The sequence below is a fragment of the Brevibacterium linens ATCC 9172 genome (assembly GCF_900169165.1).
In the GTDB taxonomy this organism is placed as follows: Bacteria; Actinomycetota; Actinomycetes; order Actinomycetales; family Brevibacteriaceae; genus Brevibacterium; species Brevibacterium linens.
Window position 1 is genome coordinate 1 of the sequence record NZ_FXYY01000025.1, and the last position, 46659, is coordinate 46659.

Consider the following 46659-nt stretch of genomic DNA (forward strand, 5'->3'; position numbering starts at 1 on the left):
TTTGCCTACGTCAAGCAATGGCGGGGGTTAGCGACGAGATACGACAAGCTCGCCATCACCTATCGAGCGGCCGTCGTGATCAGCGCGATCCTGACATGGCTCCGCCAATAAAGGAGACATGCCCTAGTGCGCCAGAGCGTCCCGAACACCGAATACAGGCACAGCAGAGACGACAGGAAGAGGAGCATCCGACATGGCTGAGTTCCGATATGTGATCATCGGCGGCGGCATGGCCGCTGACTCCGCGGCCCAGGGGATACGGGAAATCGACGAGGAGGGTTCGATCGCCATCATCAGCGATGACGTCGACGAGCCCTATACGCGTCCCGCGCTGAGCAAGCGACTGTGGACCGACGAGAGTTTCGACGAGAGCGACAACTACTTCGACACCGCCGAGGCGACCGGAGCCCGGATCAGCCTCCGCACGGAGGCGACCGCCGTCGACGTCGAAGCGAAATCCGTGAGGACAACCCACGGCGACTTCACCTATGACAAGCTGCTCTTCGTCACCGGCGGGAGACCGAAGGGCATCGATCTGGACGAAGGCGAACGGGTCATCTGCTTCCGCGAGTTCAACGACTACCGCCGTCTGCGGGATCTGTCGGGCCAGAACCTGAGCATCGCAGTCATCGGCGGCGGTTTCATCGGCACCGAACTCGCCGCCGCCCTGGTGCAGAACAAGACCCGAACGACTCTGATCTTCGACGACGACACCCTCGGCGGGTCCATCTTCCCGCCGGACCTCGCCAAACAGTTCCACGAACTCTATCGCAGCCACGGAGTGACTCTCGTGCCGGGCACGAAGGCCTCGGGTGGGCACGCCGACGGCGATCGAGTGGTGCTCGACTGCGACGGCGAGTCCCATGAGTTCGACGCCGTGGTCGTCGGCCTCGGCATCGAACCTGCGACCCAGCTCGCAGAGGAGGCGGGGCTGGACACGGACGACGGGATCATCGTCGACCAGTCGCTGCGGACCTCAAAGCCGGACGTCTTCGCAGCCGGAGACGTTGCTCGCTATCCCGACAGGATCCTCGGACGACAACGTGTCGAACACGTTGACAACGCCACCCAGATGGGCAGGGCCGTCGGGCGAATCATGGCCGGCGCGGACGAACCCTACACCCATACACCGTACTTCTACACGAACGTCTTCGACTTCGGATACCAGGCGGTCGGCGAGCTCGATCCGGCGCTGCGCACCGTCGAAGACTGGAAGAAGCCCCATACGGATGGAGTGGTGTACTACCTCGGCGAGGACGGACGCGTGCGCGGAGTCCTCATGGTGAATATGGAGGACCGTCTCGACGATGCGCGGGAGATCCTCGCCGAAGACTGGGACCACACACCGGGTGACCTCGTGACCAGGATCTCGTGAACTGAGTCTCCGGGAAGAACCTCACAGAGGCCGGCGACGCTGAGCCGTGGCCGCGCCGGCTCGCGACCCTACAGCTCACCGCCACCGTGCGCTGCGGGCGCAGAGTACTCTCCTTCAGGCCTTCGCACCATGCCTAGTCGGCCCGGCGGAGTGTGCTTAGACTGCCTGGCAATCGAGTGGCGTCGTCCAGGAGGCGTGTGATGAGTGAGAAAGTTGAACTCGGGACGGTCAAGACCGACGTGCCGGCACGGTTGGATCGGCTGCCGTGGGCCCGGTTCCACTGGATGGTCGTCGTCGGGCTCGGCAGTGTATGGATCCTCGATGGTCTCGAGGTCACGATGGTCGGCAACGTCGCGGCTCGGATGACCGAAGAGGGCAGCGGCATCGACATGACTGCAGGGCAGATCGGCACGGCCGGAGCAATCTACGTCCTCGGCGCCTGCGTCGGTGCGATCGTCTTCGGTCAGCTCACCGACCGATTCGGTCGCCGCAAGCTCTTCCTCATCACTCTCGTGCTCTATCTCGTCGCCACCGTCGCCACGGCATTCTCGTTCTCCGCCTGGTACTTCTTCCTCGTCCGCTTTCTCACCGGTGCCGGCATCGGCGGGGAATACGCGGCCGTCAACTCGGCCATCGACGAACTCATCCCCGCCCGCATGCGGGGCCGCATCGACCTCATCATCAACGGCTCCTACTGGCTCGGTGCCGCCGGCGGTGCGGCAACGACCCTGCTCTTCCTCAACACCGATATCCTGCCGAAGATGATCGGCTGGCGCCTGGCCTTCGCCGTCGGCATGCTGCTGGCGATCTTCGTCTTCGTCGTGCGCAAGAACGTTCCAGAGAGTCCGAGGTGGCTGTTCATCCACGGTCGGAACGACGAGGCCGAACGCATCGTCGGCGAGATCGAAGACGGCATCGAAGCGGAGACCTCACAGACTCTGCCGTCGCCGAAGAAGACCATCACCGTCCGGCAGCGGAAGACGATCTCGTTCATCGAGATCATGAAGGTCGCTTTCACGATCTATCCCAAACGCGCGATCCTCTGCCTCGTCCTCTTCGTCGGTCAGGCGTTCCTCTACAACGGCATCACCTTCAACCTCGGTACGATCTTCAGCGGTTTCTACGGAGTCGCCGCAGCCTCGGTGCCGATCTTCATCATTCTGTGGTCGCTGAGCAACTTCGCCGGCCCCGTCGTCCTCGGCAGGCTCTTCGACACGATCGGTCGGAAGCCGATGATCTCGTTCAGCTACCTCGGATCGGCGGTCGTCGCAGTCGTCCTCGCCTTCGTCTTCAATGGTGAAGTCGGCGGCGAATGGCTCTTTCTCCTGATCCTCGTCGTGTGCTTCTTCCTCGCGTCGTCCGGTGCCAGCGCAGCCTATCTCACGGTCAGCGAGATCTTCCCGATGGAGACTCGAGCACTGGCCATCGCGTTCTTCTACGCCGTCGGTACGGCCGCCGGAGGCATCGCCGGTCCGATGCTCTTCGGCGGGATGATCGAGTCCGGTGACCGCTCCCAAGTGGCCTGGGCGTTCTGCATCGGGGCCGCGGTCATGGCGCTCGGCGGGGTGGCCGAGCTGCTCTTCGGCGTCAAAGCGGAAGGCGCCGACCTCGAAGACATCGCTCGCCCGCTGACGGCCGAGGACGCCGAGCGTGCCGAAAGCGCTGCGGAAAGCGGCTCTGAGCGGACCGAGCGCAGTGACCGGGCGGGCTCCGCCGCCGCAGCCGAATCGTCGGCGGGCCCCGAGGCGGGAAGCCGAAGGGAGCGTCTGCGTCTAGGCCCGGGATCGGCCGGCGTCTATGCGCCGTGGCCTTCGGTGTCCTCCCGCGACGTTCCGCCCGAGGTCTCGGCCAACGAGGTAACCGGCATCATCGATTACGTCCGCGACATGGAACCTGTCGGTGAGGTCGAACTCTACCGTGCGATCGGGGCTCGACGATGGGGCCCAGGACGCTTCCGTGCGGCGGTGCGTGAAGCAGTTCGGCAGGGAGCCGTCCATCGCAACCGCCGCGGGAGGCTGGAATACCGAGGTGACCGATCATAGACCGGGTTCGTCGGTCAGCGGGGCTCGCGGAGGCGGAGGAAGCATATCGATGAGTTCATTGACGGCCTCGGCCAGAACGTCGTGCTGATAGGGCTCCAGGAAGTAAGCCTCGTGGAGATAGGCATCGAGCTCGTATTCGGTGAGTTCACCGCCAAGACTGATATAGTGCAGCCACGCTCCGGCAACCGATATGTTCCAGAAATCAACGGCCTCCGTGAGCTGCCTCCGCCTGATGATCGCGCGCTCGTCTGAGAACGAGTAACCGGAGTGGGTGTCGATGCGCTTCGGGTTCTGATCGTCCATACGTCTGCTGATTCGCCTCGTGACTTTCGCGGCAGGAGGTTCGTCCTGCCCAGTGTGCCAGCGATCCGGGCCCAGCGCTCCCTGCTCACGCTGGTCGCTGGTCTCGAATCTTCCCGAAGTGTATGCTCTGCTTCTCGAGCAGGGCTAGGGGCTGTCGGCGATCGGTCTGCCGCTTCTAAATCGCCGCGAGCGCACAACTCCTGCACCTGCCGAAGGAGCCTCTACGCAGGTATTTCAGTGAGGTCCCACATCTGCTGTCGCATCCGCGGCCGGTCTCGCTCGAGGCGCTAGCCCGCGCTCCGGCGCAGTGAGCGGTGCAGGGCTGTTCAGTTCGTCGATCGCACCTGCCTGTGTCATCCGCTGTTTCCTTATCGTCGGTGGTGGCTGAACTGACAGCGTGACAAAGTGCAGCGCCGATGTCAGCGGCTGTACGAGACTCACATTTCATCGCCGCTGAGGGGTTGCGCAGCGCCCCGACCAAGACTCCGGCTCAATCTGCGGCACGGAACGGCAACGGTGTCTGAGGCACCCGCCGGGGGCGGCGGCCCCCTGAACAGTGCTCGGGAGCACTCAGCATGATGAGCGTCCCGCACCCGGAGAGTGGGTCATCCGGCCGTTCCCGCTGCGGGGGAGCCGACGACACGCACACTGACACGAGGAGACGATGAAGATGACGACAGCACATCGGCGGGCACGAACCGCGCCTCGGCCCATGGCAGCTCGTGAGCGGCGACGACGGTCGCCCGCCACATGCGCAGGTCCTTCGCGCTGAAGTCGTGTCCGGCGACGTCTCGGAGGTTGTCGTTGCCGGCGACGGCGGACAGCTGATCTTCTGTTGGCGCCCTTCTTCAGAATTTCCTCACCGCTGAGATCGACGAGCACGATGTTTCTCGTCGCCCCAGGATGTCGAGACCGATGCCGAGGCGCAAGAGGTGTGACAGATGCGGTCGCTGCCCTATTCGACGGAGTTCTCGTGCTTATGCCCCACGTTCTTGGGCAGAGTCTGCATATGGGCACCGATGACCGGGTCGTTGTCGATATGCTTGCGCGCGATCGGACACGAGACGGTGATGGGGATCCGGCGATTCAGTGAGTCTTCGAGAGCCAGACGCATGAGTTCGCGGCAATGCCGTTCCGAATCGAGTGGCTCGATGGCTTCGCAGTAGACGAACATGATCTCGTCCGCTGTGATCGTGTAGTGAAGGGAGGCGACGAGCTCTCCGGGGAGGTAGAGATCGAACTTGGAAGCTTCGCTGTTATTGAGCAACGTGTACACAGTTGTCCCCTTGAGTCCAGGACGGAGCCATCTGCTTGACCGATTCTCAGATTAACCCAGTGCCGCACGGGACAACAAGTGGTAGGTCGAAGAAAGTGAGAAGACGGACGTGGCCGATCAGTCGGTGATCGTGCTCGGCCGCACACCGGTGCCGACAAAGCCCTCGGCGACCTCACGCAGCTTCGTGTTCGACTTCGAGCTCACCTTCGTGAGCAGCAGGAACGCCCCGTGTCCGCTGATCTTGTCCCGTTCCAGGTGAATTCCCTTGTCCTGGCCGATGAGATCCCGCGAGGCCTTTGCTTCGTAGAGCTGACCCTGCTTCTGCGCATTCGCCAGAGCCAGAGAGGCATAGGCGGCCACCCCGCGTCCGATGTCCTCCGATTCCTGGTCGAAGGGGCGGGGCGTCTTCGAGTACAAGTTGAGCGCGCCGAGGCCCTCGGCCTCGCGGAAGAGCTGAAAGCCGAGCATGCTCCCCACCCCCTCCGTGACTGCGCTGGAGGCGAACCGGGGCCAGGGAGTGGGTTCGGTGAGATCCGGGACCCGGACGATGCGATGCTCGCGGATGGAGTCGAAACACCCCGCTAACCGATCTGCGCCGTCAGTCGATGCCGTTCGTCATCGGTAACGGTGGGCACGGGAGCAGCAGCCGCGTCGCGGGGTATGTCATCGGTCGATACTGCTGAGGTCCCGTCCATCGGAGACGCCGCTCCAATGGTGTCTCAGGTGCCGACCCTGGGCTTGCTGTCTCTGTCTTCAGTATTCGTCCGCGTCAGGGCTCGCCAATGGTTCCCGACGGTGGTTTTCCATCGTTGCCCGCCGGGCCCCGCGGTGAACTGTACCTTCAGTGCAGAGTCGACTTCAGCTCTGCGATGCGTGCGGTGAGCCCGGCGATGTCGAGTCCCTGACTCTTCTCACGCACTTCCCGAGTCTGTTCGGGACAGAGGATGCCGGATGCGAGGAGTCGGGAGACCGGTGTGCGCGGCTGGTCGTATTCGCGTCGACGCACGCCTGAGGGAGTGGGGCGCCAACCTACCGGGTTCTTCACGGGCATGAAGTAGTTTAGTCGGTCGGCCAAGGCCGCCCACAGCTCGTTGACTCTTGCGATCGCGGCATCGATGTCGTGCGGTGTGCCGAGCGGTAGGTCTAGGCCGCTGAACGTCCGATCGGGCACACGAGATCCCTGCCGGAGATCGCTCGTGCAGTGGATCTCGATGAGGTTCTCCTCCGCCCACGTAGTGATGGCGCTGTCCGGAACCGCTGGAGGCGGCAGGACTCCGGTGACGATGAAAGGCGCCGCGCGGACCATCTGCGCGAGCATGTCGACGACTTGCGTACCGGGGGCGAAAGTCGTCGTGTGCACCCACCCGATCTCGACGTCCGTGAATGTCACTGTGACGCAGTCCTCGCCGGTCGGTGTCGTGATCGTCAGCAGTTCGACGAGGAAGTAGCCGGGTTCGGGCTCGAGGAGAGAGCGCATGCGCTGGCGCGGAAGCGAAGCACGCATCCCCGCCCCGGTGCCGGTCAGCCACGAATCGTCGTGGTCGTCTGCCTTGGCTCCGCGCAGGTACCGATCGATCGTCGCCGCGGAGATATCGAGCAGTTCCCTTCGCACCGAGGGCGAATAGCCGTGTCGTCCCTCACGGAGGTGGCCGTGCCTCTCCAAGGAGTCGAGGCAGTCGGACATTGCCGCCTCGAGGTACTTGCCGCAGGGGCGGCCGGACGACTTCCACACCAGTTCGAGAGCCCGCTGGGCGCGGGGGGAGAACTTCTTCGGTTTGAGGCGGCGGCGATCGACGGCGGCGTCGAGGGAAACCCCGGCCCTGATCTGGTGGAACTGGCTGCGCAGCTGGTGGCGCGCGTGATCGCGAGTCCAACCGGTGGCCTCAGTGACCGTGTCGAGGATCGTGCCCTTGTCCTTGCGTGACGATGCCTCATAGGAGCGCGCATAGTTGCGGGCCAGTTGGATGGGCGAAGTCATGATGTCATCCTCCGAATCGGTTCGAGGATCCGCGGGGGTTCCTGTGTTGGCAATCACGCTATTGAGGGCAAAGTTCGTGCGGAAGGGTCTTTACAGATCCGCGGGGTTCGTCTATTGCAGTGCGTTGACCTCCGAGGCCCTCGTCCTCGAGTGACGTCGCCTCGGTCTGCAAGGGAGATTCGCCCCTCGGGCATTTCATTAGCTAAGCTAACGAACATGACGCCGCGAAGCAGCACCATCGATGAGCTCTACACGCGCACCGCCGAGGATGCGTCCAGGGCCGTGATCGCGAGCTATTCGACCTCTTTCGGTCTTGCGGTCAGACTGCTCGGAGCCAGAAACCGGCACCATATCCGCAATATCTACGCCCTGGTCCGCATTGCCGATGAGATTGTCGATGGCCTGGCCCTCGAAGCAGGGTTTGACGAGGCCGAGCAGCGGGAGATGCTGGACCGGTTCGCATCCGCCACCCACGCGGCGCTGCGCAACGGCATCAGTGACAACCTCGTCATCCATGCCTTCGCCCGGACCGCCCGCGCAGCCGGCATCGACGCGGAGCTCATCGACCCGTTCTTCGCCTCCATGCGGGCAGACCTGGAATCTGCGGACACAGGTTCCGGTCGTAGGACCGAGGCGGCGACCGCGTCGCCGGTCCGCGGCTTCGACGCGAAGGAACATGCCGAGTACGTCTTCGGGTCCGCCGAGGTCGTCGGACTCATGTGCCTCAAGGTCTTCCTCATCGATCTCGACCGCACCCCCGCCGAGGTCGCCCGGCTCGAGTACGGCGCACGGCAGCTGGGAGCGGCATTCCAGAATGTCAACTTCCTGCGCGACCTGGCCGATGATGATCAGCGCCTCGGCCGCAGCTACCTCACCTCCGGACACCGACTCACCGAGGCTGAGAAAGCCGAATGGGTAAACACGATCCGGGAGCAGCTCGACGGCGCCCAGGATGCCATCACCGGACTGCCGAAGGACGCGCGCACCGCGGTCCGCTGCGCCTGCGCGCTCTTCACCGCGCTCACCGAGAGGATCGCCTCTACTCCCGTCGCCGAGCTCTACCGACAGCGGGTGCGGGTCCCGAGCGCCGTGAAGGCTCGACTGACAGCCCACGCAGTCATGACTTCAGCCCGCGAAGGTCGGAAGTGAACCGGCGGAGCGGCTCTGGTGCCGTCAGCAGCCCGCGCACCGGCATCATCGGCGGGGGAGCCGCCGGGCTGGCCACAGCTATCCTCCTCGCCCGCGAAGGGCACTCGGTCGACCTGTACGAGAAGAACACCGAACTCGGTGGGCGCATCGGCGTGTTCGAGCGTGAGGGCTTCCGTTTCGACACCGGGCCCTCCTGGTATCTCATGCCCGAGGTCTTCGAACACTTCTTCGCTCTCGCCGGCACCAGCGCTGAGGCCGAACTCGACCTCCGCACGCTCGATCCCGGCTACACCGTATTCAGCCCACCGGGGCCGGTCGATGAGAGCACGGGAGGCCCGGGGCGCACGCGAGAACTGACGATCCCGCAGGGCAGGTCCCGGGTGCGGGCGACCTTCGAACGCGTCGAGCGAGGCACGGGAGATGCCCTCGACGACTATCTCGTCTCGGCCGAGCACACGAAGGAGCTCGCGCTCGCCCACTTCCTCTACAACCCCTTCACCTCGCCGCGGTCACTGCTCCATCGGGACATCCTCGGCGCGCTCCCGACACTGGTCCGGCAGATGGGGACGTCGCTGGCCGGCTTCGCGGAAGCCTCGTTCAACGATCCGGTGCTGCGCCAGATCCTCCAGTACCCCGCGATCTTCCTCGGCACCGACCCGAGACGGGCACCGGCGATCTACCACCTCATGAGCACGCTCGACCTCGCCCAAGGTGTCAGTTACCCCATGGGCGGGTTCCATACGATCATCGACGCCCTGGTCCGGTTGGCCGAACGCTCCGGGGTGCGCCTGCACACGGGAGCCGATGTCACGCACATCGACACCGAGGCGGCAGGGCGAGGTCGAGCCGAGCGCGGGCCAGCCGGGCGCGGCCGAACCAGACGTCGAGTCACCGGCCTGAACTGGACCGACAAGGACGGACGCGCACACACGCATTCTGCCGATGTCGTCGTCTCCGCCGCCGACCTCCACCACACGGAGACGAGACTGCTCTCTCCCGAGGACCAGAGCTTCCCCGAACGCTCCTGGACGTCGGTGACGAGTGGTCCCGGCGCGGTGCTCGTCTTCCTCGGCATCGAAGGCGAACTCGAGGCACTGCCGCACCATTCGCTGTTCTTCACCGAGGACTGGGCGGCGAATTTCGACGCGATCTTCGGGTCCAGGCAGAAGATCCCCTCACCGGCCTCGATCTATGTCTGTCGTCCCAGCGCCACCGATCCCACTGTCGCTCCGACCGGGCACGAGAACCTCTTCCTCCTCATCCCCGTCCCCGCCGATGCGGGACTCGGGGCCGGGGGAGACGACGGCGGAGGCGACCCGCGGATCGAGACGACCGCCGACCGTGCGATCGACCAGATCGCCCGGTGGGCCGACATCCCAGACCTGCGCCGGCGGATCAGAGTGCGCAGAACCCAGGGCCCGACGGACTTCGCCGAAGGATTCAACTCCTGGCTCGGCGGAATGCTCGGGCCTGCGCACACACTGCGACAGAGCGCGATGTTCCGACGGCAGAACTCCTCGAAAGCAGTCGACGGGCTGTTCTATGCCGGCGCCACGACGACGCCCGGCGTCGGTGTGCCGATGTGCCTCATCAGCGCCGAGCTCGTCCTCAAACGCCTCCGCGGAGACTCCAGCCCGGGTCCGCTGCCGACCTGAGCCGGTGAGGGGGCTTCGAGACCGGCAGTCAGCCCTCGGCCGGTGCTCCACGCCTGTGCCTCGTTGCCCTGCGTCCGCGCAGTGCGCCGAGGAGGCCCCGCCGGAGCAGACCGCGCCGAGGCGGCGACCAGATCTCGGTTCCCTCCACCCGCCAACCGGCGAGCAGTTCGTTCGCGGCCATGAACCCCGTCGTTGCCGCGCGTTCCATGAGCGCCACGGGCGCTTCGCAGGCGACGGCGTCGCCGGCGAGCACCAGTCCGGGAAACGCAGTGGTGACCCCGGGACGGTCGTTGTACGCCCGCGTGTCGGCCAGAGCGCAGTCATCGGCGATGAGCAGCTCCTGGGCGGTGATGGCGATGTCGGCTGTCTCCGGGTAGACAGCGTGGAGGTCGGCCAGCAGTTGGCGTGCTACGGTTTCCCGGTCGACGTCTTCGGACTCGAGCATCGCTCGCGCGCCGGCCCGATGCGCGGTGCCGAGCGCATAGGCGTGGAGCTCGACGACGGAGCCGCCGTGCGTGTGCCGCCACCTCTCGGCCCCGGCCTCGAAGCGTTCGAGGACCGAGATGTTGTCGAGCAGCGCATAGCCGGTCGTGCCGAGGAAGGCCGGGCGGCTCGGATCCACCTCGTCTTCCAGCCACAGTCTCAGCACCGCGAACGGCGGGGCGTTCCGCTGCGAGGTGACTCTGCTCAGCCACCGCTCGCGAGCTCCCGTGCCTGCGTCCGGTGAGCCGGGTGCGCGTCCGAGCGCGTCGGTGTCGACCGAGTCCTCGAGTCCGGCCAGCAGCGTCCGCGTGCTCCGCGGATCGGCGGCGAGCACGAGTGCATCGCTCTCGAGCGTCCCGCTCGTCGTCTCGACGCGCCACCCGGTGCGGCCCGCTCTGTCCGGAGGGCGGAGCGCGGTGACCGCGGTATCGGTCTCGATCCGCACCCCCGCCTCGGCGAGGTATTCGCTCAGGGGCGACCACAGTGCGGTGTCGTAGTCGTCGTCGGGGACGTCGAAGAGCAGCCCTTCGGCGGAGCCGGTGAAGTATGTGTGGAACATCGCGACGAGCTCCCCGGCGGAGAAGTCCGCGGGGTGGGCGAAGAACGAGCGGGCGAAGACCTCGAGCGCGAGATGCCGCGCCCCGACCGGGAACCGCAGCCGGTCGAGGAACTGCTCGGCCGACTCTCCGTCGTAGCGTCGATAGGAGTCCGGGAAGTCGACGTCGATGAGTTCGAACGCCGTCGTCAGGTCGACGTCGGCCAGACCGCGCAGCGGGAAGGACGGGCTGGTGAGCACGAATCCCGCGAGACTGAGCGGGGGAGTCCGCGGAATCCGGGCGAAGGAGTCGCGCAGACCGTCCCGACCCACGAGCGGATAGTCCGTGACCGGGACCAGCCGGTCGAGGCTGGGGTCGGTGCGTGCGAGCAGGCTGCGGAGGTTGTAGTACTGGCGGAAGAAGGCATGGAATCCGCGGCTCATCGTCCGGCCCCCGTCGAGGCTCCAGGCCCGGACCCGTCCGCCGAGGCTGGACTCAGCTTCGACCAGGTGCACGTCGGCCCCGTGCTCGGCGAGGACAGTGGCCGCGGCCAGTCCGGCGATGCCTCCGCCGACGACGGTCACTCGCTTGGGCCGCAGCAGTCGCGGACGGCCCGGGTGGGAGGGGGTGAGGATCGCGTGCCGGTCACGGGGACGCGATTGCGCGGTTCGACGGTTCATGTGCTCTCCCCTCCAGAAGCCACAGCATGCCTGTTCAGTCGCCACTGCCAGAGCATGAGGACGGCAGTGATCATGGCGAAGCCGAAGCCGAAGTCCTCGATCGGGATGTCCCACGGGAACCGGATGCCGCTCAGCCCCTGCGGATTGTAGATGACGATGGGGTCAGACAGCTTCGTCAGCCAGCCGTCGACGAAGCACTGGAAGACCAGGCAGATGCTCAGCGCCGCCCAGTACTTCGCCCGGCCGAAGATGCCTGAGCGGAAGACGAACAGCTCGAGGCCGACGACGAGGATCATCCCGATGACGGTCATGATCGTGTACTCGGGCACACTCATCGTTCGCCGCCTCCTTCGGATTCGGGCCGCCGGTCAGTGCGCTCGTGTGGCCCGGACCGGCTTGCGGGCCGAGGCGAACTGTCTGTGTGCGGCAGGCTTCCCCGCCTGACGCGCCTGCGCACAGCGGTGAGCACGGTGCCGACCGCCTCATAGCTGAGCAGGGCGCACAGGGGGATGACGATGAAGAACACGAGCTCCTCGAGCGGCAGGTTGCCGAGGTGGATGCCGGTGACGAATCGCGGGTTGTACACCCAATGGTCGCGGGCGATGGCGACGACGTCCCAGAGGCAGAAGACGACGATGACGGGCACGAGCGCCCACAGCACGGTTCTCCACCGGCGGTACACCCGCGCCCGGAAGAACAGCTCCAGCGGCAGGGTGATGAGGACGCAGGCACCCATGAGGAGCAGATACTCGAAGGCGCTCACGACAGTCTCCTCTCCGGGCCGGAGCCCTCGTCGAAGGCCAGCTGGAGTCCACGCAGCCGGTAGCCTGAGATGACGCTGTCCCAACCGATCTCCGGTTCGGCGGTCAGGCGCGGGCCGCGGTCGAGGAGGCGGTGGACGAGTGCATCGGTCTCGAACAGCGCCAGCGACTGCCCCGGACACTTGTGTGCCCCGTCGCTGAAGCTCATGCCGACGGCGGGGACGGCGTCGGCGGTGTGCCGCACGGGGCACAGAGACTGAGGGGCGGACCCCACCGCCTCTTCATCGGTGTTCGTCGCGCGGACGCAGACGTCGATGAGGTCCCCGGCGGGGATCGTCACAGTGCGATCCGGTGCCGTCACTTCAATGTCGGCCTCCGCGCGACGGTAGAGGTGGCCGACGACCGGCTCGAGGCGGATGATCTCCTCGAGGATCTCCAGCCGCCGCGACTGGTCGGCCGCGAGGTACTCCGCCCCGAGTTCGTCATCTGAGAGCAGATGCCAGCACGCCATGGTGATGAACTCGCGGGTCGTGACCATCCCGGCTGTGCCGTAGGTGACGCACTCGACGAGCATGTCCGACGTGCTGTGTCCGGCCCCGATGAGATGGGACAAGACGTCATCGCGCTGCGTGCGGCGCCGGGCGCGAAGCGCCGGACGAACGTCGGCAAGATAGAACCGGGCGATCGGGACAAGGCCGTTGACCGCAGCCTGCAGCCATTGCCGCCGGGTCCGCCCCCAACCGGGGGCGGCGAGGTCGACCGGCGGCTGGGTGAAGAATCCTTCGAGCCGCCGCGACATGCCCACGATGGAGGATTCGGTCAGTCCCACGACTTCGGAGGTCACGGCCACGGAGAAGTGCAGAGCCACCTCGTCGAGGCGGCACCGGCCGGCCGCGGCAATCCGGTCGACCGTGTCCTGGGCGAGAGCATCGATGCGCTGGCCGTACCTGTCGGCGACGACGGCGGGGGCGAAGAAGCGGGCGAGCTCTCGGCGCTGCGAGTCATGGGACTGCCCGTCGGAGATGAGGATCGGGTGGCGGCGGAAGACGCCGCGGGGGATCCGCTCCGCAGTGAATCCGGCCTGAGTGGTGAGGTGTCGGGCCCGCAGCACCTGGCGGGCGGCGTCGAAGGAGCGAATGCGCCAGAGGTCGGGACCGTGTTCGAGGGGCACCTGCTCGACCGGGGGACCGGCCGGCTCGTCGAAGGGCATCGCCCGTCGGCTTGGACGGTGCCGATCGGCCCCGCTCATGCGCACCTCAGACTGCTGGCGGAGGTGAGGTCGGCGAGTCTGCTCGCGAGCGCCTGAGGCAGTTCCGCCTCGGCGATGAGCCCGGCGATGGTCTCGCAGTGCTCGGCGATCATCGATTCGACGTATGCCTTCGCCCCGGACTCCTCGATGGCCTGCCGCAGCCGGAGGCCACCCTGGGCGTCAAGTGCCCGGTCGCCGAAGAGATGGGCAACCTCGGACCAAGCTGGATGGGCCCTGGCCGTGTTGACGAGCAGAGTCTCCTTGCCTTCGCGGAGGTCGCTGAGCACGGATTTGCCGGTCTCATGCTCATCGCCGAAGAGTCCGAGGACATCGTCTCTGAGCTGGTAGACGGTGCCGATTCGGCGGCCGATGGCGCGCAGCCGCTCGACCAGGCAGTCGTTGCTTCCGGCGAGGATCGCGGCGATGGACAGCGGGGCTTCGAATGAGTAGGCGGCGGTCTTGCGTCCGATCATCGTGAGCACGTCACCGGAGTCGGCCTCGTCGAGGTGGAGGCTCAGCCACACGTCGGACTGTTCTCCGGCGACGCTCTCGGCGATCGTCTCATCGTAGATGTCGAGCACGGCGAGTCGACGCGGGGCGTCGAGGTCGAGGCGCGCGAGGAGGGACTGGGCCTCGTTGAGCATGAGGTCACCGGCGAGCAGGGACGAGGAGATTCCCCAGGTCTGCGCTGCGGCGCTCGTGGCTCCGAGGAGCATGGCCTCGGAGGAGAACTGACCGGTGATGTTCATCTCCCCTCGACGCACTGTGTCGTTGTCGATGACGTCATCGTGGATGATCAGGCCGATGTGCAGCAGCTGCATCGCGCCGGCGGCGTCGATCGCGGCCGACGTCGCCGTCCCTCCGAGATCCTCATGGGCATCAATGAGCAGGCGGGGCCTGATCATCTTTCCGCCCAGCGCCATCCTCGACAGCGCTTGCCAGAGCTGCTCGTACTGCTGAGTTCGGACTCGAGAGCGTCGCCGAGCAGCGGCGAGGACTTCGACGAGGCGGGATTCGACGGTCAGGGCGCTCTCCAATTTCTTTAGCCAGGCGAGAGTTCAATCTAACACGTCAGCGGTATGCTGTCAGCGTGCCGTCCGCAGACTCGAAGGCAGCTGCCCTGACCTACTTCTCGAATGAATCGGAGTTCTCCGATCGCTCGGCCCTGTCCGAATCCGAGAACGCGGAGTGCACCGCGCTGATGGAGGCCCTGCGGAAGTGGCACGAAGCCGAACGCGACCTCGCCGAGGCGTCGCGGCGGTATATGCAGCTCAACGACAGTGATATGCGCGCCATCCGCCTGCTCATCCGCGCACAGCGGCAGGGGCTCATCGTCACTCCCAAGGACATCGCTGCTGCTGTGGGGATCTCCAGCGCCTCGACGACTAAGCTCGTCGAGCGCCTCGTCGCCGGTGGGCACCTGATCCGGGTTCCCCACCCCCACGACAGGCGCACCACCAGCATCGAGGTGACAGAGGAGACCGCGCAGGCAGCGCACGAGTCGGTGGGTCGCCAGCATGCCCGTCGCTTCGACGTGATCGCGGCCCTGAACAGCCGGGAACGCGAGACCGTGCTGCGGTTCCTCTCTGCCATGACCGAAGCCGACCGCCCGCAGGGCCCGCTGGCTGACGACGCGAACGGCCGACCGGGAGAGCACCGGGCCTAAGGGCAAATGCGGCGCTCCTCTCGCTTCGGGCCCCACCGCTTCGACGATCATCCCTGGAGCCGACGATCAGGGGGTGGGCTGGCCGCCGTTGACGTTGAGGGTCTCACCGATCACGTAGCTCGACTCCGACGAGGTGAGGAAGACGTACGCAGGTGCGAGCTCAGTCGGCTGTCCGGCCCGGCCCAGCGGAGTGTTCTTGCCGAAGTGCGGCAGCGCCTCCTTCGGCTGTCCGTCGGAGACCTGCAGCGGGGTCCAGATCGGCCCCGGTGCCACGGAGTTCACCCGGATCCCCTTCGGGGCTAACTGAGTGGCCAGACCCTTCGTGAAGTTGTTGATCGCCGCCTTCGTCGATGCATAGTCGACGAGATGGGCGGAGGGCGAGTAGGCCTGGACGGAGGTCGTGTTGACGATCGTCGCCCCGGGTTCGAGGTACTCGAGCGCGGCTTGGGAGATCCGGAACATCGCATGGATATTCGTCCTGAACGTGTTCTCCCACTGCTCGTCCGTGAGGTCGGCGATGTCTTCGACGGCGATCTGTCGGCCGGCGTTGTTGACCAGAGCGTCGAGTCCGCCCAGCTCTTCTGCCGCCCGGCGGACCACTTCGCGGCAGTACTCGGGATCGGACAGGTCTCCCGGGAGAGGCACGGCCTTGCGGCCGGCGCCTCGGATGATCTCGCAGACGTGCTGGGCGTCTTCCTCCTCGGCGGGCAGATAGGACAGGGCGACGTCGGCTCCCTCTCGGGCGAAGGCGATCGCAACCGCGGCTCCGATGCCGGAGTCAGAGCCGGTGATGAGTGCCCTGCGGCCGCGGAGCCTGCCTGTGCCGGTGTAACTGTCCTCACCGCGATCTGTGCCGGGGATGAGTTCCGCGTCGAGGCCCGGTTCGGGTTGATCCTGCTTCGGCGGCGTGATGTCGGGAAAGCGAGTGGTGGGGTCCTGGAAGGTCAGCTGGTCGCTCATCGTCTTCTCCTCCTCGATTGTGGGTGAGTGGCTCGATTGTGAGTGAGTTGCCGGCTCAGTTCGGTGTGCGTGTCTCGGCGCCGATGAACCAGGCCTGCTGCTCGAGCTGGGCGATGTATTCGTGGAACAGATCGGCGGTCGTCGGATCGGCGGAGTCGACCTCGTCGTGGCAGCTGCGCATGCTGCCGACCGTCGTCTCGATCGCGTCCACGACGTGGTCGATCGCATCGTGAGTGGTGATCTCTCCGGCCGGGAACGTCGCCAGATCGGTCTGCGCGGCGATGACCGCGGGCCGTCCGTCGGGCGAACCGTGCAGCGCCCTCATCCGTTCGGCGAGTGCGTCGCTGCCGTTGCGGGCCACTGTCGTCACCTCGTCGAGGTTGAGATGGAGATCTCGGAAGTTCGTGCCCACGATGTTCCAGTGCGCCTGTTTAGCGACCAGGCTGAGGGCGATGAAGTCGACGAGGACGTTCTGCAGGTTCTTCGTCAGCGACTCGGGTGCGACGAATCCCCTCTCGGCGTTCTCCCTCTGGGTGGCTTCAGATCCTTGCGGTTCGGGAACGGTGATCGTGTCTGTCATGGTGCTCCGACCTCTGATTGTACGTCTGTTGGGACAGCGGGACGGAGATCCTCACGCTAGTCCCGGGGTTCGGCCGCCGGAAGATCTCTCCATGCCGCTTCGTTTTCGCCGCTTCGGGTCGGTGTCAGGAGTTCTGCTTCGTCTTGCGCTTGCTCTCCTTCTCGAGCGCGTCGACGAGTTCTTTCTTCGTCATCGACGAACGTCCCGAGATCTTCAGCTTCTTCGCCTGCTCGTAGAGGTGCTCCTTCGAGGAGTTCGCGTCGACTCCGCCGGCGGTCTTGCGGTCGGTGTTCTTGCCACCGGAGCTCTGAGCGTCCGACGGGCCGGAGGAGTCCTTCGCCTCCCACTTGTCGCCGACCTTCTCATAGCTGTGTTTGAGAGCGTCGTAGGCGACCTGGTGAGCGCGCTTCTCGTCTCCGTATTGGTCGATGGCCGAGTCGTAGGCCTTGGCGAAGGTCCGCTGCGCCTTCTTGCTCGACTTCTCCAGGGTCGAGGGCAGCTCGCTCTCCTTCGGCTTTCCTGTCTTCGTCGTCTTCGGCATGGTGTGAACTTCTCCTATCGTGTCGTTCATGGCCAGAGGTTTCTGCAAGGTTGACTGAGGTTGCACTTCATCCGGTGCGTTTCTTCGGGGCCGAGTTCTTCGCCGTCGACTTCTTCGGTTTTGCGCCCGACTTCTTCGACGAGGTCTTCTTCGCATCCGACTTCTTGCCCGACGTCCCCTTCTTCGACGAGCGGGAACTGTCCACGGATTTGCGCAGCGCCTCCATGAGGTCGATGACATCGCCTCCGGTGTCCTCCTCGGAGTCTTCCTCGTCGAAGGTCTCCTCGACATCGAGGCTCTCGCCGGATTCGATCTTCGCGTCGATGAGTCTGCGCAACTCGACCTGGTAGTCGTCGCTGAACTCCTCGGGGGTGAAGTCCTCGGAGTACGATTCGACGAGCTTCTCCGACATCTCGAGCTCCTTGTCCGAGATCTTCGCCTTCGAGTTCACGCCCTTGAAGTCGACGTCGCGGATCTCATCGGCCCAGCGCAGGGTCTGGATCATAAGGACCTTTCCGCACACCCGGAGCACGGCCAGCCGCGTCCGGGTGCGCAGAGTGAGCTTGACGATCGCGGTCCGCTCGGTGTCCTCGAGGGTCTGACGCAACAGGAGGTAGGCCTTCGGCGTCTTCGACGTCGGCTCGAGGAAGTAGGCCTTCTCGAGCATGATGGGGTCGATCTCGTCGCTGGGCACGAATTGCAGGACGTCGATGTCGTCGTTGTCCTCTGCCGGAAGAGCCTCGAAGTCCTCACTGGTGAGGACCACGCGGTGCTCGCCGTCGTCGAAAGCCTTATCGATGTCGTCGTACTCGACGGTCTTCCCGCATTCCTCGCAGCGATGCTGATTGCGGATCCGACCTCCGTCCTTCTTGTGGACCTGGTGCATTCGCACGTCGTGGTTCTCCGTGGCCGAGTACAGCTTCACGGGCACATTCACGAGGCCGAAGGCGATGGATCCGGTCCAGATAGCTCTCATGCCCCCATTGAAACGCAGCTTTCGAGCACTGGCTAGCCCCCCTCGGCCGGCCCGCGAACTGTAGAGAGCAGACACCAGCCCCGCGCAATCTGGTGGTTGCGCTCATCTTCTCGACACAGGAGGAGACGAGTCAGAGCTCGTTGGAGGACTCCGTGCGATCGATCGCGAAACTCAGAAGTGCGCGCGGGGCCCGCGTTGACCTTCCCGCTGATCTGCCGCAATCGCCTCTGGACCAAGCGGCGCGATGCGGTGTACGCATGGCAGGGCGGGCTGGACAACACCACCGCCGTCATCATGGTGGGCACCAGCGTGGCCCTGATGTTCCTGGTCCTGTTCGCCTTCTTGTTCGCACTGGGACTGGTCGTCGTCGACGACGGTCAGCTCGGTTCCGAACTCATGCATCCCGTGAGCTTCTTCAACTATCCGAGGCTTGCGTGGTTGGCGGCTTGTCTGGGCACATTGGCCGGAGCACTCGGCTCCAACTTCGACAGCGACGATGAGATTCGGCGAGCGATGTACAGCAAGCGCGAAAACGAACGCCGGCAGCGACGCGAAACCCGCAGTGACGAAGAGAACTGAACTCTTCCAGCTCAGTGATCGGCCTCTTTCAGCTTTCAGGTCAGGGCACCCGTGCGCCCCGCCCGGACGCTCTCACCTTAACCGCCGGGCACAGGCGCCGCCGAGTACGGATGCGGGCGGTTTCGTCACTCTCGCAGAGCGTCCGCACATCAATCGGATTCCCGTGCGCTGCGCGCCGAGGCGACATCGTCGACGATGACGACGATATGGCGCAGGCTCGTGATGAGTGAGCCGTAGATCGGCCACGTGGTCTCCGGAAGCGACCGATCTTGGGAGATATCGGTCGACAGCTGTTGGAGACGGTCGAAGATCGGTTCGACCTCGGCATCGGGATCGGCGATGGACCGTCCGGCATCGGCGACGATCGACGCCCACTCATCGCGGAACCAGGTGTTCCATTCTCGTTCGGATGAGGAGGCCTCACGGAGAGTGCGAGCGAGGTTCCGCAGGTGGGAGATGCCTTCGTCGGCTCTGAACAGGATGTTCTCGTAGCTTTCCTTCTCCGCGGAGTCGGCTGTGTCTCCCCGGCGTCGCAGTCTCCTGGCACGGATCGCTGTGCGGGGATTGATGCGTCGGCTCTCACGGGCGAATCGTACGGTCTGCCACGCCGATTGGAGCTCTCGGCTCATGGACTCAGTCCGCTCGAACCACTCCTGGGCGGCATCCGAGTCCCAGGAGCGAGAGAACTGGTCCGACATGTCTGTGAGCACTTCGCCCATCTGTCGGTTGACGCTGTCGATATAGCGAGCCGCCTGTCGGTCCCGCAGAGGCGGGATCATGAGGAGGTTGACTGCGAGGCCGACTGCCACCCCGAGGGCGAGTTCGAGGAGACGGTCGACGAGCAGAGGCTGCTGGGAGTCGAACCCCGAGCCGAGGATGAAGATCGCCGTCGTCGCGATCGCCACTCCTTCGTCGCGGATCCACGACAGGCGGGCACCGGCCAGACCGACGAACATCGCCAGAGCGAAAGTCCAGAGACCGACACCGAGGTAGTTGCCGATGAGGAAAGACACGCCCACGCCGATCGTCGACGCGATCGTCGTCTGCACCCCTCGAGAGAACGACCTGTAGACGGTGGCGTGGACCGTCAGCAGCGCCGTCCACGGAGCAAGGAACGGCATCTGACTGTCAAGCACGGCGTCAGAGACCCACCAGGCGCCGGTGGCGGCGATCACGCCCTTGGCGATCTGCAGCAGGTCGGTGACGAACTCCGGCCGCCGGAGATATCCCTCCTGTGAGCGCTCATGGGGCATGGCTGGCTCCTCGCCTCGAAGTCCGGTCAGAACAGTTCAGCTTCGGCAACAGTGTACGGGGGTGGTTCGCACGCCCTTCCATCGGATTCGCTTGCCGGGAGTGTCGTTCCCGGTTCCACCTGCTGAGGCACCGTCGCCGCCCTGCCAGGTCAGCGAAGCGGTGTTAGATTGGCGATTCGAAGGCGAACCGGTTGCCGGTAAGCAAACTTCGCAATCAACGAATGAAGGAGTACTCATGGCAGTCATTCTCTGGATCCTCGCAGCGATCCTCGTCATCTCAGGAATCTTCGCCATCTTCAGGAAGCAGATTCTGTGGGGTGTTGTGCTCATCGTGGTCGGCTGCCTCGTCGGGCCCGGGGGAGTGAGCATCTTCACCTGAGACAGGCGGACGGGCCCGGGAGCGATAGAGTGAGCGGATGTCTGCTCTGAGAAATCCATCCCTCCGGCCCCTGAGCCGCTTGCGGCGAACCGTGCCCTGGACGGTCGCCGGCCTGGCCGCTGCAGTGCCGACGACCGTCGCTGCCTCGATGGCCATCGACCTCATCCAACAGCGAGGGCGGAAATCGCGCCCTGCGCCGCGGCCGGGCACGTTCAGCTCGACGGTCGAGCAGTCAGAGCTCGACATCTACACCGACGGCGCCACCCTCTACGACGCTATGGTCGATGCGATCGACTCCGCACGTGAGTCGATCCTCATGGAGACGTTCATCTGGAAGAACGACGAGGTGGGTCAGAGATTCATCGACGCTTTCAATGCAGCGTCCGCCCGCGGCGTAGAGATCCACCTGATCTACGACGGCTTCGCCAACCTTTCGGTCCCGGCCTCTTTCTATCGTAGGCTCTCGGAGGACATCCACGTGTTCCGGATGCCGACTCTGAGGCGTAAGTTCTGGAGAGGACCTCTGCGTCATTCGGGATTCAACCATTCGAAGATCCTCGTCATCGATGACGATGTGGCCTTCGTCGGTGGATTCAACATCGGATCGCTCTACGCTCGCCATTGGCGCGACACCCATCTGCGCTCGATCGGGCCCGGAGCGTGGGCGCTGCGACAGTCCGTCGCGGAAGTGTGGAACGCGTTCCACGACTTGGACGAGCAGATCTCCTGGGTCCCGCCTGCGGCCTGGGAGTCACAGCTGCGTGTCTCTGCGAACCTTCCTGTCCACCTCGTCTACCCGATCCGCAGCACGTACCTCAACGCCTTCGCTCGCGCGCGGGAGCGGATCTGGCTGACGACTCCCTATTTCATTCCCGACCAGCAGCTGCTCCGCTCTCTGATCGAGGCGGCGGAGCGTGGCGTGGACGTGTGTGTCATGGTCCCCCAGCAGTCGAACCACATCCTCGGCGATTGGCTCTCCCGGGGATTCTTCGAGCAGATGATCAATTCGAAGGTCACGGTTCTGCTCTACACCGCGAGCATGATCCATTCGAAGGTCGCCACGGTCGACGGCGAATGGTCGACGGTGGGCACGGCGAACATCGATCGACTGTCACTGTCATACAACTACGAGACGAATGTCGAAGTCATCGACCCGTCGTTCGCGGCCGAGATGGAGAAGGTGTTCGAAAGCGACTCCACGCACTGCGTCGAACTCGGAGCGGGCTGGCTCAACCGTCGTCGCCTGACGAAACTCGCCGAACGTGCCCTCGTGCCGATGCGCCCCTGGCTGTGACGCGAATGCTCGACATTCTCTCCGCCGCTGCCACCCGGCTCTTCGACTCGGAGGAGCCGCAGGACGTCGCCGTTGCGACGATCATCGAAACCGAAGGGTCAGTGCCGCGCCCGGCAGGCACCTCGATGCTCGTCGATGCCGCGGGCGGAATCGTCGGCTCCCTCACCGGCGGATGCGTCGAAGGAGCCGTGCTCGAGGCGTGTCAGGACGCACTCGCCACCGGCGACGCCTCGGTGCAGGGCTTCGGCTACAGCGACGAGGATGCCTTTGTCGTCGGGCTCATGTGCGGTGGTCGCATCGACGTGCTCATCCAGCCGTTCCGCGCTGGCTGCTCCGGACTGCGAGCGGAGAGCGAGCCGGTCGCCGTGGTGCTGCGGCTGCCGTCCGACGACGCCTGGGCCCCAGCGGCAGCTGTCTCCGCCGCCGCTGTGGACGGGAGCACCGGACAGAGCACCGACGCTCTGGCTGTCGGCTTCGATCCTCTGGTGCCCGACGCCGTGGTCGAGACCGCCCTCCAGCGTGTCGGGGCCTTCATCCGCAGCGGTCGCACCGGCAGGGTCCGGCTTGCTCCGCCGGAGGGCGGCCGCGAGCCGATCGAGCTGTTCGTCGAGACCCGCATCACCCCGGCCCATCTGCTCGTGGTCGGAGCCAACGCCTTCGGTCACGCCCTCGTCGAGGCGGCCAGACCCTTGGGACTGCGCATCACCGTGTGCGACCCCCGTCCGGCCTTCGCCGACCCGGCATCGTATCCCGGCGCCGAGGTGGTTCGGGCCTGGCCGCACCGATTCCTCGTCGAGGCAGCCGCCACCGGTGAGCTCGACGACCGGAGCATGATCTGCGTCCTCAGCCACGATCCGAAGGTCGACATCCCCACCCTGGCCGTCGCACTCGACCTCGACGTGGCCTATGTCGGGGCGATGGGTTCGCGTCGCAGTGACCGCGACCGCCGCGCGGCCCTGCGCGAAGCGGGAGTGGCGAGCCCAGCACTGGCACGGTTGCATTCGCCGATCGGTCTCCATCTGGAGACGTTCACCCCCGCCGAGGTGGCTGTGTCGATCCTCGCAGAGATCCTCGCTGTACGCGGTGGCCGCCGACAGGTCGTTCCCCTCAGCGACGAACGGGAAGATTCGCCTCTTCGCTGAGGGGAAACGAGTCGCCAGTCGCTGGCAGCATCTTCGCAATCGACTTCGATATGTGAGTCATAGCATTCTGTTGTTCCTCGTAGTGCCTGCCCCTAGCGTGCGATACGACCTCACCTTCAGGACTACAACCCATGACGAGTGCTAGGAAGCATTCATATGCGATGATCGCTCAGTCATGGGTGATGGCGGACTGTGGCCGTTTTGCCGATAAGTGCGCGAGCGAGTGCTCGAGCGTGCCAGGGCCAGACAATCAACAGTCTCTCCAAGAAGCTGACGAACACGTTCTCCTCGTTTCTCATCTCAACCGAACATGGTCTGGCCCCGGGGGATAACCCGGGGCCAGAAGGGGAAGCCGTGGACGGGCCCGCATCATTTCGTCGTCATTGTGACGTCACTGCCGCGCATCTTGCGTCGAGCACACTGGTGGAAAGACTTGCGGACGTGACCACAGGGCTGTATAGCTCATCCTGGGTGCGGAAACGTCTCACCTCCTTTCATCGAAGATGTCAGCGCCGTTGAACCGGGGAGGAGAGCGCTGACAAGCGAGGACTCGGCGGGCGATAACCTGCGTTGCTGAGAGGCCGGGCGACCGGAACAGCTGCCACGGTGCGGAGTGCCTGAAGGCCCGGCACTCGCAATGAGTCATAACCCGCGGTTCATCATCTGTGTGGTGACTCGTGTCGAGGTCGCGCAGTTCGCGGTCGCTGAGGATGATCGCCCAGAACGCAGCATCGATACCCAGCTGGACGTCTGGTGCACACGTCTGCATGGGAACACCCCACCAGTTGTAGTTAGGCGCTGATGGCTGCCGGTTCAGCAGAGCCTGAGTTGATGGCGATCTTGCGGGGTTTCGCTGATTCCGCGACCGGGATGCTGAGTGTGAGCACACCGGCGTCGTAGTTCGCCGTGATGTTGCTGGTGTCGAGGTTGTCGCCGAGGACGAGCTGACGGCTGAAGGTCCCGCGGGGCCGCTCTGCCGCGACCGAGGACTCCCCGTGGTCGGGGGCGGGCCGGTCAGCTTTGACGGTGACGACGTTGTTCTCGACGTCAAGGTCGATGTTGTCAGGATCGATTCCTGGCAGGTCGAGTTCGACGCGGAAAGTATCGCCGTCGCGCCAGGCGTCCATCGGCATCATTACGGGGCGAGCCGTTGTGCCGGTGGCTCCGAAGATTTCTCTGCTCAGGCGTTCGACTTCGCGGAATGGGTCTGTGCGCATCATGATCATTGGTGAAACCTCCTTTGCTGGATGGTGGATTCGTGCAGATGATATGATCTGCATCATCTGATAGACATATGATTTAGTCGATCAGAATGCGAATGTCAACACTGTTTCGGGAGGAATTTTGGGAGATGGGGAGATGGCGACTTCAGAGTCTGGTGGGCGCTTGTTCTCGATTTCGCGGGTCGCGGAGTTGACTGGTGTCGGTGTGCAGTCGTTGCGGCAGTACGAGGCTCGTGGCCTCGTGACGCCTGTGCGCAGTGAGGGTGGGACGCGGCGGTTCAGTCGCGGGGATATTGCTCGTCTGCGGCGTGTGCGGGAGCTGGTTGACGTGGGCGCGAATCTCGCTAGCATCGGAATCATTCTCGATCTCCAGGATGAGAACACCTCGCTTCGGTACGAATTGAGGAGGATGCAATGATGGCAGACAGTGACCGCCCCGGCGTTGAAGTGCCCGGGCCGGATTGGAACGAACAGCTCGTCGACGCCGCAGCGCATATCGACGACGGTTACGAAGGGGCTGAGCCTCGCTGGGGAGCAATCCGCGAGGCGGATGTGGGCGATGTTGCCGATCAATCCATCGTCGTCGAGGTTGATGATGAAGACGGGTGAGAAGCCGCGCTGATCTGATGGCGGCCTATCGGGCTATAGAGGGAAGTTGCTGTGCTTCTTCCATCGGCCCTGCCGGCGTTCGAATGCGAACCGTTCCGCCCGCAACCGCCTCACCCGCTCCACAACGTCCGGCGCGTAACCGTATGCGGCGTCCGTATCCACGATCCCCTCGAGCACGATGGCGTACCTCTCTGCTGGAAGTTGGATTCGCTGGCACAACTCGTGTCGCCCCGTCGCAGTAGGCGCAGTCTTCTCAAGGTCGAGGATCAACCGATCATGCTCGGACAGTTCGTGCACAGTGCCGGGGACCATGGGGACCATTGTGACACAGCAGAATTCGACACCGCGTACGTCGCTGCTCACTCTGTCTTGGTCACCTCGATTCAGAGGGACCGCTCGCCGACCAGTCCGAAGCAGTTGTCCGCGGCTGAGCTGGCGATAGAGCTTCAGACAGGGAAGCTGACGTGTAGGACTACCCCATAGTGATTTCGCTCAGTAGACTTCGGAACCAGAACAATCTTCTACACAATTCGCTGGTCGAGTAGCGGAGGATATTATGCTCACCACCTCACCCCAGGCTCTTCAAGTACTGGTCGTAGCCGACCCAGGCCTGCCCAGCAGGCGAGCGGCTTCCATCCACTCCTCGTTAGAGCGATATCTGCGTGAGGCGTATGGGGTCACAACGACGCTGTACACTCGCACCGACACGGTCTATCTGACACCCGAGCGCGAGCTGGCTCTAGACGCAGTCGAAGATCTCCGCGCTGATTACCCCGACGTCAACATCATCCTCACAGAGATCCCCCGGCACACCCAGGGCGACCCTCTGATTGCCGAAGTCTACTCGGACCGCAACCTTGCGGTCGTCTCATGCCCCACACTCGGCGCGTTGGCCACCAAGCGCCGCATCATCAAAGTCATGATGAGCTCGGTGAACAAGTTGGTTCCGTGGGACCCCGAAGCCACGACGCGCAAATTTCTGCTCGGATGGTCGAACTGGTCGAACAACGAAGACTCCAGCCATCAGTCCCTGCATGCCCACACCATCACCGGAGGCCCACGGCTGATTATGGGGATGACGATTGCCAACGAACCCTGGCGCACGGCTCCGAAGCTCTCAGGAGCCCTCGCGGCAGCCTCGGCAACCGGAGCTTTCGGCATCTTCTACAGTTCGATCTGGCAGATGTCGACCTACCTGTCCACCCTCCGGCTGCTCTCGATCGGCGCGCTCGCTGTCCTGGTGATGGTCGCCTGGTTGATCGCCAGTCACAAACTCTGGGATCGACCGGTCAACGAACGTCTGGCCACGGTGGTCATGTACTACAACCTTTCCACCGTCCTCACACTGCTGATCACTGTGGTCGCTCTCTACGCGATATTGGTCGTCCTCATTCTCCTAGGCGGCCTCGTCGTTATCGATCCGGCATTTATGACCCAACAGATTCAGCAAGAGGCGTCGTTCAACAACTACCTCGATATCGCATGGCTCAGCGCAGCCATGGGTGTGGTCGCCGGCGGCATCGGTGCCAGTTTCGACAGTGATGCCGACGTGCAGAAAGTGACTCATGGTCAGCGGATGCGGCAACGAGTCTATACAGACAACAGCACAGATGCCGACGACACGGTGGAGAGCAGTTGACTGAGATCTGCCAAGCATCCGAGTTTCGACAAGATGTTCTGCCCGAAGGACGTGAAATGGAAACCCTGTTCGACTCAACCTCGTCTCGGATCATCCCCACACCGTTCGAACCGTGGTGGGAAACTCCAGACTTCAGGGATGATCTCTCCGAGGTCGTTACGAGCAGTGCGTCCGCTGTCGACAAGATCACCGCCCTTGCCCGTCTTCTGCAGCTCACAGGGTGTTCACCTCAGATCGATCAATGGGAAAGGCTGCTTCAACTGGCTGCGATCGACATCGGCGTCGCTCGTATGCTCGAACCCCACGTCGACGCTCTGGGCATCCTTGCCGAGGCCGGACACGAAACACCTGACCCCGATTCGGCCTGGGGCGTGTACGCGGCTGACCTGCCCACACATCGCGTGAACGTGGTCGATGCCGGTGCAGAGAACCTCCTCACAGGCACGAAAGCGTGGTGCTCTTTGGCCGCGGAACTCACCGACGCGATCGTCATCGCCAGCGGCAGCGACGGGAACCGAGCCTACGCGGTGAATCTTCGTCACCCTCGTGTACGACCGCAGACAGGTGCTTGGCCGAGTCTCGGTCTCAGAGAAATCCCGAGCGGCTCAGTCGTCTTCGACCGAGCACCGGCGACGAGTGTCGGCCCCCCGAATTGGTACCTTGACCGCCCCTCTTTCGCTTGGGGTGGGATTCGCGTGGCAGCCTGCTGGTTCGGTGGAGCTTTAGGACTGGCCCGGCGTGCAGCCCAAACCCACCTGAACAGGGCTGGGCGCTCGCCGATGGGAGAGATGCAGCTCGGGCAGCTTGATGCTGAGATCTTCGCGGTCCGCACCATGTTGGCGCAAACTGCTGGTGCAGCGGATGGGGATGAGAAGTTCTCGCGAGAACACGCGTGGAGACTGGCTCTGAGAGTTCGCAACAACATATACCGCAGTGCCCAACGGATCCAGCTTCTGAGCCGGGAGCTGGCCGGTCCCGCGGTTCTGACGAGTGATGCGGCATTTGCCAAAGCTGACGCTGATCTCACCGTCTACCTCAGTCAGCATCACGGGCCTCGGGACGAAGCTGCTTTGGGCGAGAATATCTGTGCCGAGTCAGATGTCGATGAGGTTTAGCCACCAAGACCGCAGCACCAGAGAAGATGCCTGGGTGCAGGCGGGTGCCCTTGATCTTCCGGCGGTTCCAGAGAGCACAATCGTCACAGGCGGAACCATCATCGTCCTTGCCGCACACCCAGACGATGAAGCGCTGGGAGCCGCTGCGCTGCTCGCACGTGCCGATGAGTGGAGCTGCCAGCTGAAAGTCCTACTCTTCAGCGCAGGCGAGAAATCGCACCCTGAGTCGCCGACGTATACCGGCGATCAGCTCAAAAGCATCCGTCTGGAGGAGTTCGATCGTGCGCTGAGCACCTTCGACAAGGCGCACTCCAGTCGTTTTCTCGATCTGCCCGACGGTCAGCTGCCCGAATATTCAAGCCAGATCAGAGACGTGATCCGACAGGAGATCGCACGATCACATGGGCCGGTGACACTCGTTGCGCCTTACAGCCGGGATGGGCACTGTGACCACGAGGCGGTGGGCGCCGCGGCACTGGACATCGGGCGATCACATCATGCCGTAGTGCTCGAATATCCCATCTGGTTCTGGCACTGGGCTGCTCCCACAGACCCTCGGTGGCAGTCCTGGGCAGTCTTACCTGACCCTCAAGGTCTTGATCGAAATGCTCTGCTCGCGTGTTACCCGTCGCAGACAGAAGCGCTGTCGGATCAGCACGGGGACGAAGCGATCCTCACCAGCGCCCATTTGGAACACTTCATCCGGAGCCACGATACCTTCGTGATCACGGATTTCAGATCCGGTGAGGCATCGGCCGGCCATGCTCAGGAGGGAATAGGCAGACCGATCAATGATGCGTCCACTGCGTCGGCGGTGTTCGATGATGTGCACAGAGAACGGAGTGATCCGTGGACGGTGTGGGAGTCCGAATACGAAATCGCCAAACGTGAGACCGTTGTGTCCCACCTCCCGTCGACCTCGTTCTCCCACATTCTCGAAATCGGCTGCTCAGTCGGCGCTTTGACTCGAGCGCTTGCCGCTTACAGCGTCAGAGTGACCGCTGTCGATGCCAGCTGCGAGGCGCTGAAAACAGCGAAACGTCTGCAGCCGACCACTGCAGCCGAAATAGCCTTCCTGCACGCCACTGTCCCATACGAATGGCCCGAAGGGCATTTCGACTGCGTCGTCCTCTCAGAGACCGGCTTCTATCTGACACGTGCACAGCTGCAACGAACGTTGGAACGCATTGATGAATCAACCCCATCGCGCTTCGTCCTCGTTCTCTGTCATTGGAAGGGTGACATCGAAGATTGGCCTCTGACCGCCGATGAAGTCCATGACGCATGCCTGGACTACTGGCCCCGACTGCGGACCGATTTTCACTACGAGGCCGAGTATCGTCTCGATATCGTGACGGTGGACAAAACTGACGATTTCCTCCCTGCGGAAGCCGTTGAGTGATCACGCACTTGGGCATCGTCATCCCGGCTCACAATGAACAAGACGAGATCCTCGGCTGTCTCGACTCGGTGGCCCAAGCGTGTGCTCAGGTCCCTGACGGGTTCGCGCAATCCTCCACTCGAATCCTCGTCGTGGCCGACGCCTGTACCGATGAGACGGTGAGCCGCGTCGCAGACTTCGCCGAACAGCATCCACAAGTCACGATACTTGAGACGTCGTTCAAGAACGTGGGCAGTGCCCGGAATTTCGCCTGGAATCACTTCAAGCAGATGGCTGAAGCTGAGCGCGATGTCAACTTCGACCTGACATGGATTGCGTTCACCGATGCGGACAGCAGAGTTCCCACCCACTGGCTGACGACGCATCTTGCCGTGGCGGAAGCCGGAAGCGACTGCCTAGTCGGCACAGTGTCGCCTCGACCTGATACCGGGTCGGCAGCGCTGATCGCGAAATGGCACTCTCACCACACGTTACTTGAGGACCATCCCCACGTGTTCGGCGCGAACCTGGGCATTCGAGGCTCGTATCTCAACATCATCGGCGGCATGCCTCAGCTGCCACTCGGCGAAGATGCCGCAACTGTTGCTGCAGTGCTCGCCGCGGGGGGGGGAAACGTGAGACGCACCGATACCTGCCGGGTTCTCACCTCGGCTCGTCTGGAAGGACGCGTGCAGGGAGGCTTCAGCAGCTTTATGCAGAGCCTTCGATGAGACCCGACTCTGCTCACATCACTACAGGCCGCCTCCGGCCGAGTTGTTCCCGACAACCCAGAGCTAATCGCGAGAACTGACGACTGTCAGCCTGTGCAGGTCCTTGGGCACATCGACATCGGCCCCGTCGTCGAGGTCGGAGCAGTCGACGAGGTCGACGACAGCTCTGTGCGTCTCGAGCAGGTCGCGGGCACCGACGTCGCCGTGCGCGGCGGCCGCCGCCTGGCCCGTCCAGCTCTCGTCGAAGAGCACAGGGTGACCGCGGCGCAGCGACCCGTTCGCATCACAGTGGCCCGCAGCGGTGATCGCACGGGGACGGTGGGCGGCGATGAGACGAGCGACTTCCGCCGCACAGATTCCGGGACGGTCCACAGGTGTGACCATGACGTCGGGTCCGGGGCCGATCGCCTGCAGGCCGCGGCGCAGCGAGGAACCCATACCCGAAGACCAGTCAGGGTTGAACGCGACGGACACGCGGTCACACCCGGCCAGCAGGCTCGCGACCTGCTCGCTGCAGGCTCCGGTGACGACTGTGACGTCCCGGCAGCCACCGTCGAGCAGGGCGAGGACCATCGACTCCACCAGAGTGAGCCCATCCTCCCGCACCAGCAGTGCCTTCGGCCCTCGGCCGAGGCGTCGCCCCGCTCCGGCGGCGAGGATGAGTCCTCTCGGGGGACCGGGGACGGGTCGTTTGGGTGGAGCCGACCCGGTCTCGCCGCTCACGTCGGCAGGAACGCGTCGCCGAAGATCGGCAGATCGCGGACTCGGACTCCGGTGGCGTTGAAGGCGGCGTTCGCGATCGCGGCTGCGGCACCGACGATGCCGATCTCACCGACGCCGCGCGCGCCGAGGGGACCGGCCTGCGGGTCCTTCTCGTCGAGCCAATCTGCCGCGATGTCGGTGATGTCTGCGTTGACGGGCACGTGATACTCCGCGAGGTCGTGGTTGACTACGTGACCGAAGCGCGGGTCGAGCTCGCCCTTCTCGTGCAGAGCCATCCCGACGCCCATGGTCATGCCGCCGATGAACTGTGAGCGTGCGGTGGTCGGGTTGACGATCCGACCGGCGGAGAACATTCCGAACATGCGGTTGAGCCGGAACTCTCCGGTGGCGGGGTGGATGCGGACCTCGGCGAAATGGGCCCCGAAGGAGTGCAGGGCGAACTTCTCCGCCGCGGGATTGGCCTCGGCCTCACCGTGGGCCTCGGCGCCGAGGGCGGGGTCGGTGCCGTGTTCGGAGCGGAGCGCCTGCGCTGCGGCGACGATCGCGGTGCTCCAGCTGGCCAACCCTGTCGACCCTCCGGCCACGGTCGCATTCGGCAGCGCGGTGTCGCCGATGCGCAGCTCGACCTGATCGATGGGGACGCCGAGGCAGTCCGCGGCCGCCTGTGACAGGGCCGTCCATGTGCCGGTGCCCAGATCGGCGGCACCGATCGAGACCTCGAAGCCTTCGGGGGTGCAGCGGATCCGCGCGACGGAGCCGGGCTGCCGACCGGCCGGATAGGTCGACGAGGCCACGCCCATGCCGATGAGCCACCCGTTCTCCCGCCGGGCGCGCGGCTGCGGATTCCGCTTCTCCCAGCCGAAGCGGTCTGCTCCTTCTCGCAGACAGTCGACGAGGCGGCGCTGATTGAACGGCAGCCCGGTGTCCGGGTCGGTGGTCGGGTCATTGCGCACCCGCAGCTCGATGGGGTCGATCCCGGCGGCCACTGCGAGTTCGTCCATGGCGATTTCGAGTCCGACCATGCCTGAAGCCTCGCCGGGAGCACGCATCCAGGAGGGCACCGGCACGTCGAGCGGAACCACTCGCTGGGTGATGCGGCGGTTGTCGCCTGCGTACATCATGCGGCCCGGCTTCGTCGACTCCTCGGGGAACTCCTTGGTCTGCGAGGACATGGAGATCGCATCATAAGCGAAGGCCGTGAGCGTGCCGTCGGCTCGCGCGCCCAGACGGATGTGCTGCAGGGTCGGAGCTCGATAGCCGGTGATCGAGAACATCTGCTGCCGGGTCACGGCATATTTCACGGGTCGACCGGGCACCACCTGCGCCGCGAGGACAGCGAGCATCATGTCCGCGTGGGGGACGCCCTTGGAGCCGAAGCCGCCGCCGACGTGCGGGGAGATGATGCGGATCTTCTCCTGCTCCACCCCGAGGATCGGCGCCAATGTCGCGCGTGCGGGGTGGACGCCCTGTGTCGAGGTCCACAGGGTCAGTTCGTCTCCGTCCCAGAGGGCCACGGTGGTATGCGGTTCCATGGGATTGTTGTGCTCCATGGGGGTGCTGTAGCGCTCATCGATGGATACGGCCGCCTCAGCGAGGGCTGTGTCGACATCGCCTGTGCGCACATCCCCGCTGCCGGACTCCGGTTCCCGGGAAGCAGGGTGATCCTCGCGCAGCTCGACGTCGTGATCGTCCTGCACATAGGTGATCTCGATGAGGCTCGCCGCGTGGCGGGCCTGCTCGGGGGTGGTGGCGATGACGGCACCGAGGTACTGGCCTCGGAATCCGATCTCAGCAGAGCGCAGGATCGCGAGCTCACCGTCATCCGTGTTCGCCAGCTCGGGGGCGTTGTCGTGGGTGAGCACATGCACCACTCCCTCCGCAGCTTCGGCTGCGGAAGGGTCGATGTGCGCTGCCCGCCCACGGGCGATCTGCGCCTGCAGCGGGTAGAGGAAGAGCGGATCGTCGAAGGGGTGCTCGTAGGCGTAGGGGGCGAGGCCGCGGACCTTGGCGGGGCCGTCGAGGCGGACCTGATGGGTACCGACGGCTGTGGTGGTGAGCAGGTCACTCATGGGTGTCCTCCGTGGTCGATTCCGGCAGAGCTTCCGGGACTCCGGTGAGCTCGGCGAGCAGGGTGCAGACGGCGCCGCGAGTCATCTGGACCTTGAAGCGGTTGCCGTCGAGGGGTTCGGCCGCCTCGAGCTCGGCGTCGGCTGCTGCCAGGAACGTCTCGGCAGTCGGTTCCGCCCCCCGCAGCACCGCCTCGGCGGCGCGGGCACGCCAGGGTTTGTGGGCGACGCCGCCGAGGGCGATCGCGGCTTCACGGATGATCGGTGCCGGTCCCGAGGCGTCGACGTCGACTCGGGCCGCGACGGAGACGAGAGCGAAGGCGTAGGAGGCGCGGTCGCGGATCTTCCGGTACGTCGAGGCGCCGGGGCGCGGGGGAGGGAGCTCGAGGGCGGTGATGAGCTCGCCGTGTTCGAGGACTGTGTCCTGCTCGGGACGGTCGCCGGGCAGCCGGTGGAGCTCGGTGACTGGGATCCGGCGCTCACCGGTCGCACCGAGGACGACGACTGTGGCATCGAGTGCGGTCAGAGCGACGGCCATATCGGAGGGATGCGTGGCCACGCAGTCCGCTGAGGCACCGAGGATCGCGTGGTAGCGGGTGTAGCCGCCGATGGCCGAGCAGCCGGCACCGGGCTCGCGTTTGTTGCAGGGGGTCGAGGTGTCCTGGAAGTACACGCACCGGGTGCGCTGCAGCAGATTCCCGCCCATCGTGGCCGCGTTGCGCAGCTGACCGGAGGCGCCGGAGAGCAGGGCACGTGCGAGCATCGGGTAGTCGCGTCGGATGCGCGGGTCGGCGGCGGCGTCGCTGTTGCGCACCATCGCACCGATCCGCAGGCCCCCGTCGTCGAGTGCCTCGACCTCCGTGAGTTCGAGACGATTGATGTCGACGACGAGATCCGGTTCTGCGACGCCCAGTTTGAGATGATCGACGAGGTTCGTGCCCCCGGCCAGGAACACCGCATCGGGACGATCGGTGACAGTCGAGACGGCTCCGGCGGCATCGGCGGCGCGTTCGTAGCCGAAGGGATTCATCGTGACTCCTCTGCGGCTCGGCTCACGGCCGCGACGATGTTGACATAGGCTCCGCAGCGGCAGAGGTTGCCGCTCATTCGCTCGCGGATCTCCTCCTCGGACAGCTCCACCGGTCCCTCGAGGTCTTCGGTGACCACGCTCGGAGCGCCCTCGGCGGCCTCGGCCAGCATGCCTGCGGCCGAACAGACTTGGCCCGGGGTGCAGTACCCGCACTGGAACGCGTCGTGGGCGAGGAACGCCCGATGCAGAGTGGAGAGTTCACCCTCGGGGGCCAGACCGTCGGCGGTCGTGACGTCGGCGCCGTCGTGGGTGAGCGCGAGCGCCAGGCAGGAGTTGAGCCGACGACCGTCGACGAGGACGGTGCAGGCCCCGCATTGGCCGTGGTCGCAGCCCTTCTTCGCGGACATCACCCCCAACCGGTCCCGCAGCGCATCGAGAAGAGTGGTTCTGGAATCCACGACCAGAGTGTGCTCCTGGCCGTCGACGGTGAGGTGCAGCGAACGTCCCATGTGAGAGCCTCCAGACAGCATTGTCGACGTCCGTCAAACCTAACCCCGTTCGGACACCCCGACAAGGGGGTTCACCGGTGCCGGGGGCGTTCGGGCGGCCCCGCACCCCCTGTTGCGCATGATCGGCGCGAAGTACGGTGAAAGGACTATCCAGCACGAACGGTGCACGCGAGGAGGTGCTCAGTGGCAGGTCACGAGCAGAAGGTCACGGTCGAGGGCCATCGACTGACATTGAGCAATCTGGACAAGGTCCTCTACCCGGAGACCGGCACGACGAAGGGTGAGATCCTCGACTACTGCGCCAGGATCGCCCCGCACCTCATCCGCCATGCCCGGGACAGGATCGCCACCCGAAAACGTTGGGTCGACGGCGTCGGCACTCCCGATGACCCCGGGGATGTGTTCTTCGAGAAGAACCTCCCGGACTCCGCACCGTCGTGGATCCGAACACGAGCGATTCGGCACTCCACCGGCACCAAACGCTATCCCCTGGTCAACGATCTTGCGACCCTGACCTATCTCACGCAGATGGCCGCGCTCGAGGTCCATGTGCCCCAGTGGAGGGTGAGCGCGGGAGCGAAGGACCCCGGCACGATCGACTCGGAGACCCGATTCCCCGACCGGATGGTCTTCGACCTGGACCCGGGCCCCGGGCGCGGCCTCGCCGACTGCATCGAGGTGGCCCAGCTCGTGCGCGAACTGCTCGCGGGCATGGACCTGGAGGTCTACCCGGTGACCAGCGGATCGAAAGGCGTCCACCTGTACGCACCGCTGGACGGGTCGGTGAGCTCTCAGCACGTCTCCGATGTCGCCCATGAGCTCGCCCGCAGCCTGGAGGCCGACCACACGAACCTCATCGTCTCTGCGATGAAGAAGACGCTGCGGGAGAACAAGGTGCTCATCGATTGGTCGCAGAACTCGGCGTCGAAGACCACGGTGGCTCCGTATTCTCTGCGCGGACGCTTCACCCCGTTGGTCGCCGCACCGCGCAGGTGGGACGAATTCGACGACCCGGCCGCCGTCGAGCAGGTGCGTTTCGAGGAGGTCCTCGACCGGGTCGATGAGGTCGGGGACCTCCTCGAACCCCTCGCCGAGGCGGTCGGGGGAACCGCCTCGGCGCCGGAGCCCGGGGCCGATCCGGAGTCCGAATCCGACCCGAAGTCGGACGATGCCCCGAAAGCCGAGCGCGACCGACTGGAGGCCTACCGGTCCAAACGGGATCCGAAGCGTACGAGTGAACCCGTGCCAGCGAAACAGGGAACGAGCGGGGACGAGCTGACCTTCGTCATCCAGGAACACCATGCGAGGAGCCTCCACTGGGACTTCCGACTCGAACACGATGGGGTATTGGTGTCCTGGGCGTTGCCGAAGGGACCGCCGACCGACCCGGGCAAGAACCACCTGGCGGTCCAGACCGAGGATCACCCCCTCGAATACGGCAGTTTCGAAGGCACGATTCCGAAAGGGGAGTACGGGGCCGGCGACGTCGAGATCTGGGACGCAGGCACCATCGAGGTCGAGAAGTGGCAAGAAGGCAAGGAGATCATCGCGGTCCTCCACGGGCGCGAGGACGGCGGTCTCGGGGGAGTGCGGCGGTTCGCCCTGTTCAACACCGGTGACCACGGACCGAACAAGGAGCCCGAGAAGAACTGGATGATCCACCTCATGGAGGACGAGCCGAGGAAGCCATCGGCGGCAGCGGACGACTCATCGAAGAAGGGCACGCCGACCGGGCGTACCTCCAAGAAGCGAGCCGCGCAGAAGGAGGCTCTGCCGGCGGATCTGTCCCCGATGCTCGCGAGCATCGGCGACATCGGCTCCCTCCGGCGGGAGGCCGAGGATTGGGCCTTCGAGATGAAATGGGACGGCATCCGTGCGCTGGCGAGGGTGCAGCCCGGTGACGGGGAGCGCACCGGCAGCATCGAGCTGACCAGTCGCAACGGCCATGACATGACGAACACGTACCCGGAGCTTCACGAACTGGTCGAGTGTATCGATGTCGACTGCATCCTCGACGGTGAGATCGTCGCCCTCGGGCAGGGCAGCCGACCGGACTTCGGACGCCTCCAGCGCAGAATGGGGCTGAGCCGGGACAGCGATATCGAACAGGAGCGGCGACGCACCCCTGTCTACCTCATGCTCTTCGACGTCCTCCACGCGGACGGATCGTCGTTGCTGCGCACCCCCTATACGGAACGGCGGCAACGTCTGTTCGAACTCGTGACCGAGAGCGAGCACATCCATGTGCCCGAGGCCTTCGAGGGAAGCGTCGACGCCGCCTTCGAATCCAGCCGGAAGCTTCGACTCGAAGGAGTGCTGGCGAAGCGGACCGACAGCGTCTATCTGCCCGGAAAGCGCACCCGCACCTGGGCCAAGCTCAAGCACGCCTCGACCCGCGATGTCATCATCGTCGGCTGGCGGACCGGAGAAGGCGAACGCTCGGACAGCTTCGCCTCACTGCTGGTCGCCGCCCATGACGACGACGGGCTCCATTACCTCGGCCGTGTGGGCACTGGGTTCGACGAGGCGGCCTTGCGGAGTCTGCGTTCCAGTCTCGATCGCCGGTCACGGAAGACGCCGGCGCTCACGGTGCCGGCTGCTGAGTCGCGAGATGCCCACTGGGTGCGATCCGACCTCGTCGGGGAGGTCCGGTTCTCGGGCCTGACCGAGGCCGGGCGCCTGCGGCACCCGGTCTGGCGCGGTCTGCGCTCCGACATCGATTCAGAGGATGTGCGGGTCTGAGCCTCCTTTGGAAGGCGGACGGTCGCCTGAGACCGATCAGCTCTGCGAGGCGGATTCCGACCGAGTTTCGGCCGCGTATCGGAGCGGTGTGAGCTCCCAATAGGTGCCGCAGCGCCACAGCCATTCCAGGGGACCGTAGCGGAAAAAGCGCAGCCAGACTGTCGAGAATGCGCACTGGGCGATGATGATGACTGCCCAGACGAGGAGTCCGGCGGCCGCAGAGACATGTCCGTGAGCGGTCAGGAGCGGGATGACCAGCACGCAGACCACGGTCTGTCCCAGATAGTTCGAGAACGCCATCCGACCGTACAGGCGCAGAAAGCACAGGCTCTTCCGGCCGAGTCGGGTGCGCAGCAGAAGGATGAAACCGGTGATGTACATGAGACCGGGAACCAAAGCGGTGCGGAAGGCGATCTCGTGAGCCTCGGTCGATCCGGTTCCGGCAGCGGTGGTCCAGATCCAGATCGGCACCGAGCCGAGGAGGCTGAGGATGAAGAGTCCCGTGACCGGGATTCGAGTCGCTGCGGAGTACAGGCCGAGACCGGTCAGCCAGAACCCCAGCATCATGTGCCCCAGAGTCCGGACGTACGACAGGATGGGAAACAGCAGCGTCGGCGGGTCGAGATCGCCGAGGCTCGACGCCAGCTGCAGCACGTCGGGAACCGTCGCCGCCGCGACGCCGAGAATCACGAAGGCCCAGCGCGGCAGCCGAGTCAGCGGCAGAAGCAGGAGCGCGAGGACGCCGTAGGAGGCGAGCACATCGATGCCTCCGAGGGCTGAGTTGATGATGCCGGCTGCGATGAGGATGATCATCCGTCGGACGTAGACCCAAGTCGAACGATGCTTCGCGCGCAGTCTGCTCAGGAAGATGTGCACGCCGGTGCCGAAGAGGAAGGCAAAGACGAAATGGAATTTGCCCAGGGCGATGTCGTCGACGACCTGCCAGATCACCGCGTCAGTGCCGACGGGATCCTCTGTCTGCCCGGCTTGGGACAGGAAGTAGCCTAAGTTGATGAGCAGAATGCCGGCGATGGCGATGCCGCGGATGACATGGATCGAGACGATGCGGTCTTTCGGATTCGACGGCTGCGTTCGATCGGCGGCAGATTTCGCGTGCGGGGATTCGTGGATCACGCCGAGCCACGGTATCAGACAAGGTCCCTTGTCAGTGAAAATCGCCGAATCTCGTGTTCAGACCGAACGGAACGTTCTCGCATCGGCCCTCGCCCAGTCGCTGCTCCAGGACTCGGGCGGCTGCTCCAGCAGCTCTCCCGGCTCGAGCCAGTCGAAGAGCTCTGCGTACGAGAGGTGTTCGTTGCGGCCGAGGTTGCGGTGGAGCTGCTGTGGGGAGAGTTCGGAAGGATCGCTGACGCCCATGGATGCCATGATCTCCACGGCCTGCTGCACGGTCGCCTCCTGGTAGTTCCGCACCCGTTCGCTCTTGTCACCCACATGCAGAGCCCTCTGCCGTTTGGGGTCCTGGGTGGTGACGCCGACAGGGCACTTCCCGGTATGGCAGATCTGAGCTTGAATGCAGCCGACGGCCATCATCATGGCGCGGGCCGAGTTCGTATAGTCTGCCCCCTGGATGAGGCGTTTGACGATGTCGTTGCCCGCGGCGACCTTCCCGCTGGCGCCGACGCGGATCCGATCCCGCAAGCCCGTTCCGACCAGCGCGTTGTGGACGGTGAGCAGGCCGTCGGTGAGCGGTGCGCCCACGTGATCCTCGTACTCCAGGGGAGCGGCACCCGTGCCGCCCTCGGAACCGTCGACGATGATGAAGTCGGGTGCGGTTCCGACTTCGAGCATCGCCTTGCAGATCGCGAGCACATCCGTGCGGGATCCCACGCAGAGTTTGAATCCCGTGGGCTTGCCGCCCGAGAGTTCGCGCATCCGGGCGATGAACTCGATGAGTTCGACCGGGGTGCTGAAGACGCTGTGGGCGGCCGGGCTCACGCACTTCTCGCCTTGCGGGACGCCGCGGGTTCGGGCGATCTCAGCGTTGACCTTCGCCGCGGGCAGGACGCCTCCGATTCCGGGTTTCGCACCCTGGCTCAGTTTGAGTGAGACGCACTTGACCTGGTCGCGGGAGCTCTGGTCGGCGAACTGGGCGGGGTCGAAATCGCCGCTGTCGGTCCGGGCGCCGAAATAGCCCGAACCGATCTCCCAGACGAGGTCGCCGCCGTTCTCGAGGTGGTAGTCGGAGATCCCGCCCTCGCCGGTGTCATGGGCGAAGCCGCCGAGTTCGGCCCCGCGGTTGAGCGCCCTGACGGCGTTGGGTGACAGTGAGCCGAAGCTCATGGCCGAGACGTTGAGCAGCGCCATGCTGTAGGGCTTTGCACAGTCGGGCCCGCCCACCTGCACACGAGGTGTCTGGTCCGGAACTGCGACGGGAGCGGTGGAGTGGATGAGGAATTCATAGCCGACGGAGTTGACGTCCCGTTCGGTGCCGAAAGCGAGTTCTCCGTGGATTCCCTTCGCACGTTCGTAGACGAGGGAGCGGATGTCTCTATCGAAAGGGCGTCCGTCCCAGTTGCGTTCGATGAAGTACTGCTGGAGTTCGGGTCGGAGAGTCTCCAACAGGAATCGCAGATGACCGACGACCGGGTAGTTGCGCAGAATCGAGTGCTTGCGCTGCAGCAGGTCGTACGCGGCCACGCCGACGATGGCGAGCACCACCGCAACGAGGACCCACCATGCCCACGGTCCGACGGCGGCTGCCCAGGCGACCGCGATGAGCACGATGAGTGTCGACGTGATCAGCAGAAAACGTCCCATGAGTCCTTCTCAGACTGGAATCCGAGCCGAGGTCGAGCTGCCCCGCTCTCTCACTCCATCGTGGACCTCCGACCGGTGCTTGGGAAGCGGCAGCGGCGTCAGTGGGACGTCGGCTTGTCCTCGGAGTCATCGACGGTGCCGTTGCCGTTGAAGCCGATGAGGTCGTAGCCCATCTCGGCCAGCTCTTCGTCTTCGGAGCCGGGTGGAGTGGCACCGTCGATGGGCCGACCGGCTGTCTCGTTGAAAAAGTGGATGCCGATGAGCCCGATGACTCCGGCGGCGACGAGGTAGACGGCGGGGAAGAGTTCGAAACCGGTCTTCTGGATGACGAAGGTATTGACGGCCGCGGTGGTGCCTCCGAAGATCGCGGTGGAGATGTTGTAGCCGATGGCGAATCCGGAGAAGCGCACTTGTGTGGGGAAGATCGCCGGCAGGGTCGCCGAGACACACGATTGGAGCATCACCTGGAGCAGGGCGATGATGCCCAATCCGAGGATCTGCAGGCCGGCGCCCTCGGCCTGTATGAGCAGGAACGCGGGGACGGAGAGGATGATGAACCCGATCGCCGAGGTGTAGAGGACCGGTTTGCGCCCGATTGTGTCGGTCAGCCGACCCAGGGGAGTGATGACGACCATCATCGCCGCGAGCACGATGACGAGCGTGAAGTTGCTCTCGACCTCCGAATGGCCCAAGGTGCTGCTGAGGTAGGTGGGCATATAGGTGAGCACCATGTACTGGCCGATGTTGAGCAGGACCACGAAAGCCATGAGCATGGTGATCTGCTTCGAGTAACCGCGGAAGAGATCTCGGAAGGGCTTCTTCGTCGTCTGCTGTCGGCTCGTCGCCGCGGAGAACGCCTCGGGCTCATCGAGTTTCATCCGCAGCCACAGGGCGATGCCGCCGAGCGGGAGCGTGAGCAGGAACGGCAGCCGCCACCAGCCGGCATCCATTCCGTCGCTGCCGACGAGGACGAGCAGAACGGTGCAGACCAGGGCCGCCGAGGCGGTACCGGCCAGAGTGCCGAGTTCGAGGAACGACCCGCAGAAGCCCCGGCGCTTGTCCGGTGCCGACTCTGCCATGTAGACAGCAGCACCACCGTATTCTCCGCCCGTGGAGAAGCCCTGGACCATCCGGCATAGCAGCAGGAGGACGGGAGCGAACGCACCCAGGGTGGCATAGGTCGGCAGGATGCCGATCAGCGTCGTCGGGATGGTCATCATGATGATGGTGAGGACCATGATGTGCTGTCGCCCCACCTTGTCGCCGAGGGGACCGAGGACGAATCCGCCCAGAGGCCGGAAGACGAAAGACAGCGCGAGAGTGGCGAAGGTCAGCGCCACACCCCATTCGCCGGGGAAGAACGCATTGGCGATGTAGACGGAGACGTAAGAGTAGACACCGTAGTCGAACCATTCGACGGCATTTCCGAGGGCGGAGCCGCTGATGGCTCGTCTGAGGGTGCGTCTGTCTCCGGGCGGCATCGTCTTGATGTCGATGCCGTCGGGCGTGGGGATCTTCTCATCGGACTCGCTCACGGCGTCTGTCCTCCCGTCTGCGCTTGTCTCTGTTCCGTGATGTCTCCACGGCTTCTGGCCGGCAGGTTAGCACCGCGACCAGGGCTTCTGCGCACCCCCCTTACGGGAACGCAGCAACTGCGTTAGTCTCGGGAGACCTGTGACATCAGCAATAGTGAGGAGCAGACAATGAATACACCTGAAAGCATCGCGTACACCGCTCGCGCGGAGATCACCGGCGGCCGGGACGGACACGGCGCCACCGATGACAAGATGGTCGACGTCGACCTGCGCACACCGAAGGAACAGGGCGGACCGGGCGGCGGCACCAACCCCGAACAGCTCTTCGCCGTCGGCTACGGGGCCTGTTTTCAGGGAGCACTCGGGCTGGCGGGCAAGGAACAGGGCGTCGACACCTCGAAGTCCGTCGTCAACTCGCAGGTCGGGATCGGCAAGGAGGGTGAGAGCTTCGGCCTGTCGGTGAGACTCGAGGTCAGCATCCCCGATGTGGACCTCGAGACCGCGCAGAAGCTCGTCGACCGCACCCACGAGCTCTGCCCCTATTCGAAGGCCACTCGCGGCAACATCCCCGTCGAGGTCGTCGCGGTCTGAGACCGCTTGAGGACTTCAGCCCTCCTCGTCGTCCTCTTCGTCGAGGGTGCTGAAGTCCTCCACCTCGCGGGGAGATCCTGCGACGAGGATCTCGTCGTTGGCATAGAGAGTGACATCCTGATCAGCGATGTTCCAGGTGTCCTCACCGTCGCGTCTGAATGCGACGACACTGATCCCGTACTCGCGTCTGATGTCGAACGATGCCAGCGGCGAATCCGAGATGCGCACCGGCGGGGCGGTGCGAGCCAGCACGAAGTCTTCGCTGACTGACATGAAGTCGGACATGTGTCCGCGGATGAGATGCGCTGTCCGTCGCCCCATATCGTTCTCGGGACGGATCACATTGTCGATGCCCAACTGTCCGAGGATGTCCGCATGGGTCTGGCTGACGGCTTTGGCCCAGATATGCTGATTCCCGATCTTGAGGACCTTCGAAGCGACGAGGATGCCGGCTTCGAGGTCGTTGCCGATGGCGATCACCACTCGGCTGACCTCCTCGATGCCGACCTGGCGCAGCACGGTCTCATCCGTCGCATCGGTTCGGGAGACGAAGGCCAGTTTGTCAGAGTATTGGGCCACGACCGCCTCGTCGATGTCGATGCCGATGACGTCGACGCCGTAGGCGGCCAGTTCTGTGGCCAGTGATCCGCCGAAGCGGCCCAGCCCGATGACGGCGACCGCCCCGTCTCTGGCCAGGGGGTGGGGGTTGCCCAAGAAGAACGCCGCAGGTCGCGTGCGCCACTTTCTGCTCTTCATCTCAGGTCTCCTTTCCGAGAGTGCGTGGGGTCTGACTGGGAGGCAGCGATGCCGGTCACCCGGCTCAGCCGATGAGCGGCCGTTCGCCCGGAAGCTCGTAGCGGATGGCGCGGGCCCGCAGTGCCAGTCCGGAAGCGACGGTCACCGGGCCCAGTCGCCCCAGGATCATCACTGTGATGAGGACGGCTTGACTCGTTCCGGGCAGTCCGGCGGTGATGCCGGTCGACAGGCCGACGTTGCCGAAGCCGGAGATGACCTCGAAGAGGAGTCGGCCGAGTCCGGGCCGCGGGTCGTCGAGCATGAGGACGATGGTGGCTGTGGCGATGAGCGCGAGAGCCAGAACGATGACCGTCGCCGCCTGTCGGTACGCCGAACGTGCCACACGGAATCCGAAGAGGTTCGTGGCCGTACCTCCGGAGATCTCGGCCCAGGTCATCGCCAGCAGCACGAGAACGGTGGTGATCTTCACCCCGCCTGCGGTTCCCGCCGGGCCGCCGCCGACGAACATGAAAAGATCCATCATGAACCACGTGGCGGGATGCATCTGTGCGATGTCGACGGTGCTGAAGCCTGCGGTGCGCGTGGTCGTCGATTGGAATGCGGCCACCTGCAGTTTGTCCCACCCGTCGAATCGTCCCAGAGTGCCGGGATTGTTCCATTCGACTGCGGCGATGAACACCGTGCCGACAAGGAGCAGAACCGGAGTGGCGACGACCACCGCACGCGTCGTCATGCTCCACGCCAGCGGAGTCCGGTAGCGGCGGACGATCTCGATGAGCACCGGATAGCCGAGTCCGCCGAGGATGATCGCCGCGGCAACAGGTGTGCAGACGAAGGGATCGGTGGCGTAGCCGGCGAGACTGTCGGATCTGAGACCGAAGCCGGCGTTGTTGAAAGCCGAGACTGCATGGAAGACCGCGTCCCACGCCGCGTCTCCGGCTTCTTCGCCGTAGTGGGTGGAGAAGCGAAGGAACAGCATCGTGGCAACGGCAGCCTCGGTGGCGATGGTGAGACCGATGATCCGCAGAACCATGGGTCGGACGCCTCCGATATCGGAGCTTTTGGCCTCGGCAGCGGCCGATTCGCGGAGCCTGAGCCCGACCTTTCCCGCGACGAGCATGGCCAGAAGTGTCGTGAGCAGCAGGACGCCGAGGCCGCCGATCTGGATGAGACCGAGGATCACGGCCTGGCCGAAGAACGTGTAGTCGCTTCCGGTCGAGAGCACCTCCAGGCCCGTGACGCTGATCGCGGAGGTGGCGGTGAAGAGCGCAGACAGGACTGAGATGCCGCCGGGAGTGGACGTCGCTGCGGGCAGCATCAGCAGGCCTGTGCCGAGGAGCAGAGCCGCAAGGTAGGTCACTACTACACGGTCGATGGCGTTGCGATGAGGATGATGCGCGGTCGGCATGCTAACGCCCGCGAATGACCTCTGCCATTGTCGTCATAGCTTCAACAGTACCGATGTTCCTCCGGGCCACAAGGGGGTCTGTTCGGTACTCGTGCCTCGGGGCGTCTAAGGTCCTGTCGCAGGTCCGGACAGACCAGAGCCCCGGCGAACCGGGGCTCTGCCATTGTCGTCATTGAAGACGTTGGAGAAGCATCTCCTTGCCTTGTTGTCCGGCCGTGCGGTTGTTCTCCTGGATCTTCCTGAACCAGTCGGCGAGTTCCTCATCGCCCTGTTCCCGAGCATCCTGGATGTAGGTCTCGAGCTTCCACACATTGCTCAATGACGCTTCGATCGCCCAGATGAGGTTGTAGTTCTTGTCCTTGACCGGGCTGCTGATGTCGGTGGCCATCGTAATCATCTCCTTAGCGCTCTGCGGGGGCCTCTGTTCCCGCTGAGATGATCCACGCTACGGATGGAATCTCGGCCACGACAGGGGTTATCGACCACGCTGTCTCTTGTTACCGTGTGGAGGAAGTGTGCCTGACCGTCTGCTCCGTCATCGCTGACAGCAGATCGGCAGGCAGTCGGCTTACGGGCGGATCGCCCGTTCCTCGGCGCTATGCCCGGGGCTGAGGTCTCCCAGTTGTGAAGGGCGCAGCGACGCGAAGCCGCCCTCGGCCTCGGTTGCAAGCACACGGGCCGTGAGGCAGACGTGATCGCTCCCGTCGTCGAGCATCGCGATGCGTTCGACGATGAGACGGTTGGGCAGGTCCGCGAGCAGCGGCACCCCGTCCTCGGTGACGGTGAAGTCAAGACCGGCGAACTTGTCCGTCCCCATTCCGGAAAGTGATCCGAAGTGCCGTGCCGACTCGCGGTCGACGTCAGTGAGGAAGTGCACCGCGAAGCGCTCGGAACGCAGCGCCACCCGGTAGGTGTGGTTGGCCTTCGACAGCCAGAAGCAGTAGTGCTCCGGATCGATGCTCGCCTGGGAATGGAATCCGACCAGACAGCCGGCACGTTCGCCCTCCGCCGAGGTGGTGACGACGATGAGCGGGGAATCGACCGAACCCATGAGGTCGTCGAGCCCGGAGGTGTTCATGATCGTCCCTCCTCCGCCGGCTTCGCTTCGTATCGGAGGAAGAGAGTGTCATCGGCGACCATCGTCGACTTCAGCGAGAACTGTGCGATGCCGGCTCCCGGCGGCGCGACGCTCACGGGCAGCGCATCCCCGCCCATCATCGGTGAGATCGACAGGCACAGCTCGTCGAGGCGGTCTGCGGCGACGAGTTCCCCGAGCCACCTGGGTCCGCCTTCGCACAGGACGACCTGGTAGCCGAGACCGGCAAGGGCCTGCAGAGCGGCGGCTGGTTCGACCCGCTCCTCGCCGGCGATGATGACCGTGGCCGCCTGTTCGGCGGCCGCCAGCCGCTCCGAATCGGCCTTTGCGCACGTGATGACGATAGTGCGCGCGTGCTCCGGTGCTGCGGTGAAGACCTGTGACGACCAGTCGAGGTCGAGGCTGCGACTGACCACCGCCACCGGCGGCATCTCGGATTGACCGCAAGCCCGACGCTGCGCTCGGGCGGACTCGCTGAGCCGCATCGGAGCGTAGCCTTCGCTGCGAACCGTCTGCGCGCCGACCATGACGACATCGGCGATCTGTCGCATCCGTCGGAACAGGTCCTGATCGGGTTCTGTCGACAGAGCACCGACGCGTCCGTGAATGGCAGCGGTTCCGTCGAGACCGGCGACCATGTGACCGGTCACCCAGCATTCGTGCCGCGGCTGGGTGCGGTCGACCTCGAGATAGGGTGTCAGCGGGTCCGGGATCGGGGCACCGCGTTCGAGTGGCTCCATCTGTGCAGTCTACTGAACCTCGCCGGTACTCGCGGCGAGGATTTTCCGACCATCACCCGGACCCCGCTGACTGTTCACCGACGCGAGGAACTCAGTCCGTCCAGGCGTCGTCGGTGAAGTAGCCGTCGATGAACCCGGGCAGGCGGTGTCCGTCCTTCGCGGTCTCGAGTGTGTACGGGGCGACGTGGAAGCCGGCCTTGTCGAGTTCGCGCATCTTGTTCGTCGGCAGGTTCTTGCTCGGTCCCACCCATTCGATTCCGGCGTCCTTGATCTCGGCCGGTGATTCCTTCGGCATGGTCGACCCCATGAGATAGAGGGAGGTGTAGCCGCGGTCGGCGATCGTCTTCGCCGCTTCGAAGTCGAAGGACTGGACGACGAGGGAGTCCTTGAGTCCGCGTTCGTCGAATTCGTCGAGAACCCGGTCGACCTCCTCGGGGGTGGCCCCGGGCTTGATCTCGGGAACCAGGACGACCTCGCCGCCCATCTCGTCGAGGAGTTCGTCGAGGGTGACGGTGGCGGCTTCCTCTCCGCCGGCCGGGTGCTTGATCGTGGCCGAGTCCCATTCCTCACGGCTGAGGTCCCGGATGGGTCCGGTCGCGCCGTTGAGGGTGCGGTCTGCGGTGTCGTCGTGGATGAGGACGGGGGTGCCGTCTTCGAGGAACTGGATGTCCATTTCGGGGAGGAATCCGTCCTTCACCGAGGCGGTGAATCCTTCCATGGATTCTTCCGTATAGACGTCGGCGCCGCCTCGGTGGGAGATCGTGGTCGGGAATTCGATGTCGGCGACCTTGTCGGGTGCGGTGAAATTGCTGGGGGAGCCGAGCCCATGTGCAACTTCGCCGCTGCAACCGGCGCCGAAAGAGATCGAGGCAGCGAGGACGCTGGTGACGAGGATCTTGAACGGGCGGGAGCGCGGGAATGCCGGTTTCAGTGTCATCATGCCTGTGAGTCTACTGACCGAAGGTGATCCTGTTGCAAAGGCACCGTGACCGTCGTCGACAGGCTAGTGTCCTGCGCCGTAAATTCGTGTAAGAAGTTGTAGAATGGAGTATGCCTCGCACCGGTCGTCCGAAAGCTGAACTGATCCTCACCGATGAAGAACACCAGACGTTGACTCGCTGGTCCCGTCG

At 64.6% G+C, this 46659-nt stretch carries 48 protein-coding genes and 1 pseudogene; 18 read left to right on the forward strand and 31 right to left on the reverse strand.

Annotated features, from left to right (window positions below; translation table 11 throughout):
• The 3 genes and pseudogenes from BLIN9172_RS18635 to BLIN9172_RS14795 form a co-directional block, all read left to right on the forward strand.
• Positions 1 to 111: pseudogene (locus BLIN9172_RS18635) on the forward strand (IS5/IS1182 family transposase); the annotation flags it as partial.
• A gap of 82 nt (positions 112 to 193) precedes the next feature.
• A complete protein-coding gene (locus tag BLIN9172_RS14790; RefSeq protein WP_101555723.1) occupies positions 194 to 1375 on the forward strand; it encodes an NAD(P)/FAD-dependent oxidoreductase in 1182 nt (393 codons plus the stop codon).
• A 200-nt stretch (positions 1376 to 1575) separates the two neighbouring features.
• A complete protein-coding gene (locus tag BLIN9172_RS14795) occupies positions 1576 to 3417 on the forward strand; it encodes an MFS transporter (RefSeq protein ID WP_101555724.1) in 1842 nt (613 codons plus the stop codon).
• Here the strand turns inward: BLIN9172_RS14795 and BLIN9172_RS14800 are convergent.
• From BLIN9172_RS14800 to BLIN9172_RS14815, 5 genes are all read right to left on the reverse strand, one after another.
• Positions 3412 to 3720, reverse strand: a complete 309-nt coding sequence (locus BLIN9172_RS14800; RefSeq protein WP_101555725.1) for a hypothetical protein — start codon at positions 3718 to 3720, stop codon at positions 3412 to 3414. The two genes, BLIN9172_RS14795 and BLIN9172_RS14800, sit on opposite strands and share 6 nt — an antisense overlap.
• A gap of 605 nt (positions 3721 to 4325) precedes the next feature.
• Positions 4326 to 4472, reverse strand: coding sequence for a hypothetical protein (locus tag BLIN9172_RS18205; protein ID WP_164742834.1), 147 nt, complete (start codon positions 4470 to 4472; stop codon positions 4326 to 4328).
• Positions 4473 to 4675: 203 nt separating this feature from the next.
• Entirely contained in the window at positions 4676 to 4996 is a 321-nt protein-coding gene (locus BLIN9172_RS14805; protein ID WP_101555726.1) for a hypothetical protein, read from the reverse strand.
• Between the two features lie 117 nt (positions 4997 to 5113).
• Positions 5114 to 5560, reverse strand: coding sequence for a GAF and ANTAR domain-containing protein (locus BLIN9172_RS14810; protein ID WP_257904175.1), 447 nt, complete (start codon positions 5558 to 5560; stop codon positions 5114 to 5116).
• A 277-nt stretch (positions 5561 to 5837) separates the two neighbouring features.
• Complete coding sequence (locus tag BLIN9172_RS14815) at positions 5838 to 6974, reverse strand: hypothetical protein (RefSeq protein WP_101555728.1); 1137 nt, start codon at positions 6972 to 6974, stop codon at positions 5838 to 5840.
• A gap of 216 nt (positions 6975 to 7190) precedes the next feature.
• Between BLIN9172_RS14815 and BLIN9172_RS18640 the strand changes: the two genes are divergently transcribed.
• Both BLIN9172_RS18640 and crtI read left to right on the forward strand, forming a co-directional pair.
• Entirely contained in the window at positions 7191 to 8123 is a 933-nt protein-coding gene (locus BLIN9172_RS18640; RefSeq protein WP_101595567.1) for a phytoene/squalene synthase family protein, read from the forward strand.
• The gene (gene crtI, locus BLIN9172_RS14825; protein WP_240812173.1) at positions 8120 to 9778 is read left to right on the forward strand and encodes a phytoene desaturase family protein; all 1659 of its coding nucleotides are present in this window, start codon (positions 8120 to 8122) and stop codon (positions 9776 to 9778) included. Before BLIN9172_RS18640 ends, crtI begins: the two co-directional genes overlap by 4 nt.
• A gap of 28 nt (positions 9779 to 9806) precedes the next feature.
• Here the strand turns inward: crtI and BLIN9172_RS14830 are convergent, their stop codons facing one another.
• From BLIN9172_RS14830 to BLIN9172_RS14850, 5 genes are read right to left on the reverse strand one after another with little or no spacing between them, the layout of a single operon-like run.
• On the reverse strand, positions 9807 to 11477 hold the full coding sequence (locus BLIN9172_RS14830; RefSeq protein WP_101555731.1) for an FAD-dependent oxidoreductase: 1671 nt from the start codon (positions 11475 to 11477) through the stop codon (positions 9807 to 9809).
• The gene (locus BLIN9172_RS14835) at positions 11474 to 11812 is read right to left on the reverse strand and encodes a lycopene cyclase domain-containing protein (protein ID WP_101555732.1); all 339 of its coding nucleotides are present in this window, start codon (positions 11810 to 11812) and stop codon (positions 11474 to 11476) included. The genes BLIN9172_RS14830 and BLIN9172_RS14835 overlap by 4 nt, the downstream gene beginning before the upstream one ends.
• A complete protein-coding gene (locus BLIN9172_RS14840) occupies positions 11809 to 12240 on the reverse strand; it encodes a lycopene cyclase domain-containing protein (protein ID WP_101555733.1) in 432 nt (143 codons plus the stop codon). The genes BLIN9172_RS14835 and BLIN9172_RS14840 overlap by 4 nt, the downstream gene beginning before the upstream one ends.
• Positions 12237 to 13487: a cytochrome P450 gene (locus BLIN9172_RS14845; protein ID WP_240812172.1), complete on the reverse strand. Its 1251-nt coding sequence runs from the start codon at positions 13485 to 13487 to the stop codon at positions 12237 to 12239. The genes BLIN9172_RS14840 and BLIN9172_RS14845 overlap by 4 nt, the downstream gene beginning before the upstream one ends.
• Complete coding sequence (locus tag BLIN9172_RS14850) at positions 13484 to 14524, reverse strand: polyprenyl synthetase family protein (RefSeq protein WP_101555734.1); 1041 nt, start codon at positions 14522 to 14524, stop codon at positions 13484 to 13486. Before BLIN9172_RS14850 ends, BLIN9172_RS14845 begins: the two co-directional genes overlap by 4 nt.
• A 53-nt stretch (positions 14525 to 14577) precedes the next feature.
• Between BLIN9172_RS14850 and BLIN9172_RS14855 the strand changes: the two genes are divergently transcribed.
• Complete coding sequence (locus BLIN9172_RS14855; RefSeq protein WP_240812171.1) at positions 14578 to 15153, forward strand: MarR family winged helix-turn-helix transcriptional regulator; 576 nt, start codon at positions 14578 to 14580, stop codon at positions 15151 to 15153.
• A 66-nt stretch (positions 15154 to 15219) separates the two neighbouring features.
• Here the strand turns inward: BLIN9172_RS14855 and BLIN9172_RS14860 are convergent, their stop codons facing one another.
• The 4 genes from BLIN9172_RS14860 to ku all read right to left on the reverse strand — a co-directional run bounded on the left by BLIN9172_RS14860 (position 15220) and on the right by ku (position 18210).
• Positions 15220 to 16113 (reverse strand): SDR family oxidoreductase, encoded by an 894-nt coding sequence (locus BLIN9172_RS14860; protein ID WP_101555735.1) that lies wholly within the window; start codon positions 16111 to 16113, stop codon positions 15220 to 15222.
• Between the two features lie 55 nt (positions 16114 to 16168).
• A complete protein-coding gene (locus tag BLIN9172_RS14865) occupies positions 16169 to 16693 on the reverse strand; it encodes a Dps family protein (protein ID WP_039206902.1) in 525 nt (174 codons plus the stop codon).
• Positions 16694 to 16817: 124 nt separating this feature from the next.
• The gene (locus tag BLIN9172_RS14870) at positions 16818 to 17264 is read right to left on the reverse strand and encodes a ChaB family protein (protein WP_308297804.1); all 447 of its coding nucleotides are present in this window, start codon (positions 17262 to 17264) and stop codon (positions 16818 to 16820) included.
• A gap of 37 nt (positions 17265 to 17301) precedes the next feature.
• Positions 17302 to 18210 (reverse strand): non-homologous end joining protein Ku, encoded by a 909-nt coding sequence (ku, locus tag BLIN9172_RS14875; protein WP_039206905.1) that lies wholly within the window; start codon positions 18208 to 18210, stop codon positions 17302 to 17304.
• A gap of 195 nt (positions 18211 to 18405) precedes the next feature.
• Between ku and BLIN9172_RS14880 the strand changes: the two genes are divergently transcribed.
• Complete coding sequence (locus BLIN9172_RS14880; RefSeq protein WP_101555736.1) at positions 18406 to 18789, forward strand: hypothetical protein; 384 nt, start codon at positions 18406 to 18408, stop codon at positions 18787 to 18789.
• Positions 18790 to 18938: 149 nt separating this feature from the next.
• On the opposite strand, the gene BLIN9172_RS14885 is transcribed toward BLIN9172_RS14880, so the two are convergent.
• Complete coding sequence (locus tag BLIN9172_RS14885; protein ID WP_101555737.1) at positions 18939 to 20042, reverse strand: FUSC family protein; 1104 nt, start codon at positions 20040 to 20042, stop codon at positions 18939 to 18941.
• Positions 20043 to 20277: 235 nt separating this feature from the next.
• Between BLIN9172_RS14885 and BLIN9172_RS18210 the strand changes: the two genes are divergently transcribed.
• Genes BLIN9172_RS18210 through BLIN9172_RS14895 form a run of 3 tightly spaced genes read left to right on the forward strand, consistent with a single transcriptional unit; the run spans position 20278 to position 22857 of the window.
• Complete coding sequence (locus BLIN9172_RS18210) at positions 20278 to 20421, forward strand: GPGG-motif small membrane protein (RefSeq protein ID WP_164742832.1); 144 nt, start codon at positions 20278 to 20280, stop codon at positions 20419 to 20421.
• A gap of 37 nt (positions 20422 to 20458) precedes the next feature.
• Positions 20459 to 21715: a phospholipase D-like domain-containing protein gene (locus BLIN9172_RS14890; RefSeq protein ID WP_101555738.1), complete on the forward strand. Its 1257-nt coding sequence runs from the start codon at positions 20459 to 20461 to the stop codon at positions 21713 to 21715.
• A 5-nt stretch (positions 21716 to 21720) separates the two neighbouring features.
• Positions 21721 to 22857, forward strand: coding sequence for an XdhC family protein (locus BLIN9172_RS14895; RefSeq protein WP_101555739.1), 1137 nt, complete (start codon positions 21721 to 21723; stop codon positions 22855 to 22857).
• A 791-nt stretch (positions 22858 to 23648) separates the two neighbouring features.
• Here the strand turns inward: BLIN9172_RS14895 and BLIN9172_RS14905 are convergent.
• Positions 23649 to 24080, reverse strand: a complete 432-nt coding sequence (locus BLIN9172_RS14905; protein WP_101555761.1) for an Hsp20/alpha crystallin family protein — start codon at positions 24078 to 24080, stop codon at positions 23649 to 23651.
• A 136-nt stretch (positions 24081 to 24216) separates the two neighbouring features.
• Here BLIN9172_RS14905 and BLIN9172_RS14910 point away from each other — a divergent pair, with 136 nt between their 5' ends.
• Positions 24217 to 24498, forward strand: coding sequence for a MerR family transcriptional regulator (locus BLIN9172_RS14910; RefSeq protein WP_101555741.1), 282 nt, complete (start codon positions 24217 to 24219; stop codon positions 24496 to 24498).
• The gene (locus tag BLIN9172_RS14915; protein ID WP_219618596.1) at positions 24498 to 24689 is read left to right on the forward strand and encodes a hypothetical protein; all 192 of its coding nucleotides are present in this window, start codon (positions 24498 to 24500) and stop codon (positions 24687 to 24689) included. Before BLIN9172_RS14910 ends, BLIN9172_RS14915 begins: the two co-directional genes overlap by 1 nt.
• Before the next feature lie 33 nt (positions 24690 to 24722).
• On the opposite strand, the gene BLIN9172_RS14920 is transcribed toward BLIN9172_RS14915, so the two are convergent.
• A complete protein-coding gene (locus tag BLIN9172_RS14920; RefSeq protein WP_308297976.1) occupies positions 24723 to 25010 on the reverse strand; it encodes a DUF3263 domain-containing protein in 288 nt (95 codons plus the stop codon).
• Between the two features lie 235 nt (positions 25011 to 25245).
• Between BLIN9172_RS14920 and BLIN9172_RS14925 the strand changes: the two genes are divergently transcribed.
• Genes BLIN9172_RS14925 through BLIN9172_RS14940 form a run of 4 tightly spaced genes read left to right on the forward strand, consistent with a single transcriptional unit; the run spans position 25246 to position 29555 of the window.
• Positions 25246 to 26328: a hypothetical protein gene (locus BLIN9172_RS14925; protein ID WP_240812170.1), complete on the forward strand. Its 1083-nt coding sequence runs from the start codon at positions 25246 to 25248 to the stop codon at positions 26326 to 26328.
• Positions 26329 to 26384: 56 nt separating this feature from the next.
• On the forward strand, positions 26385 to 27443 hold the full coding sequence (locus BLIN9172_RS14930) for an acyl-CoA dehydrogenase family protein (RefSeq protein WP_101555743.1): 1059 nt from the start codon (positions 26385 to 26387) through the stop codon (positions 27441 to 27443).
• Entirely contained in the window at positions 27415 to 28845 is a 1431-nt protein-coding gene (locus BLIN9172_RS14935; protein WP_240812169.1) for a PIG-L family deacetylase, read from the forward strand. Before BLIN9172_RS14930 ends, BLIN9172_RS14935 begins: the two co-directional genes overlap by 29 nt.
• Positions 28842 to 29555: a glycosyltransferase family 2 protein gene (locus tag BLIN9172_RS14940; RefSeq protein ID WP_101555744.1), complete on the forward strand. Its 714-nt coding sequence runs from the start codon at positions 28842 to 28844 to the stop codon at positions 29553 to 29555. Before BLIN9172_RS14935 ends, BLIN9172_RS14940 begins: the two co-directional genes overlap by 4 nt.
• Before the next feature lie 63 nt (positions 29556 to 29618).
• On the opposite strand, the gene BLIN9172_RS14945 is transcribed toward BLIN9172_RS14940, so the two are convergent.
• From BLIN9172_RS14945 to BLIN9172_RS14960, 4 genes are read right to left on the reverse strand one after another with little or no spacing between them, the layout of a single operon-like run.
• The gene (locus tag BLIN9172_RS14945) at positions 29619 to 30278 is read right to left on the reverse strand and encodes a nucleotidyltransferase family protein (protein ID WP_101555745.1); all 660 of its coding nucleotides are present in this window, start codon (positions 30276 to 30278) and stop codon (positions 29619 to 29621) included.
• The gene (locus BLIN9172_RS14950) at positions 30275 to 32347 is read right to left on the reverse strand and encodes a xanthine dehydrogenase family protein molybdopterin-binding subunit (protein WP_101555746.1); all 2073 of its coding nucleotides are present in this window, start codon (positions 32345 to 32347) and stop codon (positions 30275 to 30277) included. The genes BLIN9172_RS14945 and BLIN9172_RS14950 overlap by 4 nt, the downstream gene beginning before the upstream one ends.
• The gene (locus BLIN9172_RS14955) at positions 32340 to 33374 is read right to left on the reverse strand and encodes an FAD binding domain-containing protein (protein WP_101555747.1); all 1035 of its coding nucleotides are present in this window, start codon (positions 33372 to 33374) and stop codon (positions 32340 to 32342) included. The genes BLIN9172_RS14950 and BLIN9172_RS14955 overlap by 8 nt, the downstream gene beginning before the upstream one ends.
• Complete coding sequence (locus BLIN9172_RS14960) at positions 33371 to 33883, reverse strand: (2Fe-2S)-binding protein (RefSeq protein WP_101555748.1); 513 nt, start codon at positions 33881 to 33883, stop codon at positions 33371 to 33373. Before BLIN9172_RS14960 ends, BLIN9172_RS14955 begins: the two co-directional genes overlap by 4 nt.
• Before the next feature lie 183 nt (positions 33884 to 34066).
• On the opposite strand from BLIN9172_RS14960, the gene BLIN9172_RS14965 reads away from it, so the two are divergent.
• Positions 34067 to 36625, forward strand: coding sequence for an ATP-dependent DNA ligase (locus BLIN9172_RS14965; protein ID WP_101555749.1), 2559 nt, complete (start codon positions 34067 to 34069; stop codon positions 36623 to 36625).
• A gap of 36 nt (positions 36626 to 36661) precedes the next feature.
• On the opposite strand, the gene BLIN9172_RS14970 is transcribed toward BLIN9172_RS14965, so the two are convergent.
• The 3 genes from BLIN9172_RS14970 to BLIN9172_RS14980 all read right to left on the reverse strand — a co-directional run bounded on the left by BLIN9172_RS14970 (position 36662) and on the right by BLIN9172_RS14980 (position 40938).
• Positions 36662 to 37759: a DUF418 domain-containing protein gene (locus BLIN9172_RS14970; protein ID WP_101555750.1), complete on the reverse strand. Its 1098-nt coding sequence runs from the start codon at positions 37757 to 37759 to the stop codon at positions 36662 to 36664.
• A 57-nt stretch (positions 37760 to 37816) separates the two neighbouring features.
• Entirely contained in the window at positions 37817 to 39403 is a 1587-nt protein-coding gene (locus tag BLIN9172_RS14975) for an FMN-binding glutamate synthase family protein (RefSeq protein ID WP_101555751.1), read from the reverse strand.
• 98 nt (positions 39404 to 39501) lie between these two features.
• The gene (locus tag BLIN9172_RS14980; RefSeq protein ID WP_205751066.1) at positions 39502 to 40938 is read right to left on the reverse strand and encodes an MFS transporter; all 1437 of its coding nucleotides are present in this window, start codon (positions 40936 to 40938) and stop codon (positions 39502 to 39504) included.
• Positions 40939 to 41106: 168 nt separating this feature from the next.
• Between BLIN9172_RS14980 and BLIN9172_RS14985 the strand changes: the two genes are divergently transcribed.
• On the forward strand, positions 41107 to 41529 hold the full coding sequence (locus BLIN9172_RS14985; RefSeq protein ID WP_101555752.1) for an organic hydroperoxide resistance protein: 423 nt from the start codon (positions 41107 to 41109) through the stop codon (positions 41527 to 41529).
• 15 nt (positions 41530 to 41544) lie between these two features.
• Here the strand turns inward: BLIN9172_RS14985 and BLIN9172_RS14990 are convergent, their stop codons facing one another.
• From BLIN9172_RS14990 to BLIN9172_RS18320, 7 genes are all read right to left on the reverse strand, one after another.
• Entirely contained in the window at positions 41545 to 42285 is a 741-nt protein-coding gene (locus BLIN9172_RS14990; RefSeq protein ID WP_101555753.1) for a potassium channel family protein, read from the reverse strand.
• Positions 42286 to 42349: 64 nt separating this feature from the next.
• Positions 42350 to 43645, reverse strand: coding sequence for a TrkH family potassium uptake protein (locus tag BLIN9172_RS14995; RefSeq protein WP_240812168.1), 1296 nt, complete (start codon positions 43643 to 43645; stop codon positions 42350 to 42352).
• 217 nt (positions 43646 to 43862) lie between these two features.
• Positions 43863 to 44081 carry a hypothetical protein gene (locus tag BLIN9172_RS15000; protein ID WP_101555755.1) on the reverse strand — a complete coding sequence of 73 codons (219 nt, stop codon included), beginning with the start codon at positions 44079 to 44081 and terminating at the stop codon, positions 43863 to 43865.
• 180 nt (positions 44082 to 44261) lie between these two features.
• A complete protein-coding gene (locus tag BLIN9172_RS15005) occupies positions 44262 to 44771 on the reverse strand; it encodes a flavin reductase family protein (protein WP_101555756.1) in 510 nt (169 codons plus the stop codon).
• Positions 44768 to 45529: a pyrimidine reductase family protein gene (locus tag BLIN9172_RS15010; protein WP_101555757.1), complete on the reverse strand. Its 762-nt coding sequence runs from the start codon at positions 45527 to 45529 to the stop codon at positions 44768 to 44770. The genes BLIN9172_RS15005 and BLIN9172_RS15010 overlap by 4 nt, the downstream gene beginning before the upstream one ends.
• Positions 45530 to 45620: 91 nt before the next feature.
• Positions 45621 to 46469, reverse strand: a complete 849-nt coding sequence (locus BLIN9172_RS15015; protein ID WP_101555758.1) for a glycerophosphodiester phosphodiesterase — start codon at positions 46467 to 46469, stop codon at positions 45621 to 45623.
• Positions 46466 to 46659, reverse strand: a 194-nt coding sequence (locus BLIN9172_RS18320) for a hypothetical protein (protein WP_219618597.1), incomplete at its 5' end; no start/stop codon positions are given. The genes BLIN9172_RS18320 and BLIN9172_RS15015, both read right to left, overlap by 4 nt.

Coding starts and splice junctions, on each gene's coding strand:
- BLIN9172_RS14790 (WP_101555723.1), top strand. CDS start 194: ATGGCTGAGTTCCGATATGTGATCATCGGCGGCGGCATGGCCGCTGAC.
- BLIN9172_RS14795 (WP_101555724.1), top strand. CDS start 1,576: ATGAGTGAGAAAGTTGAACTCGGGACGGTCAAGACCGACGTGCCGGCA.
- BLIN9172_RS14800 (WP_101555725.1), bottom strand. CDS start 3,720: ATGGACGATCAGAACCCGAAGCGCATCGACACCCACTCCGGTTACTCG.
- BLIN9172_RS18205 (WP_164742834.1), bottom strand. CDS start 4,472: ATGTGGCGGGCGACCGTCGTCGCCGCTCACGAGCTGCCATGGGCCGAG.
- BLIN9172_RS14815 (WP_101555728.1), bottom strand. CDS start 6,974: ATGACTTCGCCCATCCAACTGGCCCGCAACTATGCGCGCTCCTATGAG.
- BLIN9172_RS18640 (WP_101595567.1), top strand. CDS start 7,191: ATGACGCCGCGAAGCAGCACCATCGATGAGCTCTACACGCGCACCGCC.
- BLIN9172_RS14830 (WP_101555731.1), bottom strand. CDS start 11,477: ATGAACCGTCGAACCGCGCAATCGCGTCCCCGTGACCGGCACGCGATC.
- BLIN9172_RS14835 (WP_101555732.1), bottom strand. CDS start 11,812: ATGAGTGTGCCCGAGTACACGATCATGACCGTCATCGGGATGATCCTC.
- BLIN9172_RS14845 (WP_240812172.1), bottom strand. CDS start 13,487: ATGAGCGGGGCCGATCGGCACCGTCCAAGCCGACGGGCGATGCCCTTC.
- BLIN9172_RS14860 (WP_101555735.1), bottom strand. CDS start 16,113: ATGAGCGACCAGCTGACCTTCCAGGACCCCACCACTCGCTTTCCCGAC.
- BLIN9172_RS14865 (WP_039206902.1), bottom strand. CDS start 16,693: ATGACAGACACGATCACCGTTCCCGAACCGCAAGGATCTGAAGCCACC.
- BLIN9172_RS14870 (WP_308297804.1), bottom strand. CDS start 17,264: ATGAACGACACGATAGGAGAAGTTCACACCATGCCGAAGACGACGAAG.
- ku (WP_039206905.1), bottom strand. CDS start 18,210: ATGAGAGCTATCTGGACCGGATCCATCGCCTTCGGCCTCGTGAATGTG.
- BLIN9172_RS14885 (WP_101555737.1), bottom strand. CDS start 20,042: ATGCCCCATGAGCGCTCACAGGAGGGATATCTCCGGCGGCCGGAGTTC.
- BLIN9172_RS18210 (WP_164742832.1), top strand. CDS start 20,278: ATGGCAGTCATTCTCTGGATCCTCGCAGCGATCCTCGTCATCTCAGGA.
- BLIN9172_RS14890 (WP_101555738.1), top strand. CDS start 20,459: ATGTCTGCTCTGAGAAATCCATCCCTCCGGCCCCTGAGCCGCTTGCGG.
- BLIN9172_RS14895 (WP_101555739.1), top strand. CDS start 21,721: ATGCTCGACATTCTCTCCGCCGCTGCCACCCGGCTCTTCGACTCGGAG.
- BLIN9172_RS14910 (WP_101555741.1), top strand. CDS start 24,217: ATGGCGACTTCAGAGTCTGGTGGGCGCTTGTTCTCGATTTCGCGGGTC.
- BLIN9172_RS14915 (WP_219618596.1), top strand. CDS start 24,498: ATGGCAGACAGTGACCGCCCCGGCGTTGAAGTGCCCGGGCCGGATTGG.
- BLIN9172_RS14920 (WP_308297976.1), bottom strand. CDS start 25,010: ATGGTCCCCATGGTCCCCGGCACTGTGCACGAACTGTCCGAGCATGAT.
- BLIN9172_RS14925 (WP_240812170.1), top strand. CDS start 25,246: ATGCTCACCACCTCACCCCAGGCTCTTCAAGTACTGGTCGTAGCCGAC.
- BLIN9172_RS14930 (WP_101555743.1), top strand. CDS start 26,385: ATGGAAACCCTGTTCGACTCAACCTCGTCTCGGATCATCCCCACACCG.
- BLIN9172_RS14950 (WP_101555746.1), bottom strand. CDS start 32,347: ATGAGTGACCTGCTCACCACCACAGCCGTCGGTACCCATCAGGTCCGC.
- BLIN9172_RS14955 (WP_101555747.1), bottom strand. CDS start 33,374: ATGAATCCCTTCGGCTACGAACGCGCCGCCGATGCCGCCGGAGCCGTC.
- BLIN9172_RS14960 (WP_101555748.1), bottom strand. CDS start 33,883: ATGGGACGTTCGCTGCACCTCACCGTCGACGGCCAGGAGCACACTCTG.
- BLIN9172_RS14975 (WP_101555751.1), bottom strand. CDS start 39,403: ATGGGACGTTTTCTGCTGATCACGTCGACACTCATCGTGCTCATCGCG.
- BLIN9172_RS14985 (WP_101555752.1), top strand. CDS start 41,107: ATGAATACACCTGAAAGCATCGCGTACACCGCTCGCGCGGAGATCACC.
- BLIN9172_RS14990 (WP_101555753.1), bottom strand. CDS start 42,285: ATGAAGAGCAGAAAGTGGCGCACGCGACCTGCGGCGTTCTTCTTGGGC.
- BLIN9172_RS15000 (WP_101555755.1), bottom strand. CDS start 44,081: ATGGCCACCGACATCAGCAGCCCGGTCAAGGACAAGAACTACAACCTC.
- BLIN9172_RS15005 (WP_101555756.1), bottom strand. CDS start 44,771: ATGAACACCTCCGGGCTCGACGACCTCATGGGTTCGGTCGATTCCCCG.
- BLIN9172_RS15010 (WP_101555757.1), bottom strand. CDS start 45,529: ATGGAGCCACTCGAACGCGGTGCCCCGATCCCGGACCCGCTGACACCC.
- BLIN9172_RS15015 (WP_101555758.1), bottom strand. CDS start 46,469: ATGATGACACTGAAACCGGCATTCCCGCGCTCCCGCCCGTTCAAGATC.